Here is a 55,689-nt window from a genome sequence, read left to right as displayed (position 1 = left end):
CGCGGGGCTTCCTCCGCCGACAGGCTCGGCATGTTGAGCGCGTTGGTGACACCGCCCGAGACGAGGAAATCGGCCATCTGCTCGGCGACCTGGATCGCGACATTGACCTGCGCTTCGTTCGTGGACGCGCCCAGATGCGGGGTCGAGATGAAGTTGGGCGTGCCGAACAGCGGCGATTCCTTGGCCGGCTCCTGCACGAACACGTCGAGCGCGGCGCCGCCGATATGGCCGCTGTCGAGCCCTTCCTTCAGCGCCGCCTCGTCGATCAGCCCGCCGCGCGCGCAGTTGATGATCCGCACGCCCTTCTTGGTCTTGGCCAGGTTTTCCGCCGACAGGATGTTGCGGGTCTGGTCGGTCAGCGGGGTGTGCAGCGTGATGAAATCGGCGCGCAGCAGCAGGTCATCGAGCGTCATCTTCTCGACGCCCATTTCCAGCGCGCGCTCGGGCGTGAGGAAGGGATCATAGGCGATCACCTTCATCTTGAGGCCCAGCGCGCGGTCCGCGACGATCGAGCCGATATTGCCCGCGCCGATCAGCCCCAGCGTCTTGCCGGTGACTTCCACGCCCATGAAGCGGTTCTTTTCCCACTTGCCGGCCTGAGTCGACTTGTCGGCCTCTGGCAGGTCGCGGGCGAGCGCGAACATCAGCGCGATCGCGTGTTCGGCGGTGGTGATCGAATTGCCGAACGGCGTGTTCATCACGACAACGCCCTTGGCGCTGGCGGCAGGGATGTCGACATTGTCGACGCCGATGCCGGCGCGGCCGACGACCTTCAGGTTGGTCGCGGCTTCCAGGATTTCCTTGGTCACCTTGGTCGAGCTGCGGATCGCCAGCCCGTCATATTCACCGATGATCGCCTTGAGTTCTTCCGGCGTCTTGCCGGTGATTTCGTCCACCTGGACACCGCGCGCGCGGAAAATCTCGGCGGCCTTGGGGTCCATTTTATCGCTGATGAGTACCTTGGGCATCTATACCTCGTCATCCCGGCAAAAACCGGGATCTCATGATGGGTGGGAATCGTGGCCTGAGATCCCGGCATTCGCCGGGAGGACGGCTTATGCTTTCGCGGTGGCGTAGGCCCAGTCGAGCCAGGGGCCGAGCGCTTCGATGTCGGCGGTCTCGACCGTGGCGCCGCACCAGATGCGCAGGCCAGCCGGCGCGTCGCGATAGCCCGCGACGTCATAGGCCGCGCCTTCCTTCTCGAGCAGCGCGGCGAATTTCTTGATGAACGCCTCGTCCGCACCCTCGACGGTCAGGCACACGCTGGTCTTAGAGCGGATGCCGCGATCGACCGCAAGATGGCCCAGCCAGTCGCGTTCTGCCACGATTCGGTCGAGCGCCGCCGCATTGGCATCGCTGCGCGCGATCAGCCCGTGCAGGCCGCCGACATGCTGCGCCCATTCGAGCGCGAAGATCGCGTCCTCGACCGCGAGCATCGACGGCGTGTTGATCGTCTCGCCTTTGAACACGCCCTCGGCCAGCTTGCCCTTCGCCATCAGGCGGAACACCTTGGGCAGCGGCCAGGCGGGGGTATATTCCTCCAGCCGCTGCACCGCGCGCGGGCCCAGGATCAGCACGCCATGCGCGCCCTCGCCGCCCAGCACCTTCTGCCAGCTGAACGTCGCGACGTCGATCTTGTCCCAGGGCAGGTCATAGGCGAACACCGCGCTGGTCGCGTCGGCGAAGCTCAGCCCTTCGCGATCGGCCGAAATCCATTCCCCATCGGGCACGCGCACGCCGCTGGTGGTGCCGTTCCAGGTGAACAGCACGTCGTCGGACCAGTCGACCTTGTCGAGATCGGGGAGCTGGCCATAATCGGCGCGCAGCACCGTCGGCTCCAGCTTCAACTGCTTGACCGCATCGGTCACCCAGCCCTCGCCAAAGCTTTCCCACGCCAGCGTGGTGACGCCGCGCGCGCCGAGCATCGTCCACATCGCCATTTCGAACGCGCCGGTATCCGAACCGGGGACGATGCCGATGCGATGGGTTTCGGGCAGCTGCAGCAGCTCGCGCATCAGATCGATGGCGTATTGCAGGCGGGTCTTGCCAATCTTCGAGCGATGCGAACGGCCAAGCGACTCGGTGGCCAGCTTGGCGGCATCCCAGCCCGGAGGCTTGGCGCAGGGACCGGAGGAGAAAAAGGGACGCGCCGGCGTGGTGGCGGGCTTTGCGACAGGCGCAAGGGTGGCGTCGGTAACGGTCGAATCAGTCAATGTAGTCTCTCCTTACAGAGAGCACGCGCGGCGTTGGGACCGCGTGGCCCGTTGACGGCCCTAGCGGCGGATGCGGCCAAGTCAACCGGCGTTTGTTGCGGAGCCGTGCCGCGCAGCATTTCCCGCCAGCCGCGGCTGGCGCGCGACGGACGCCGCGCACGGGCGTTGTAAAGCTATCGTCAAGCGCCCTATGCTATTTAAAGGCCATGCGTTTCCTGACCGCCCTCGCGCCCCTGTCGGTGGCGATATTGCTTGCCGGCTGCGTGTTCGGCAGCGGGCGCGACGAACCCCAGCGCCGCCCGGCGGTGCGCCCGCGCCCGTCGGGCCCGATCACGCTCAACGCGCCGACGCCGCGCGAAACCCAGCAATGCTTCACCGACCTGTCGCGCGAAAAGATACGCTACAGCGCCCTGCCCGATCGCGATTTCGGCGGCGGCTGCGTCGTGCTGGGCGCGGTGCAGCTGCTCGACATCGGCGTGCCGGTGACGAACCTCAAATCGATGCGCTGCCCGCTGGCGCGCACCTTCACCGCATGGGTACGATTCGGCGTGGCCCCCGCCGCGCGCCAGATCCTGGGCAGCGATCTGGTGAGGGTGGAAAGCATGGGCACCTATAGCTGCCGCGCGATCATCGGCGGCAAGGCGTCGACTGCGGGCAAGATCTCCGAACATGGCTTGGCCAACGCCGTCGATGTTTCGGGGTTCGTGCTGCGCGACGGGCGCCGGATCACGCTTACCAACGGCTGGCGGTCCCCCGACCCGCAGGTGCGCGCCTTCCTGACCACGATCCGCCAATCGGCGTGCAAGCGCTTCCGCACCGTGCTGAGCCCCGATTACAACGCCGCGCATCAGGATCACCTGCATCTCGACATGGGACGCGGCCCCTTTTGCGCGTGAAAATTTGCAGCGGCGCGGGGTTCCTCCTAAGTCGGTATAAATGAGTGACACCACCCGCGTTCCCAGCCGCGTCTTCCGCCCTGCCCAGCAAGAGGCCGAAAGCGCCAACACCGCCAGCGGCACGCCGCAGACCGAGCATCCCGCCTATCGCCTGGCGTTCCAGGACATGGACTTCCTGCTGCGCGAGGACCTGCGGCCCGTGCGGTTCCAGCTGGAGCTGCTCAAGCCGCAACTGATGTTCGACGAGGCCAACATTGCCTCGACCTTCGTCGTCTATGGATCGGCGCGCATCCCCGAGCCGAGTAAGGCGCAGGGGCTGCTCGAACTGGCCGACACGCCGCAGCAGAAGAAGATCGCCGAGCGGCTGATCGAAAAGTCGAAATATTACGACGTCGCGCGCGAGCTGGCGGCGATGGTCAGCAATTTCCCGCTCGACGAAGCGGGCAAGCGCCATTTCGTGGTGTGTTCGGGCGGGGGCCCGTCGATCATGGAAGCCGCCAATCGCGGCGCGCAGGACGTGGGCGCCGAATCGGTGGGCCTCAACATCGTGCTGCCGCACGAACAGGCGCCGAACCCCTATGTCACCCCCGGCCTCAGCATGCAGTTCCACTATTTCGCGCTGCGCAAGATGCACTTCCTGCTGCACGCGCGCGCGGTGGCAGTGTTCCCCGGCGGGTTCGGCACGTTTGACGAGAGCTTCGAGCTGCTGACGCTGATCCAGACCGGCAAGATAGATCCGATCCCGGTGCTGTTCTACGGCAAGGACTTCTGGAACCGCGTCGTCAATTTCGAGGCGCTGTGCGAAGAAGGCGTGATCGGCCCGCGCGACCTGAAGCTGTTCCACTTCGTCGAAACGGCGCAGGAGGGCTGGGACATCGTCCAGGAATTCTGGCGCAACAAGCAGGCCAAGGGGTAACAGGCCGACAGGCGCTCCTGCGAAAGCAGGCGCTCAGAGCCACGAGCGTTGCGCTTGGAACCCTGGGCCCCCGCTTTCGCGGGGGAACAACGTGGCAATGGGCTAACCACCGCCCCGCAGAAGCGGACTCGCGCGCCAATCATCCCGACCCGTTCTCCTGCGAACGCAGGAGCCCAGAGCCGCAGGCGATACGCTCTGGACCCTGGGCCCCCGCTTCCGCGGGGGAACAGGGTGTGGGACTATATTCCCCGCCCGAAGCGGAGCGATGCGCGTTACTTGCCCTTTTTCTCGGCCTGGATCGCGGCCTGCGGGCTCTTCTCGGGGGTGCCTTCGCCCATTGCCGCCTGGTTGGACACATCCGCCGGATCGGCACCCTCGGCGACATTGCCTTCCGCCTCGGTTGCCGCACCCGGAGCCGGAGCAGCGGGCAGCGGCAGGTTCGAGCCCTGGCTGTTGAGATAGGCGATCACGTTCGCGCGCGCCTGCGGATCGGCGAGGCCGGCAAAGGTCATCTTGGTGCCCGGCGCATATTTGCGCGGGCTGGTAAGCCACGCGTCGAGCGCGTCGAACGTCCAGTTGCCCGGAACCGCCTTCAGCGCGTCGGAATAGGCAAAGCCAGCGACATGGCCGTGCGGCTTGCCGACCGCGTTGTACAGGTTCGGGCCGATGCCCGATGCGCCGCCCTGGTTGATCGTGTGGCAGGCCGAGCACTGCTTGAACACTTCGGCGCCCTTGGCGACGTCCGCCGCCGCCAGCCGCACCGCGATCGGCGCGACCGCCGCAGCGCCCGCCGCCTCGCCGCCTTCGACGCCCTCGATGGCATAGCCCATCTTTTCCGGACGCTCGGAATGGAAGATCATTCCGCTGGCAATGGAAAGTCCAAGGGCCGCGATGCCGCCTGCCAGAGCCCAACCTGCAATCGTATTGAACCGATCGTTCATCGCATGCCCCTGAAAAAAGTCGTTTGAACCTTTAGAACCGGGTTTTGCACACCGCAAGCCGGGGTTGCCCGCATGGACGCGCCGGTCTAGCGCGCGCAGCGATGGAGAATTTCGCCGCCCCCGCCCGCCCGATCGTTGCCGAGATGGTCGCCCGCGCCACTGCCGAACCGGAGCGTGCGGTCGCGTTTCAGGGCGCGCCGGGCGCCAATTCGCATGTCGCCGCACTAGAAGCGTTCCCCGACGGGCTGCCGCTGCCGTGCTTCTCATTCGAGGACGCGATCGACGCGGTGCGCGATTTCCGCGCCGACTGCGCGATGATCCCGATCGAGAACTCGCTCCACGGCCGCGTCGCCGACATTCATTTCCTGTTGCCCGAATCGGGACTGGTCATCACCGGCGAGCATTTCCTGCCGATCCGCTACGGCCTGATGGGCACGGGCCGGCTGGAGGATGTGAAGGAAGCGATGAGCCACCCGCAGGCGCTGGGCCAGTGCCGCCAGTGGCTGAAACTGCACGGCATCGCCCCGCGCGCCTATCCCGACACGGCGGGTGCCGCCGCGATGGTGGCGGAGCTGGGCGACACGAGCGTCGCCGCGCTGGCCCCCCCGCCCGCCGCCGCGCTGTACGGGCTCGACATGCTTGCCGGCGACCTGGCGGACGCCGCACACAACATGACCCGCTTCGTCGTGCTGGCACAGGGCGCAGCCCCGCTCGCCGGCGACGGGCCGTTCATGACCACGTTCATCTTTGAAGTGAAGAACGTGCCGGCGGCGCTGTACAAGGCGCTTGGCGGGTTCGCGACCAACGGAGTCAACATGACCAAGCTGGAAAGCTACCAGCGCGGCGGCACCTTTGCGGCGACCGAGTTTTACGCCGACATTGTGGGCGCGCCGGGCGATCCTGCGGTGGATCGCGCGCTGGAGGAGCTGACCTTCCACACCAAATGGGTCCGCCTGCTCGGCACCTATCCCCAGGCCCGCCCCCGCCCCTGAACGCCGCCTGCCGGGGCTGGTAGCGGCGCGATCCATGGCTATACTGCGGGCAAGAGCCGGAAAATCCGGCCAAATCCCGGAGAGTTGCCATGCCAGAGCTGTCACGCCGCGCGTTGATCGAACTCGGGATTGCCGGCGCCGTCGCCGCGCCCACGCTCGCTCATGCCGACACGCCCCGCCGCCCGCCGCTGCCCGAGGACCAGAAGCTCGGCTTCGCGATCGTCGGCATCGGCAAGCTGTCACAGGGGCAGCTGATCCCGGGGCTGAAGAAGACGCACGGCGCCAAACTCTCGGCGCTGGTCAGCGGCGATGCGGCCAAGGCAAAGCGCGTCGCCGCCGCCAATGGCGTCGCCGCGGACGCGATCTACAGCTATGCCGATTTCGACCGGATCGCGAACGATCCGCGCATCGACATTGTCTACATCGTCCTGCCCAACGCGATGCACGCCGAATATGCGATCCGCGCGTTCAAGGCGGGCAAGCATGTGCTGTGCGAAAAGCCGATGGCGACCACCGCCGCCGATGCAGAGGCGATGATCGCCGCCGCGCGCAAGGCGGATCGCAAGCTGATGGTCGCCTATCGCTGCCATTACGAACCGCACAATCTGGAGGCGATGCGCCGCATCCGATCGGGCCGGCATGGCAAGCCCAAGCTGGTGGTGACCGACATGAGCCGCCAGTCGACGCTGTCGGACCCGTCCGACGTGTGGCGGCTGGATGCCAAGCTGTCGGGCGGCGGGGCGCTGGCGGACATGGGCGTCTATGGCATCAACGCCGCACGTTTCCTGCTCAACGAAGAGCCGGTCGAGGTCCGCGCCTGGGCGCAGACCGACCGCAGCGACCCGCGCTTCCGCGAAGTGGAGGACATGATCGCATGGCAGTTCCGCTTCCCCTCGGGCGCGATTTCCAACGGATCGACCAGCTTCGGCGTCGTGGGGACGATGCGCTTCGACGTCTATTGCGAGCGCGGACGGCTGCGCGCCGATCCGGGCGCCTATTATGGCGGCAACCGCCTCGACGTATTCGGCGGCCCGGAAGCGGGCGAAGTCGACTTGCCCGACATCGACCAGTTCGCGCGCGAGATGGACTGGATGGCCGATGCGGTGCGCGGCAAGGTGCCGCTGGTCACGCCGGGCGAGGAAGGGCTGCAGGACGTGCGCCTGATCGAGGCGATTCTCGAATCGGTCGCCAAAGGCGGCGCGACGGTAAAGACCGACTGGGGCTACAAACGCGCCTATGATCCCGCCGCCGTGGTGCCGGTGCGCCCCGTCTGACGGGTTACCCGGCGACGAGCGCGGCGTCGCGCATCCCCCGCCACACCCGTAGCGCCTGCACGGTTTCGAACACGTCATGCACGCGCAGCAGCTGCGCGCCCTGCTCGACGCCCTTGAGCGCCACGGCAAGCGATCCGCCCAGCCGGTCGGCCGCCGGCGCTTCGTTCGACAGCGCGCCGATGATCCGCTTGCGGCTGGCGCCCAGCAGGATCGGGCAGCCGATCCCGTGGAACAGCGTCAGCCCGTTGAGCAGCGCGAGATTGTCGGCCAGCGCCTTGCCGAAGCCGATGCCGGGGTCGATCACGATCCGGTCGCGCGCCACCCCCGCCGCGACCACTGCCGCCACGCGCGCCGCCAGCCAGTCGTACACGTCGAGCAGCGCGTCGCCATAGCCGCCCGCACCCTTGGCCCCGCTCTTCGGATCGGCGGCGTGCATCAGCACCACCGGGCAACCGGCGCGGACCACCACGTCCAGCGCGCGGTCGTCATAGAGCAGCGCGGACACATCGTTGACGATCTGCGCCCCCGCCGCGAGCGCGGCCTCCATCACCGCCGCCTTGCGCGTGTCGATCGACACCGCCGCACCGCTGCGCGCCAGCCGCTCGATCACGGGGACGGCGCGGGCGATCTCGTCGCCCTCCCACACCGTCTCCGCGCCGGGCCGCGTCGATTCGCCGCCGACATCGACCAGCGCGGCACCGGCCACGCCCATATCCACGCCCGCCTGCGCCGCCGCCGCCGGATCGCCGACATGGCGCCCGCCGTCGGAAAAGCTGTCGGGCGTGACGTTGAGGATGCCCATCACCAGCGGCTGGTCCACCCGCAACACCCGCTCGCCAAGCCGCAGCGGCGCACGCGGCGCCGTGATCCGCGCGGCGAGCGCATGGAGCCTCGAATCGTCGGGGAGCGCATCGACCGGCAGCGTAACCTGCGCGGTGCGGCGCCCGCCCTCGACCACGATCAGCTCATAGGCCGCGAACCACTGCATTCCGCCCGCCAGCCGCGCCACCGCGCCGTCGCGACCGACCGGCGTATCGACGAACTGGACAGGGCGGAGGTAGAGGCGGGAATCGGCGGGGAGCGGGATCATGCCGGGGTACTAGCCCGCTGGCGCTTCGCCGGAAAGCGCGATGCGCGCCGCCTGCGCCCTCCCGCTTGCGGGAAGCTCACCCACGCGCTCCCCTCCCGCTTGCGGGAGGGGTCGGGGGAGGGTGTGTGAGGGAAACAGGCTGTGCCGTTGTGGAAGAACCTCCACGTCGCACCCTCCCCTAGCCCCTCCCGCAGGCGGGAGGGGGACTTGTCGTGCCCTCCCCTAGCCCCTCCCGCGAGCGGGAGGGGGACTTGAAGGGAGCGCTTACGGCTGCGTCGCCAGCAGGTAGGTCTGGCGCACGGTGTCGATCGGCTTCAGCCCCTCGGGCGTCTCAAAGTGCCAATAGGTCCAGCCGTTGCAGCTCGGCGCGTTCTGGAGCGTCGCGCCCAGCTTGTGGATCGAGCCCGCCATATCGCCGCATTTGAGCGAGCCGTCGGCGCCGACCACGGCCTGGTGACGGTGCTTGGCGTCGGTCAGCACGGTGCCGGGGGCGAGATAGCCGTTTTCGACCAGCTGGCCGAACGCGACGCGCGGCGCCGCCTTGGGCGCCTGCATCGTCTTCAGCGCCGATTCGTCGAGCGGCAGCGCGGCGGCGATGCGTTCCAGCGCGGCTTCGACATACACACCCTCGCGGTCGATGCCGATCCAGCGGCGGCCGAGGCGCTTCGCGACCGCGCCGGTGGTGCCGGTGCCGAAGAACGGATCGAGCACCACGTCGCCCGGCTTGGTCGCCGCCAGCAGGATGCGGTACAGCAGCGCCTCGGGCTTCTGGGTCGGGTGGACCTTCACGCCGTCCTTCTTCAGCCGCTCGGGCCCGCCGCAGATCGGGAATTCCCAGTCGCTGCGCATCTGAAGCTCGTCGTTCAGCGTCTTCATGCTGCGATAGTTGAAGGTGTAGCGCGCCTTTTCGCCCGTCGACGCCCAGATCAGCGTCTCGTGCGCGTTGGTGAACCGCGTGCCCTTGAAATTGGGCATCGGGTTGGCCTTGCGCCAGATGATGTCGTTGAGGATCCAGAAGCCCAGATCCTGGATCGCCGAGCCCACCTTGAAAATGTTGTGATAGCTGCCGATCACCCAGATCGTGCCATCGTCCTTTAGGATGCGCCGCGCCTCAGCCAGCCATTCGCGGGTGAACTTGTCATAGGCCGCGAGGCTGTCGAACTTGTCCCATTCGTCGTTGACGGCATCGACCATGCTGCCGTCGGGGCGATTGAGGTCGCCGCCCAGCTGCAGATTGTACGGCGGATCGGCAAAGATCATGTCGATGCACTTGTCCGGCAGGCCGCGCATCGCCTCGATGCAATCCTGGCGCAGGATCGTGTCGAGCGGCAGGACCGGCGCCGGCTTTTCCGCCGTGCGCGCCCGCACGTTAACCTTTTCCAACACCCCCATTAAACTCAGCTCCTGTTACTAAGCGGCGGGTAATCGTCGGCGGCGGACTCCTCCGTCAAGCGCGCATTGGTTAACGCAAAACGCGGCTAAATCGTTAACGTACCGGAACATTTGGGCATCCACCCAGATGTTGAGTCAAGAAGTTATCCACAGGCTCTAGCGCTGGTAGTGTGACTCAAAAGACTCACCTCGGCGCGAACGCAATAAAATTCCCCGCAGCGCCGCCGGGCGGGGGAACCGACGCGCCAGAGGGGTTTTCCCGACACCGATTCAGGCGAAATGCGATTCGAGTGGCGTGCCGAAATCCAGTTCCGCCTGGGCGACCGGCGCGAAGCTGCGGCGGTGGTGCGGGGTGGGGCCGAGGCGTCGCAGCGCCTCCTGGTGGACCTTCGCGCCATAGCCCTTGTTGCTGGCCCAGCCATAGCCGGGGTGGAGCGCGTCCAGCTCGATCATCATGCAGTCGCGACGGTGCTTGGCCACGATCGAGGCGGCGGCGATCGACAGGCACAGCGCGTCGCCACCCACCACCGGATGGCTGCGGTGCGCCCAGTCGGGACAGCGATTGCCGTCGACCAGCACGAACGCCGGCGCCACGCCCAGCGCATCGACTGCGCGCGTCATCGCCAGCATCGTCGCCCACAGGATGTTGAGCGTGTCGATTTCCTCGACGCTCGCGATCCCCACCCCCACCTGCGCACAGGCGAGGATTTCGGCGCACAGCCGCTCGCGCTTCGCCGCTGTCAGCGCCTTGGAATCGTTGATCCCGTCGGGCACGCAATTCGGATCGAGCACCACTGCGGCGGCGACCACCGGCCCGGCCAGCGGCCCGCGCCCGGCCTCGTCCACCCCCGCCACCGGGCCGTTATGCGCCAGCCGGTAGCGGCTCTCATAGCTGAAATCAGGCATCTTCATCGATCCGCCACGGCGGAAAGCGCCGCATCTCGCCCGCCTGGTACAGGCACACCGCATTGCCCGCCGGGTCGCGCAGCCGCGCCTCGCGCCATCCCCATTTCTGGTCGCGCGGCTCCATTTCGAAGGTCACGCCCTGCTGCTGGAGATAGGCGACGGTCACGTCCAGGTCGCCGCATTCGAAATAGACCACCGGGCCGGTATAGCTCTCGTCCGTGGCGATCGAGAAGGTACCCCCGCCCTCGGTCTCGAACCGGGCATAGCGCGGCGCGGCGCGCACGATCTGGCGCAGCCCGAGCAGGCGGTAGAAGCGCTCGCTGGCCGCCAGTTCGGTCGCGGGCACAGTCACCTGGTTCAGCATCGGCTCGAAAAAGCTCATATTGAGGTCGAGCCGCACCGATTGCTGCGCCATCGGCCCCGCGCCGCGCCCCAGATCGGCCGCGTCGCGCATCGCGATCCGCACGAAGCGCCGGGCGCGTGCCACCGCTTCGGGCAAGTCCCATTCCGCCGCGAGGCCACAGGCGATGGCGCTCGACAGCGTGCAGCCGGTGCCGTGCGTCGCCGCCCCCTCGATCCGGGGATCGCGCCATTCGATTTCGGGCGGGTCCTCGGGATCGGTGGAATAGAGCCGGTCGACCACTTCGGCGCCGCTGGCATGGCCGCCCTTCACCAGCACCGCACAGCCATGCGCCGCCACCAGCGCGCGGGCATCGTCGCCCAGCGCGGCCAGCTCGGGCAGGTTCGGCGTCACTACCGTGGCGCGGTCCATCAGCCGCTCGAACGCGGCGATCGTCGCATCGTCGGCCAGCGTCGCGCCGCTGCTGGCGACCATCACCGGATCGAACACCACCGGCACGCCGGGCAACTCGCCCAGCTTTTCCGCCACCGCCAGCGCAGTGCGCGCCGATCCGATCATCCCGATCTTGACCGCGTCGACGCCGATGTCGCGCACCACCGCGTCGATCTGCGCCAGCACCATGTCGGTCGGCACCGGATGGATCGCCGACACGCCGAGCGTGTTCTGCGCCGTGATCGCGGTGATCGCGGTCATCGCGTGGCCGCCCAGCATCGTGACGGTCTTGATATCGGCCTGGATACCGGCGCCGCCGCCGGAATCGGAGCCGGCAATGATCAGGATACGCGGAGTAGGCATGGAGGCGCCGCCGGAAATGTTGATGAAGTTGAGGCTCTATACGCCACGAAATCCCCTTTGCGAACGGCGGCGGATCGAGGTGCGACTGTCGCACGGCAGGGGGCGTGTAGGACAGGCCCTATCCCGGAAACCGTCGCACCGTGGAGGCGGGGTGGCGCACCAGCGCGTCGTCCACCCGCGCCGGGCGATCGAGCAATTCCCCTCCGCAATTGGGGCAGCGCTCGTCGAGAATGTCGGCGCAGTCCGAGCAGAACGTGCATTCGAACGAGCAGATGAACGCGCCGCCCTCATCGGCGGGCAGGTCCACGCCGCAGCGTTCGCAATCGGGTCGCATCTCCAGCATCGCCGCTCCTCCTTCGCGCCGCCTGCGCGCCAGCGACGCGCCATCCACGCGCCCTATACGCGCCTTTTGCGCGGCATCCATGCGCCTTCGACGCGACGCCTACGCGCGTTCGACGCGCCAGGGGCGCGCTATCGCAGCGGGCTGAACGCCAGCGTGAGCACCGCGATCAGCAGCGACGCGAGCCCGGCCAGGAACGCCTTGTCCGCGAAATCCTCGGCACGCCTGGCGGCGGGATCGCGGATCGCGAGATAGGACAGGAGGCAGCTCGCCGCGAACAACAGGCACGCCACCCACGCCACTTCGTCCGCCATCGTCTTGCCGGCGATATTGGTGATGTTGAGCCCGGTGATGATGAGCAGCGCGATGCCGAGCAGGTTCGACGCGGCGCTGAGGATGTGCGGGGAACGGTCCATGGCAGGCGAGTTTTCCGGGCGGGCGGCTTAACGGGGGCGGAACGCGAGAGGCAAAGCGGCCCCCGGGTCAAGCCCGGGGTGACGGCGGCTCGATTACCCCGCCGCCACGCGCACTGCGTCGCAGATGCGATCGACCAGCGTCTCCACCTGGCCCGCATCCTCGCCCTCGGCCATCACGCGGATCACCGGCTCGGTGCCCGATGCGCGGATGACCAGGCGGCCCTTGCCGGCCAGTTCGGCCTCGGCGGCGGCGATCACGTCCTTGACCGTGCCGTCGTCCAGCGGCTTGCCGCCCTTGAAGCGGACATTCTTGAGCAGCTGGGGCAGCGGATCGAAGCGGTGCAGGACTTCGCTGGCCGGCGCACCCGCGCGGACCAGCTCGGCCAGCACCTGGAGCGCGGCGACAAGGCCGTCGCCGGTGGTGGCGTAATCGGACAGGATGATGTGCCCCGACTGTTCGCCGCCGACATTATAGCCCGAGCTGCGCATCTTCTCCAGGACATGGCGGTCGCCCACGCTGGTGCGGACCAGCCCCAGCCCCTGCGCGGCCAGATGGCGTTCGAGCCCCAGATTGGACATCACCGTCGCGACCAGCCCGCCCCCGGCCAGCCGCCCCTGCCGCGCCCAGCCGGTAGCGATCAGCGCCATCAGCTGGTCGCCGTCGATCACGCGGCCGGTCTCGTCCACCACGATCAGCCGGTCGGCATCGCCGTCCAGCGCAATGCCGATCGCCGCGCCGCTGGCCACCACGGTCTCGCACAGCGTCATCGGCGCGGTCGATCCGACGCCGTCGTTGATGTTCTTGCCATTGGGCGTCACGCCGATCGTGATGACCTCGGCACCCAGTTCCCACAAAGCCGAGGGCGCGACCTGGTAGGCGGCGCCATTGGCGCAATCGACCACGATCTTGAGCCCGTCGAGCGTCAGGTCCGAGGGGAAGGTCGATTTGGCCGCGTGGATATAGCGCCCGCGCGCATCCTCGACCCGGCGGGCACGGCCGATATCGCCCGATGCCGCCAGCGGGACCTCGCCGTCGATCAGCGCCTCGATCGCCAGTTCGTCCTCGTCCGACAGCTTGTAGCCATCGGGGCCGAACAGCTTGATGCCGTTGTCGGCGAACGGGTTATGGCTGGCGGAGATCATCACGCCCATGTCGGCGCGCATCGATTGAGTCAGCATCGCCACCGCCGGGGTCGGCATCGGCCCCACCAGCACCACATCCATGCCGACGCTGGTGAACCCGGCCACCATCGCGTTTTCGAGCATATAGCCCGACAGGCGCGTGTCCTTGCCGATCACCACGCGGTGACGATGATCGCCCCGCCGGAAATGCGCGCCCGCCGCCATGCCGACCTTCATCGCCATCGCGGCGGTCATCGGATGCATGTTGGTGGCGCCGCGAATGCCGTCGGTGCCGAAATATTTTCTTGCCATATTCTGCGTCTCGCGCCCTTGTCGCGTTGTGAGCGTGCCGTGATAGCGGCGAAAAAACCAAAGGGCGAGCATGTCGCAACCAACCCGTATTCTTCTTTCGCTGCTGGCCGGGCTGATCGTGGGGGCGTTGTTCGCCGCCTGGGCGCCGCAGACCGGGCTTGCCGTCGCCGACTGGGCGCAGCCGGTGGGGCAGGCCTGGCTCAACGCGCTGCAGATGACGATCGTGCCGCTGGTCGTCGCGCTGCTCATCACCGGCGTGACCGCCACCGCGGAGGCCGCGCGGGCCGGGCGGCTCGCGGGGCGGGCGATCGCGCTCTATGTCGGCGTGCTGTTCCTGTCGGCGGTGGCCGCCGCAATCCTGACGCCCCTGTTCCTCCATTTCGCCCCCCTGCCCCAGGAATCGGCGGCCAGCCTGCGTGCGGCGCTGGCGGGTGCGGAGAAGGTCGGGCCGGTGCCGCCGCTGGGCGAGTTCCTCGCCGCGATCGTGCCCTCGAACATCGTCAAGGCGGCGGCAGAGAACGCCTTTCTCTCGCTCATCATCTTCTCGCTGATCTTCGCCTTCGCGATCACCCGCGTCGGCGCCGAGGCGCGGACGCTGCTGACCCATTTCTTCGCGGCAGTGCGCGACGTGATGCTGGTGGTGATCGAATGGGTGCTGTGGGTCGGCCCGGTCGGCGTGTTCGCGCTGGCGCTGGTGGTCGGGGCAAAGGCCGGCACGGGCGCGTTCGGGGCGCTGATCCATTACATTCTGACGGTCGCGGGCGTCGGGCTGGTGGTGACGCTGTTCGCCTATCCGGTCGCGGTGCTGGGCGGGCGCGTTCGCCTCGCCCGCTATGCCCGCGCCGCGCTGCCCAGCCAGGCCGTGGCGCTCAGCACGCAGTCGTCGCTCGCGACGCTGCCGGTGATGATCGAGGGGGCGAGCCGGCTGGGCGTGCCGGTCGCGGTGTCGGGCGTCACGCTGCCGCTGGCGGTGGCGATTTTCCGCGCGACCGGGCCGGCGATGAACTTCGCGGTGGCGATCTATGTCGCGACCTGGTTCGGCGTGCCGCTGAGCCCCGCCACGCTGGCGGTGGGTGCGGTGGTTGCCACCCTCACCTCGCTCGGCTCGGTCAGCCTGCCCGGCACGGTCAGCTATGTCAGCGCGATCGCCCCCGTCGCCGCCACGATCGGCGCGCCGATGGCGCCGCTGGGGCTGCTCGTCGCGGTCGAGACGCTGCCCGACATCATGCGCACCGTCGGCAACGTCACCTGGGACCTGGCGACCGCGACCTGGCTGGCGCGCGGTGCGGGCGACGTGCCGCGCGACGACGCCGACGCGATCCTGCAGGAGCATCAGGATTGAGGGCGGGCGCCTCCGCCTTGATCGCAGGGAAGGCGCGTAGGAAAAATACGCCGTCATCCTGACGAAAGTCAGGATCCATTCGGTGCTCCGCCTGCGTTTTTTGACCTGACGGAGCGAAAAATGGATCCCAGCTTTCGCTGGGATGACGGAATATAGGCTTGCCCAAATGCATAGGCGATAGCCCCCCGATAGCGGGAGAAGCGCCGCGCCTTATTTGAACAGCACCAGTTCCTCGGCCATGCTCGGGTGGAGCGCGACGGTGTCGTCGAATGCCTGCTTGGTCAGCCCGGCCTTCACCGCGACCGCCGCCGCCTGAAGGATTTCCGGCGCGTCGGGGCCGATCATGTGCAGGCCCACGACCTTCCCGGTCACGCCGTCGCACACCATCTTGTACAGCGCGCGCTCCTGGCGGCCCGCCAGCACGTTCTTCATCGCGCGGAAGTCCGAGGTGTAGACCTTGACCGAGCCGAGCTTGTTGCGCGCCTCGCTTTCGGTCATGCCGACTGCACCGATCGGCGGATGGCTGAACACCGCGCTGGGGACGTTGGTGTAATCGACCTGGTGCGGCTTGCCGCCGAACATCGTGTCGGCGAACGCCTGGCCTTCGCGAATCGCGATGGGGGTCAGCTGGATGCGGTTGGTCACGTCGCCCACCGCGAAGATGCTATCGACCGAGCTGCGATTGTCGGCATCGACCGCGACGGCGCCCTTGGCGTCGAGTTCGACCCCGACGTCCTCGAGCCCCAGCCCGCGCGTATTGGGCACGCGCCCGGTGGCGAACAGCACGCAATCGACTTCCATCGGCTCATGCGTGGTCAGCTCGACGCGGAAGGCGCCGCTTTCCAGCTTCTCGATCCGGCGGAATTCGGAATGGAAGCGGAAGTCGATCCCCTTGGTGACCGAAATCTGGAGCAGCCGGTCGCGCACCGAATGGTCATAGCCGCGCAGCAGCACGTCGGTGCGGTTGACCAGCGTGACGTGGCTGCCGAATTCGTTGAAGATGCCCGCGAACTCGGTGGCGATATAGCCGCCGCCGGCGATCAGGATGCGCTCCGGCAGCTTTGGCAGGTGGAACACGTCGTTCGACGTGATGCCATGCTCGCTGCCCGGGAATTCGGGCACATGCGGGTGTGCGCCGGTGGCGATCAGGATATATTTGGCCGAGACCTTGCGCCCGCTGGCCAGCGTCACTTCGTGCGGGCCGGTGACCGTCGCACGCTCCAGGAGGATGTCGACGCCGTTGTTTTCCAGCCCGTGGGTGTAGAGCCCGTTGAGCCGATCGACATCGGCGAGCACATTGTCGCGCAGCACCGTCCAGTCGAAGCGGCAATCGGGCACGTCCCAGCCGAAGCGGCGGGCGTCCTTCAGGTCCTCGGCGAAATGCGCGCCATAGACGAGCAGCTTCTTGGGCACGCAGCCGCGAATGACGCAGGTGCCGCCGACGCGATATTCCTCGGCCACCGCCACCCGCGCGCCATATGCAGCGGACACGCGCGATGCGCGCGTGCCCCCCGATCCGGCGCCGATCACGAACAGGTCATAGTCGTACTCGGCCATTTCACGTCCTTCGCTGCGGCGCCCTTACCGAACCGGAAGGGCGCCGGCTTGCCTCATCCAAATGCGCGCTGGATCAGATCGGTGGTCGAGGGATCGAAATCCAGCCCCCCCTTGTCCGCCGCCTTCGCCATTTCCTTGCCCAGCTCGACGCCGAACTGGTCGAACGGGTTGATCCCCAGCAGCACCGCGTTGACGAAGGTGCGCTGTTCGTAGAACGCGATCAGCGCGCCCAGCGTGCGCGGGTCGAGCCGGTCGAGCAGCAGCGTGGACGACGGGCGATCGCCGGCATAGGCGCGCGCCTTGTCCGCCGCATCACGCCCGGCCATCAGCGCCGCCCCTTGGGCAAACATGTTGAGCAGCAGCTGGCGGTGATGATCCTCGGCCAGCGCGTCGCCCGCCTCGATCACGCCGACGAACTCGAGCGGGACCAGCCGGGTGCCCTGGTGGAGCAGCTGGAACACCGCGTGCTGCGCGTCGGTGCCGACGCCGCCCCAGGTGATTGCCGCGGTCGGCCAGGATACCGGCTGTCCCTCGGCAGTGACGCTCTTGCCGTTGGACTCCATTTCCAGCTGCTGGAGATAGCTGGGGAGCAGCCGCAGCCGCTCGTCATAGGCGAAGGTCGCGCGAGTCTCGCAGCCGCGAACCTGGGTGTAGTACAGGTCGGCAAAGGCGGCGAGGACGGGGGCGTTCTGCGCCAGCGGAGTCAGGCGGAAATGGCGGTCCATTTCGGCCGCGCCCTCCAGCAGTTCCTCGAATGCGTCCCAGCCGAGCGCGAGCGCGGCGGGGAAGCCGATCGACGACCACAGCGAATAGCGCCCGCCGACCGATTCGGCGAAGGGCAGCACGCGGGTTTCGTCCACGCCCCATTCGACGGCCTTTTCGGGCGCGGCGGTGAGCGCGACGACGCGGCCATAAGGGTCCTCGACGCCGCCCTCGGCCATCCATGCCAGCGCGCTTTCGGCGTTGAGCATCGTCTCGGTCGTGGTGAAGGTCTTGGACGCGATCGCCAGCAGCGTCGCCTGCGGATCGAAACGGTCCATCGCCTCTTCGAGCGCGACGCCATCGACGTTCGACACGATCGCCACGTCATAGCGATCCATGTCTCGGCCCAGCGCGTCGACCAGCAGGTCGGGGCCGAGCGCGGAGCCGCCGATGCCGATGTGCAGGATGTGGCGAATGGGGCCGAACGCCTCCGCCTCGATCGCGTCGATCAGCGCGCGCATCCGGGCGTGGAAGCCGCGCGCGCGCGCCACGCTCTCGGGCGAACCCTCGCCGCGTTCGGCGGTGTGTTCGGCGGCGCGGCCTTCGGTGACGTTGATCGCCTCGCCCGCGAACAGCGCGTCGCGCTTGGCCTTGAGGTCCATCGAGTCGGCCAGCGTCGCGAACGCCGCCACGGTTTCGGGAGTCAGATGCGTCTTGGACCAGTCGAAATGGATGCCCGACACATCGGCCGACAGCGCGGCGACGCGCCCCGGTTCGGCCTGGAAGAGCTGGGTCAGCGGTGCGCGGTCGAGCGCTTGGAGCGGGGTCCAGTCGGGCAATGCCATGATAATCTCCTTGGTGGCGCGCCTCCCCTATCGCCCCGTCCGATCCGGGGCCACCCGGATTCATCGACTTGACGCCACCGCGCGGCGCACGCAGAGCAGGCGCCATGGAAAATGCGCCCCCCGCACAGCCGAATCCAGACGCGCCCAAGCCCTATTCGGTCGGCACCGCACCCGAAAAGCCCAAGTCCGAATGGCGCGACCTCGCGTCGTTCCTGGTCAAGCTGGCGCTGATCGTGTTCGTCGTGCGCAGCTTCATCTTCTCGCCGTTCAGCATCCCGAGCGAATCGATGATGCCCCGGCTGCTGATCGGCGACTATCTGTTCATCACCAAATGGAATTACGGCTATTCGCGGCATTCGCTGCCGTGGAGCCTGCCGCTGATTCCGGGCCGGATCTTCGGCAGCCTGCCCGATCGCGGCGACGTGGTGGTGTTCAAGGCGCCGCCGGGCAACAACCAGGACTGGATCAAGCGCGTCATCGGCCTGCCCGGCGACACCGTGCAGATGGTCAACGGCCAGCTGATCCTGAACGGCAAGGCCGTGCCGAAACAGCGGATCGCGCAGTTCACGCTGCCGCTCAGCCCCAATTTCACCCGCTGCCCCACCGCCGGCGAGTCGGCGGATGCGCAGGGCAATGTGGTGTGTTCGATCCCGCGCTTCCGCGAGACGCTGCCCAACGGCAAGGCGTATAACGTGCTCGACCTGGGCATGATGCCGCAGGACAATACCGGCGTGTACAATGTCCCCGCGGGCCATGTCTTCCTGATGGGCGACAATCGCGACAATTCCACCGACAGCCGGTTCAGCCATGAGCGCGGCGGCATCGAATTCGTGCCGCTGGAGAATCTGGAGGGCAAGGCCGTGGTCAGCTTCTGGTCGACCGACGGCAGCGCCAACTGGTTCCTGCCCTGGACCTGGTTCAGCGCGGCCCGCTGGAGCCGCATCGGGGAGGGCTTTTGAGCCCCGACCTGGGGGGGTGGATCGAAGCGACCTTCGGTCAGCGCCCCCGCGACCTGACCGCCTATGAGCGCGCGCTGACGCATGGCAGCCAGGCCGCGGCCAATTACGAGCGGCTGGAGTTTCTGGGCGATCGCGTGCTGGGCCTCGCCGTCGCCGAATGGCTGTTCGCGCGATTCCCGCACGAACCCGAAGGCGCATTGTCGCGCCGGCTGAACGCGCTGGTCACCGGGCCGGTGTGCGCCGATGTCGGCCGCGCGCTGGGCGTGGTGCCGCACCTGCGGCTGGGCAAGCAGGCGCGTGACGATGGCGCGGCGAACAGCGACAATGTGCTGGGCGACGTGGTGGAGGCGCTGATCGGTGCCTATTACCTCGAATTCGGGCTCGACGCAGTGCGCGGCTTCATCCGCCGCGCCTGGGGCCCGCGCATCGACGAGCACAGCCAGGCGCCCAAGCACCCCAAGTCCGCGCTCCAGGAATGGGCCGCCGCGCACAACCGGCGCCCGCCCGAATATGAAATCACCGACCGCTCCGGCCCCAACCACGCGCCCCGCTTCACGGTGAAGGTGACGATCGGCAAGCTGGCCGAGGCGAGCGCCGAGGGCACGAGCAAGCAGGAAGCCGAAACCGCCGCCGCCGCCGCGCTGCTGGAAAAGCTGAGGAAATGAGCGTCACGCGCCCGTTCGCCTGATTCCAGTCGTCACCCTGAGCTTGTTTCAGGGTCCACCCCTCCACGAACGATGCCTTGGCCTGCGGCGTCGTGGATGGTGAAACAAGTTCAGCATGACGGCGTGTTTTAGGGGAGCGACTTCCCCCCCCCCTCGCCCGCACCTTCGTAACCCAGTACAACCGGAACCCATGACCGAACCCCAATCCCCCCAATCCTGCGGCCTGATCGCCGTTCTCGGCGCCCCCAATGCGGGCAAGTCCACGCTGGTCAACGCGCTGGTCGGCCAGAAGGTCGCGATCGTCAGCCCCAAGGCGCAGACCACGCGCGCGCGGCTGATGGGCATCGCGATCGAAGGCGACGCGCAACTGCTGCTGATCGACACGCCGGGCATCTTCACGCCCGAACGCCGGCTGGACCGCGCGATGGTCGCCGCCGCATGGGAAGGCACCGACGGCGCCGACGCGATTGCGCTGGTGGTCGATGGCAAGGCGGGGATCGGGAGCAAGGTCACTACGATCCTGGAGTCGCTCGCCGGGCGGCCCGAGCCCAAGATCCTGATCCTCAACAAGGTCGACATCGCCGACAAGCCGCGCCTGCTGGGCCATGCCGCCAAGCTGAACGCGCTGATGCCGTTCGACGAGACCTTCTTCGTCTCGGCCAGCACCGGCGACGGCGTGGCGGAGCTCAAGGCCGCGCTGGCGAAGCGCGTGCCGCAGGGCCCGTGGCACTTCCCCGAGGACCAGGTGTCCGACGCGACCGAGCGAATGATCGCCGCCGAAGTGACGCGCGAGCAGCTGTACCTCCAGCTCCACGCCGAACTCCCCTATGCCAGCGCCGTCGAGACCGAGAAATATACCGAGCGGCAGGACGGATCGGTCGAGATCCACCAGCAGATCCTGGTCGCGCGCGAAACCCAGCGCGCAATCGTGCTGGGCAAGGGCGGCGCCCGCATCAAGGAAATCGGCGCCCGCGCCCGCGCCGAACTGAGCCGGATCACCGGGGTGCCGGTGCACCTGTACCTGCACGTCAAGGTCAACCCGAAATGGGAAGAGGACCGGGGCCTGTACCGCGACATCGGGCTCGACTGGGTGGAGTGAGGGGGCGCGCGGCCTGACGGGTCAGCCCAGCAGCGCGGCCACCCATTCGGGCACCAGCACCCCCGCCTTGCCCATCCGGCTTTCGTCGAACCAGTGGCTGCCGCCCGAGGGATCGAGGTTGATCTCCAGCGTCTGCGCGCCGTGGTGCCGCGCAGTCTGGACGAACCCGGCGGCGGGATAGACCGCGCCCGACGTGCCGATCGACACGAACAGGTCCGCCTGCGCCAGCGCCGCCTCGATCCGCTCCATCTGGTACGGCATTTCGCCGAAGAACACGATGTCGGGGCGCAGCGCGAGCATCCCGCAATTCGGGCATTCGCTTTCGGGCGGCAGGTCACCGCTCCACGCCTCGCGCACCCCACACGCCGCGCACAGGGCGGAGTTCAACTCGCCATGCATGTGCAGCAGCCGAGTCGATCCGGCGCGCTCGTGCAGGTCGTCGACATTCTGGGTGACGAGCAGCAGGTCGCCCGGCCATGCCGCATCGAGCCGCGCGAGCGCTGCGTGCGCCGCATTGGGCTCCACCTCGGAAAGCTTCGCCCGCCGCGCGTCGTAGAAGCGATGCACCAGCACCGGATCCGCCGCCAGCGCCTCGGGCGTGCATACGTCCTCCACCCGATGCCCCTCCCACAGCCCGCCGGGCCCGCGAAACGTGGCGACGCCCGATTCGGCGGAAATACCCGCACCGGTGAGAATGACGATGTTGGGGGTGTCGATCATGGTCCATGGGATACCCCAAACCGCCAGCGGCCGCCATTCTCTGGCGCGCCCTCTCCCGTCCACGGCGGCGATCCCTTAAGGGCAAGCCGGTCGGCTCGACGCAGTGATTTCACGCGAAGGCGCGAAGGCGCGAAGAAGAAAGAGGTTCGCGCAGAGGCGCGGAGGCGCAGAGGTGTTAATAGAGATCCGGGCTATCGCCGCGCCAGCATATTCGGTCAGCCTGCCCCGCAAGCTGCTACTCCTTCTCTCTCTCTGCGTTCTCTGCGCCTCTGCGCGAACAAATCTTCGCGCCTTCGCGCCTTCGCGTGAAATCGAACAGAGACGACTCCCCCCGCGCCACCCCGGGCTCCAGCTTCAGGCGCCTCCCGCGTCTGAAGCCCGAAGCGCCTCGGTCTCCGCGATCAGCGCCTCGAGAGCGGCCACCTCCGTGCCAGAGAACGGCAGGTCCAACCCAGATGCCCGCTTGCGGACACTCTCAAGGCGTGGATCGGCGATCCGAATCGACGTGAAGTCATCCCAGTCCCAGTCTTGGCCGGTTCCTCCAAGGAAATCGCGAAGATACTGCAACACCTCGTCGGGCGAACGCGCGAGCGGTCGTCCGAATGGCCGAAGAAGGAGGGCGCCAACCACGGCCAACGGCAGAAGCGGCAAGAGCGCTTTACCCCATAATCGGCTTGCGGCGACGGTCCATGGGCGGCGCATCGCACGGGTATCGCCGAGGAATGCCCGCGCGCCAAGCGATTCACGATGGAGAGGGCCGTCCCCAACCTCCCGTCACCCCGGGCTCGACCCGGGGCCCAGCTTTTTCCTGTCCATTGCAGGCCCGAAGAGTGCGAGGCCCCGGGTCAAGCAGGTGACGCGGAATTTGGACTCGGCCCACCCCGCCACACCCCCGCCGCAAAGCCGCGCCAGCATCGCCGCTCCATCGGGGGACCGCCACATGCTCGCGCTGCTCATGCTCGCCCTGCTTGCCCAGAACCGCGCGATCGTCCCCGATGGCGAAGATACGACCCGGATCACGCTTTCGCCCAAGTGCGAGACCTCCGCCGACGAGATCACCGTGTGCGGCACTGCGGACCGCGACGCCTTTCGCCTGCGCTCCGTCGCGCCGCGGTATACCGAGCAGCCGCTGCGCCCGCGCCTGACGCTGCCCGGCGGCGCCGAGGTCGAGGCCTATGCCGAGCAGCGCGGCGTCGGCGGGGTCAGCGTGCCCAGCGCCATGGTCCGGCTGAAGATTCCCTTGGGGAAACGGACGCCCGAGGCCAAATAGCCCCTGTTCCTCGCCCCCGCGCCCGTGCAAGAGACGCGGCCATGACGAGCATCGGCATCTACGGCAGCATGGGCCGCATGGGACAGGCAATCGCAGCGCTGGCCCCCGGCATGGGCGCACAGGTCGCGGGCGGCGCGGACATGGGCGATGATCCGGCGGATCTGGCGCGCAAGGCCGATGTGCTGGTCGATTTCTCTGCCCCCGGCGCGCTCGAATCGCACCTGAACGCCGCGCGGGCGGCCAAGACGCCGATCATGATCGGCACCACCGGACTCGCGGCGCGCCACCACGCGCTGATCGACGCGGCGGCGAGCGAGATCGCAGTGCTCCAGACGGGCAATACTTCGGTCGGAATCGGCCTGCTCGCGCGGCTGGTGCGCGAGGCGGCGGCACGGCTGGGCCCCGACTGGGACATCGAGATCGTCGAGACGCACCATCGGAACAAGGTCGACGCCCCCTCCGGCACCGCGCAGATGCTGGGCGAAGCGGCGGCGAACGGGATCGGCACCACGCTGGCCGAGGCAGGCGTTTCCGATCGCGCGGGGCTGACCGGCGCGCGCGCATCGGGCACGATCGGGCTGGCGTCGCTGCGCGGCGGATCGGTGGTGGGCGACCATACCGTGCTGTTCGCGACGCCGGGCGAGCGCATCGAACTGACGCACCGCGCCGACGACCGCGCGATCTTCGCGCGCGGCGCGGTACAGGCCGCGCTGTGGCTCGCGGGACAACAGCCGGGCCGCTACACGATGGACCAGGTGCTCGGCATTTGAAGAAGGCCGACATCGTCGAATTCTTCGCGCGGCTGGCGGCGGAAAACCCGCACCCGGAGACCGAACTCGAATCGGTCAACGACTATACGCTGCTCGTCGCGGTGGTGCTGTCCGCCCAGGCGACCGACGCGGGCGTGAACAAGGCGACGCGGCGCCTGTTCGCCGAAGTCGACACGCCTGAAAAGATGGTCGCGCTGGGCGAAGCGGGGCTCAAGGAGCACATCAAGACGATCGGCCTGTTCAATACCAAGGCCAAGAACGTTATCGCCCTGTCGCAAGCGCTGATCCGCGACCATGGCGGCCAGGTGCCGGCGGACCGCGACGCGCTCGAGGCGCTGCCCGGCGTCGGGCGCAAGACGGCGAACGTCGTGATGAACGTCGCGTTCGGGGCGGAGACCTTCGCCGTCGACACGCACCTGTTCCGGCTGGGCAACCGCACCGGCCTTGCGCGCGGCAAGACGCCGCTGGCGGTGGAACTGAAGCTGGAAAAAGTGGTGCCCCAGCCGTTTCGGCTGCACGCTCATCACTGGTTAATCCTCCATGGGCGCTATATCTGCAAGGCGCGGACGCCCGAGTGCTGGCGATGCATCGTCGCCGATCTCTGCGCGTTCAAGCCAAAGACCCCCGCGCCGCGCGCCCGCAAGGGCGATCCCGGCGCAGCATGAGGAAGGACCCGTCCATGCGCCCGTTGATCGCCGTCGCCGCCCTCGCCCCCGCCGCCCTGCTCCTCGCCGCCCCCGGCATCGCCGGCCAGCGCGCGGACAAGGTGCCCGCCGCCACCCCCGCCGGCAAGGCCGTCAGCTGCCTGCGCCTGACGAACATCCGCCAGTCGATCGTGCGCGACGACAAGACAATCGATTTCATCACCCGCGACGGCAAGGTCTATCGCAACACGCTCAACGGCTCGTGCCCCAGCCTGGGGTTCGAAAAACGCTTCCTGCACAAGACCTCGTCGTCGGACCTGTGCTCGATCGACACGATCACCGTGCTGCAGGATCCCGGCCTCAGCCAGGGCGCGACATGCGGCCTGGGCGAATTCCAGCCGGTGACCCTCGCGAAGAAGTGATGCGCAAAGAGGCTGGCGCACCGCGCAATGCTTTGCTAGGCGCGCTCTTCAGGCACCCGTAGCTCAGCTGGATAGAGCGCTGCCCTCCGAAGGCAGAGGCCACAGGTTCGAATCCTGTCGGGTGCGCCATGTTTTCAATACGCGGTGGACAATTACGGGCATCGACCAGCCCCGCTCCCGCCGGCTGGCGGCGGGGCGCTATGCGCGCCCATCGGCGAGCGGCCATAGGATCAGCGTGATCCGATCGTGTCCGGCGGCGATATCGAGGGTCTGGCCCGCCACCACGTCGATCGGTTCGGCAAAGCTGTGCAGCACCTGAAGCCAGCCGCCGTCGTGATAGCGATTCGGGTGATTGTCGAACGACACGCCTTCCCACAAATCGATATGCATCCACTGGACGATGCCGATCGCGCGCCCGCTGGTGGTTACCGGGATGCGCAGCCGGGCGAGCGTGGCGTCGTGCTTCTTGTGGGTCAGGTCCAGGCGGACCAGCGCCACATCGTCCGACAGGCGCTCCCACGCCGTCATCGTCCCGTGGATCGGCAGGCGTTGCGGCGCAAAGGCGGCGAAGGCGGAAAGATCGAACCCCGAGACCGCGCCGACAAAGGCATAGTCGGCCAGCGTGTCGCTCGCGACAAGGCACCCCATCGCGGTGGCGGCGCGCGGTATCACGATGGCGTCGGGCGCGAGCAGGCGGCGATGCGCGTCCTCGAACGTGTCGAGCACCTTCTCGGTCAGCAAGTCGCTGGAGAGGATTTCCGAAACCAGTATGTCCGCCGGCGCGTCCAGATCGGTGCCGACCGCCAGTTCGGTCGAGGGTTTGGCGTGGACGGTGATGCGATCCGCATAGCCGTTCTGCGCGACGATCTGCTGCGCCATTTCGGCGATCATCGGTTCCATTTCGCAGGCCACTACTGCCGAGGCCCCGGCACGCGCCGCCATCAGCGACAACAGGCCGCTGCCCGCACCGATGTCGAGCACGCGTGCCGAGGGGCCGGCGGCCGTGATCGCCGCCTTTATCGCGGCCTCGAACGCATCGTTGCGGGCAACGTCGTTCATCATCGGGATGTGCCAGAAGGGCACCGCCCCCGACCCCAGCCGTCGCGCCTGGTGCCGCAGGTGCAGGTTGTCGGGTTGCAGCGCGAGCGCGCGGCGGAAATGCTGCAGCGCCTCGAGATTGCGCCCGGCATCCGCAAGCACCACCGCCAGATTGCCGATCGCGGTGGGATTGCCGGCGTCGAGCGCACAGGCACGCTCCAGCGTGGCGATGGCGTCGGCAGTGCGGCCGAGCCAGTGCAGCGTCAGCCCCTTTTCGTGCAGCGCCACGGCGTGATCGGGCTCGATCGCCAGAAGCTGGTCCCAGGTGGCAAGCGCCTCTTCGGCGCGCGACAGGCGCCCGAGCAGGCCGGCCAGCAAGGGCAGGACATCGGTGACGCGATACCCCTGCGCCAGCACGGTGCGATAGCCCGCCTCTGCCGCTTCGAACCGCTCCGCGTCGTGCAGCGCCATCGCTTCGTTGAGCGCGGCGCGCGCTTCGATCAGGCGGTCGGGAGGAAGCAGGTCGGCCACAGGGTTGTCCTTAACGTATCGCTGTCGAGGCGTATCCTGCTCGATACGCCAGTCGCTGCCGCCAGTGATAGCCCCGGAACGCGGCACGCTCCGGCTTTTCCCGGAGCGGCACTGCCCCACCTCGCATTGCGGCGCCGGGCGTGGCACTATGCGGCGTGCAGGACGCGAAGCCCCCTTTGCCGCGGTCCGCAGGCGCCCAGCGACCGGCGGTGACCGTGTGGTTCGACGGCGGCTGCCCCCTGTGCGTGCGCGAGATCGCGTGGATCCGGCGGCTGGATCGGCGGCGGGCGATCCGGTTCGTCGATCTGGAGAGCGACGCGCCCGACTGCCCGATCGATCGCGGTGCCCTGCTCGCGCGATTCCATGCCCAAGAAGGGGGCGTATTGCTCTCGGGCGCCGCCGCCTTTGCGGCGATGTGGCGTGCGGTGCCGCTGCTGCGCCCGCTCGGGCTGATCGCGCGCAATCGTCACATGCTGGGCTTGCTAGAGGCCGCCTATGTGCGCTTTCTACGCGTGCGCCCGATCCTGCAACGATGGGCACGGCGCGCGGGACGCTGATACACGAACAAAAAAACCGGAGAGGATTACACTATGGCGACGACGGCGGGGGGCGATCTTCCCAAGCATCACAGGGCGACACAGGGCGAGAAGCTCGTCATCGCAGCCTCTTCGCTGGGCACCGTGTTCGAATGGTATGATTTCTACCTCTACGGGCTGCTCGCCACGTACATCTCGGCGCAGTTCTTCTCGGGCGTGAACGAGACGACCGGGTTCATCTTTGCCCTCGCGGCGTTCGCGGCGGGCTTTGCCGTCCGCCCGTTCGGCGCGCTGGTGTTCGGGCGGATCGGCGACCTGGTTGGGCGCAAGAACACGTTCCTGGTGACGATGGGGATCATGGGCCTGTCGACCTTCGCGGTCGGGCTGTTGCCGTCCTATGCCAGCGTCGGCGTTGCCGCGCCGATCATCCTCGTCGCGCTGCGGCTGGCACAGGGCCTTGCACTGGGCGGCGAATATGGCGGCGCCGCCACGTACGTCGCCGAACACGCGCCGGAGGGGAAGCGCGGCCTCTATACCAGCTGGATCCAGACCACGGCGACGCTGGGGCTGTTCGCCGCGCTGCTCGTCGTCATCGGCACGCGGCTGGTGATCGGCGAAGCGGCGTTCGCGTCATGGGGCTGGCGTCTGCCGTTCCTGATCTCGATCGTGCTGCTGGGCGTGTCGATGTGGATCCGGCTCCAGCTGTCCGAAAGCCCGGTGTTCCAGAAGATGAAGGACGAAGGCACCACGTCAAAGGCACCGCTGACGGAAGCCTTTGCGAAATGGGGCAACCTGCGCTGGGTGATCATCGCGCTGCTGGGCGCCGTCGCGGGGCAGGCGGTGGTGTGGTATACGGGCCAGTTCTATGCGCTGTTCTTCCTTGAAAAGACGATGAAGGTCGATGGCGCGACCGCCAATATCCTGATCGCGATCGCGCTGGCGCTGGGCACGCCGTTCTTCGTGTTCTTTGGCTGGCTGTCGGACAAGATCGGGCGCAAGCCGATCATCCTCACCGGCTGCGCGATCGCGGCGCTGACCTATTTCCCGCTCTTCGCGCTGCTCACCACGGCGGCGAACCCCGATCTTGCCAAGGCGCAGGCATCGGCGCCGGTCACGATCATCGCGCACCAGGACGAATGCTCGTTCCAGTTCGATCCCGTCGGCCGGAATAAGTTCGACACCAAGAGCTGCGACATCGCCAAGGCCTATATGGCCAAGACCGGCATCAGCTACGCCAATGTCGATGCGGCCCCCGGCACGGTGGCGGCGGTCCAGGTGGGCGAGCGCCGCTTCGTCGCGCCCGATCCGGGGAGCGTGCCGGTTGCCGGACGCGCGGCGGCGATCAAGGCGTATCAGGACGAGCTGAAGGCCGGGCTGACCGCTGCCGGCTATCCGGCCAAGGCCGATCCGGCAAAGATCGACAAGCCGCTGGTGGTCGCGATCCTGTTCGCGCTCGTCCTGCTGGTCACCATGGTCTATGGCCCGATCGCCGCGCTGCTGGTCGAACTCTTCCCCAGCCGCATCCGCTACACGTCGATGTCGCTGCCCTATCATATCGGCAATGGCTGGTTCGGCGGATTCCTGCCGACCACGGCGTTCGCGATGGTCGCGGCGACGGGCAACATCTATTACGGGCTGTGGTATCCGGTCGTGGTCGCGGCGGGCACGGTCGTCATCGGGCTGCTGTTCCTGCCCGAGACGTTCCGCCGCAGCATCGACGATTGAGAGATGGGAAGGGGCAGCGACCACCTGGCCCCTTCCCCCCTCCTTGGGCCCGAAACGCTCCGCGTGAAGTTACGGATAGGCGCAGGCGCCGCCTTGGAGTGAACGGGGGCGGTCCCGTGCAGGACAACAGGAAAGGGCCACGCCATGACGACCGAGACCATCACTGCGCCGGAACATGCCGGCTGGGCCGATCTGGAGACGCGCAGCGGCTTTGCCTGCCGCGTCCGCCCGGTGACCCCCGCCGACCAGGCGGCGCTCGCCGAGTTCTTCACCCACGTCACGCCCGATGACCTGCGCTTCCGCTTCCTCACCGGCATCCGCGAAGTCGGCGCCGCGCGCATCGCCGAGATGACGCGCGCGGGCTCGCAGCAGAAGCAGGATTTCGTCGTGTCGGCGCCCGGTGACGACGCGATCATCGCCAACGCCGTGCTCGCCGCCGATGCGCAGAACGACACCGCCGAAGTCGCGATCTCGATCCGCCAGGACCTGAAAGGGCGCGGCATCGGCTGGGCATTGCTCGATCATGTCGCGCGCTATGCCAAGGCGCAGGGCATCCGCACGCTGCTGTCGATCGAAAGCCGCGACAACCATGCCGCGATCGAGCTGGAGCGCGAAATGGGCTTCACCGCCCGCGCGCTGGACGGCGACCCCACGCTGGTGGTGCTGGAAGTCGCGCTCCAGAAGTGAGGCTGGACAGGGCTGCGGGGGCACCGCAGCCCTGCCCGGCGTTCAGCGCGCCTCCACCGTCTGTTCGATCACGCCGAAGATCGGATGGTGGCGATCGTCCTCGGCCCAGATGCGCACGGTGTCGCCGGGCTTGAGGAACGGCGTCTGGGGCGCGCCGCCCCGGATCGTCTCGATCGTGCGGACTTCGGCGATGCAGCTATAGCCGACGCCGCCTTCTGCCACCGGCTTGCCGGGGCCGCCATCGGCGTCGCGGTTCGATACCGTGCCCGAACCGATGATCGTCCCCGCCCCCAGCGCACGCGTCCTGGCCGCATGGGCGATCAGCGTCCCGAAATCGAAGGTCATGTCGACCCCCGCCTCGGCCCGGCCAAAGGGCTGGCCGTTCAGGTCGACCATCAGCGTTCGGTGCAGCTTGCCCTCGTTCCACCATGCGCCCAGCGAATCGGGCGTGACGAACACGGGGGAAAAGGCGCTGGCCGGCTTGGACTGGAAAAAGCCGAAGCCCTTGGCCAGCTCGCCGGGGATCAGGTTGCGCAAGCTGACGTCGTTGGTGAGGCCGACCAGCCGCACCGCCGCCAGCGCTTCCTCGCGGCTCGCGCCCATCGGCACGTCGCCGGTGACCACTACCACTTCGGCCTCGAGGTCGCATCCCCAGCTTTCGTCGGCCAGCGGAATGGGATCGCGCGCGCCCAGGAACCCGTCCGATCCGCCCTGGTACATCAGCGGATCGTGCCAGAAGGTCTCGGGCATCTCGGCCCCGCGCGCCTGCCGGACCAGCGCGACATGGTTCACATAGGCCGATCCATCCGCCCATTGATAGGCGCGCGGCAGCGGTGCCGCCGCCTGGCGCTCGTGAAAGCGCATCATCGGGATCGCTTCATGGTCCAGGTCGGTCGCCAGATTGGCGAGATCGCCCGCCACCGCGTCCCAATTGTCCAGCGCGGCCTGTAGCGTCGGCGCGATCGCGCTGGCGTCCGCATACCATGCGAGATCGTTCGAGACGACGACAAGGGTGCCGTCGCGTCCGTGCCTGAGGCTTGCCAGTTTCATGCGCACTCTCCTTTGGCCGGCAGGCATAAAGCATGTTGCGCGCGGGCGAAACCGCCCGTCCGGCCCCGGTGTGCGAGTTGACTTCGCGATACTGCTTGCCCATCGCTTGCACCCATGCACTCGGCGCTTCGATTTCTGGATCATGGCGGCGAGATGGGCCGGCGCATCCGCGCGCAGGATTGGGCCGCGACGCCGATGGGCCCGCTGGACGGGTGGCCGCAACCGCTGCGGTTCGCGCTGGGCGTGGCGCTGGGCTCCAGCTTTCCGATGGCGATCTATTGGGGGCCGGAATTCCGGCTGCTCTACAACGATGCCTGGGCGCCGATCCCCGCCGAGCGGCACCCCTGGGCGCTGGGCCGCCCCGGCGCCGAAGTCTGGGCCGATATCTGGCACCTTGTCGGCCCCCAGATGGAACAGGTAATGGCGACCGGCCAGGGTATCGCCATCTTTGACCAGATGCTGCCGATGGTGCGCGACGGGCGCCCGCAGGAAAGCTGGTGGAACTACAGCTTCACGCCCATCCGCGACGAATATGGCGCAGTGGTCGGCGTGCTCAACCAGGGCAACGAGACGACGCGCGTGGTGCTGGCCGAGCGTGCGCGGATCGCCGAGGTCGAGCGGCTGCGCGACCTGTTCCAGCAGGCGCCGGGCGCGGTCGCGCTGCTCCACGGCCCCGACCATGTGTTCGAAATCGCCAATCCTGCCTATCTGGAGCTGGTCGGCCGTCGCGCGATCCTGGGCCTGACGGTGCGCACCGCGCTGCCCGAAGTGGCGGAGCAGGGCTTTGTCGAGCTGCTTGACCAGGTCTATCGCACGGGCGAGGCGTTCCGGGCCGCTGGCGCCCCGGTGCGGCTCGCGCGCACGGCCGGCGCCGAGCCCGAGGTCCGGCTGGTCGATTTCGTGTTCCAGCCGATCAAGACCCCCGACGGGGCCACCACCGATATCTTCGTCCAGGCCAGCGATGTCACCGAGCGGGTGCATGCCGAAAACGCCCTGCGGCGCAGCGAGGAACGGCTGCAACTCGCGCTGAGCGCGGGCGCGGGCATCGGCACCTGGGACTGGGATTCGGGGACCGGGCGGATCACCGGCGATACGCGTTTCGCCAAGCTGTTCGGGATCGACCATGCCCGCGTCGAGCGCGGCGGCACGTTCGACGCGGTGCTGCCCTTCGTCCACCCCGACGATCGCGTCCGCATCGCCGCTGCGGTCAGCTCAGCGCTGGTCACGCGCGCGCCATTGTCGGTCGAGATGCGGGTGACCCACGCCGACGGAACGGTGCGCTGGCTGTTGACGCAAGGGCAGGCGATCTTCGATGCGGCGGGCAATCCGGTGCGCTTCCCCGGTGTCAGCTTCGACATCACCGAACGCAAGCAATCCGAAGAGGCGGCCCGCGCCACGGCAGAGGAACTGCGCGAGGCGACTGAGTCCCAGAGCTTCATCTATGCCCTTGCCGAGCGCCAGCGCGCGCTGGAGACGCCCGAGGCGGTGATGGACTATACTGTCGCGGCGCTGGCGCGGCAGCTGGGCGCCGACCGGGTGGGGTTCTACCGCGTCGAGGGCGCCGTGATCCGGTTCGGCCCGTGCGCGGGCAATGGCGCGCTGCCGGTGCTGACCGGCACGGTCGACGTCGCCGGGATCGGTGCGCCGGCGCAGCAGACCTATCGCGCCGGCCGCACGCTGGTAGTGCCCGACGCCGCAGCGGACCCCGATTTCGCGCAAAGCTCGATCGCCACTCGCACCCGTGCCGCGATCGGCGTGCCGCTGCTGCGCGGCGGGCAATGGGTCGCGACGCTGTTCGTCAACGAAGCGGCCCCGCGCCGCTGGACCGCCGAGGAAGTCGCCTTCATCGAAGCGGTGGCGGAGATTTCCTGGGACGCCGTCGAACGCGCCGACGCGCTGGTCGCGCTGCGCGAAAGCGAAGAGAAATTCCGCGCGATCGCGAATTCGGTGGACCAGATGATCTGGTCGACGCGCGGCGACGGCTATCACGATTATTTCAACGATCGCTGGTACGAATATACCGGCGTTCCCTATGGCTCGACCGATGGCGACGCGTGGCGCGACCTGTTCCACCCGGACGATCGGGCGCGGGCAGAGGCGCTGTGGCAGCGCAGCCTGGAAACCGGCGAAACCTATCACATCGAATATCGCCTTCGGCACCATGCCGCCGGCTATCGCTGGGTGCTCGGCCGGGCTCTTCCGGTCCGCGACCCGGAAGGGCGCATCACCCGCTGGTTCGGCACCTGCACCGATATCCAGGACATCGTCGATGCCCGCGAAGTCCTTGCCCGCTCGCGCGAGGAGCTGGAGCGGCTGGTCCAGGAACGCACCGCCCGGCTGATGACCGCCGAGGAACAATTGCGCCAGGCGCAGAAGATGGAGGCGGTGGGCCAGCTGACCGGCGGCATCGCGCATGATTTCAACAATATGCTCGCGGTGGTCATCGGCGGGCTCGACCTGCTCGAACGCCGGCTCAAACAGGGCCGCACCGATGTCGACCGCTATGTCACCGCCGCGCGCGACGGCGCCACCCGCGCAGCGGCGCTGACCCAGCGATTGCTCGCCTTTTCGCGCCAGCAACCGCTGGCGGCGGAAAGCGTGTCGCTCAACGACATGATCGAGGGCATGGTCGAGCTGCTGGTGCGCACCATCGGCGAGGAAGTGACGATCGAGACGCGGCTGCCCGCCGGGCTGCCCGCCGCGCTGGCGGATCGCAACCAGCTTGAGAATGTCGTGCTCAACCTGTCGGTCAATGCGCGCGATGCGATGCCGGCGGGCGGGCGGCTGACGATCGGCACCGCGCTGGTCACGCTGGATGCCGACGCGGCGCTGCCGCTGGAACTAGCGCCCGGCGAGTATCTGGAGATCGCAGTCACCGATACCGGTACGGGCATGCCGCCGGCGGTCGCCGCACGCGCCTTTGATCCGTTCTTCACGACCAAGGGGGTGGGCAAGGGCACGGGGCTGGGGCTCAGCCAGGTGTTCGGCTTTGCCCGCCAGTCGAACGGCGCCGTGGCGATCGACACGCGCGAGGGGCGCGGCACCACGGTGCGGCTGTACCTGCCGCCGCATCACGGCGCGCCGCATCGCGCCTCTGGCAGCGCGGCCCGGCCCGAACTGCCCCGCGCCCGGCCCGGGGAAATGGTGATGGTGGTCGAGGATGAAGAGCGCGTCCGCGGCTATTCGGTCGAGGCGCTGCGCGAACTGGGCTATGCCGTCGTCGCCGCGCGCGACGGGCCGGAAGCGCTGCGCATGATCGAGCGCGGCCAGCGAGTATCACTGTTGTTCAGCGATGTGGTGATGCCGGAAATGACCGGCCGCGAACTGGCCGAGCGCGCCCGCGCGAAGCTCCCGGCGCTGAAAGTGCTGCTGACCAGCGGCTATGCGCCCGAGGCGGCGGGGGTTGCCGACGAATCGCTCCTGGCCAAGCCGTTTGCCATCGATGCGCTAGCCCTGCGGATTCGCGCGGCGCTGGACGGCTAGAAGGTGGACGTAGCCGCCAGAGGCGATTAGGGCCCGCGCGAAAGGAACTTCACTTGGCGAATGTCGCAGTAATCGGCGCCCAATGGGGCGATGAAGGCAAGGGCAAGATTGTCGACTGGCTCGCGGAGCGCGCCGATGTCGTCGTCCGCTTCCAGGGCGGGCATAATGCCGGCCACACGCTCGTCGTGGGCGAAAAGGTGTACAAGCTGTCGCTGCTCCCGTCGGGCATCGTGCGCGGTACCCCCAGCGTGATCGGCAACGGCGTGGTGCTCGACCCCTGGGCGCTGAAGGCCGAGGTCGAAAAGCTGCGCGGCCAGGGCGTGGAAATCACGCCCGACACGCTCAAGATCGCCGACACCTGCCCGCTGATCCTGCCGTTCCACCGCGATCTCGACGCGCTGCGCGAGGATGCCAGCGGATCGGGCAAGATCGGCACCACGCGGCGCGGCATCGGCCCCGCTTATGAGGACAAGGTCGGCCGCCGCGCGATTCGCGTGTGCGACCTGGCGCATCTCGACGATCTGGGCCCGCAGCTCGATCGGCTGGCGGCGCATCACGACGCGCTGCGCGCCGGGTTCGGCGAGCCGCCGATCGATCGCGACGCGCTGGTCGCGGAACTGCGTGAAATCGCCGGCTTCGTCCTGCCCTTTGCCGAGCCGGTGTGGCGGATGCTCAACGAAGCGCGCGGGCGCGGGCGGCGGATCCTGTTCGAAGGCGCGCAGGGCGTGCTGCTCGACATCGATCACGGCACTTATCCCTTCGTCACTTCGTCCAACACCGTCGCGGGCACTGCGGCTGCGGGCTCTGGACTGGGGCCGAATGCCGTCGGCTTCGTGCTGGGCATCGCCAAGGCATATACCACGCGCGTCGGTTCGGGCCCCTTCCCGACCGAGCAGGACAATGAAACCGGCGAGCGGCTGGGCACGCGCGGGCATGAATTCGGCACGGTCACGGGGCGCAAGCGCCGCTGCGGCTGGCTCGACGCCGTGCTGCTGCGCCAGTCGGCGGCGGTATCCGGGATCACCGGCATCGCGCTGACCAAGATAGACGTGCTCGACGGGTTCGAGGAAGTCGCGATCTGCACCGGCTATCGCCTTCGCGGCGAAACGCTGGACTATTATCCGGCGAACGCGGCGGACCAGATGGCGATCGAGCCGATCTATGAAACCATGCCCGGCTGGTCCGAATCGACCGCCGGTGCGCGCAGCTGGGCCGACCTGCCGGCACAGGCGATCAAATATATCCGCCGCGTCGAAGAACTGATCCAGTGCCCGGTGGCGCTGGTCTCCACCAGCCCGGAGCGCGAGGACACGATCCTGGTCCGCGATCCGTTCGCGGACTGAGGGCGGTCCCGCTGCGGGCTCTCCTGCGAAAGCAGGAGCCAAGGGTAACAGGCGACGTGCTTTGGACCCTGGACCCCCGCGTTCGCGGGGGAACATCGTGGTTTGCGCACCAAACACACAAGCGCCCGGCCCTTCGCGCGAAGGGCCGGGCGTTGTTGCGTACAGCCGCGCCTTATTTCGGGCGCTTGCGCTTCGGCTGGTCGGCGGGCTCATCCGGCGTCGTCGCGTCGGTCGGGCTCGTCGTCGGCGGGATTGGTTCTGCGCGCGGGCGGTCCATCGCGCCGGGGTCCTGCGCCGGATCGGGGGTAGGCGCCGTGGTAGGATCGGTCGGCATCGGCTGGCCCGGTGCCGTCTGGTCGGGCATCATCGTCGTCTGGTCGGTAGGAGTCTGGCCCGGAGTCGTCTGACCCGGCGTGGTCTGTGAGAACGCAGCGGGGGCAGCAAGCAGGGCTGCGGCAGAGATCATCATCTTGATACGCATACTAGGCAATCCTTCTTCTGTTCATGCCGACAGAAGGACTAACCCGGAACTTGTATCAAAGTCGCATCGCGTGACTTCCACTTAACGCTGCAAAAGAACAGCTTAAGGGCAAGACGACGCGAAGCTCAGCCGACTTGCGCGCGATGCAGCAGCTTCTGGTCCGCCAGTACCAGCGCCATCATTGCTTCCACCACCGGCACGCCGCGAATGCCGACGCAGGGATCGTGACGCCCTTTGGTGCGGATCTCCGATGCCTCGCCTTCGCGCGTGATCGTCTCCACCGGCGTCAGGATCGAGCTGGTCGGCTTGAACGCCACGCGCACCCGCACCGGCTGCCCGGTCGAGATGCCGCCGGCGATCCCGCCGGCATGGTTCGCCAGGAACTGCGGCTGGCCATCGGCGCCGGGGCGCATCGCATCGGCATTCGCCTCCCCGCTCAGCGCCGCTGCGGCAAAGCCGTCGCCGATCTCGACGCCTTTCACGGCATTGATCGACATGCACGCCGCCGCCAGCTCGCTGTCGAGCTTGGCATAGAGCGGCGCGCCCCAGCCGGCGGGCACGCCCACTGCCTCGCACACCACCACCGCACCCAGCGACGACCCCGCCTTGCGCGCATCGTCGACCAGCGTTTCCCAGCGGGCAGCGGCCACCGGGTCGGGGCAGAAGAACGGGTTGCTGCCGATCGCGTCCGCGTCGAAATTCGCATAGTCGATCGCGTCGCCGCCGATCGCCTCGACCCAGGCGAGGATCGTCACCTCGGGGATCACCGCGCGCGCCACCGCGCCCGCCGCGACTCGCGCCGCCGTCTCGCGCGCCGAGGAGCGCCCGCCGCCGCGATAGTCGCGAAAGCCGTATTTGGCGTCATAGGCATAATCGGCATGGCCGGGGCGATAGGCCTTGGCGACTTCCGAATAGTCCTTCGATCGCTGGTCGACATTGTCGATGTGCAGCGCGATCGGCGTCCCCGTGGTCCGCCGTTCGAACACGCCGGAGAGGATGCGGACCTGATCCGGCTCCTGCCGCTGCGTCGTGAAGCGCGACGTGCCGGGGCGGCGCTTGTCGAGGAACGGCTGGATATCGGCTTCGGTGAGGGAAAGCCCCGGCGGGCACCCGTCGACGACAGCGCCCAGCGCCGGCCCATGGCTCTCGCCCCAGGTGGTGAAACGGAATACGCGACCGAAGGTGTTGTAGCTCATTCGGCGGCTTCTACGTTCCAGCCACCGCCAAAACGCTCGGCCATATACCGTGCGCTGCCGAACCGCCCGGCAAGCAGCCCTTCGACGGTCAGGTCCGCATCCAGTGCTTCCCAGTGCAGTCCGAAGCCGGAGCCCGATACCTCCACTGCCGCCAGTTGCTCGGGCGTCCCGGCTTCCAGGCCTTGGGCAAGGCGCGCCGGGAACGCGAACTCCGCGCCATTGACCAGATCGATCACGATCCGGCCGCTATCGCGATCATAGCGCGCAGCACGGGCGCGCGGCTTGAGCGTCAATTCGATCTCGCCGCGCTGTCGCGCTTTTTCAAATTCACCCGGTGTCAGCTCACCCATGGATCTCGTTCCATCGTTCCCGCAGATAGGCCTGCTTTTCTCGCACGAGCCGAAAGGCGCGTCGAGCCTCGGCATAGGTGGCACCGACTGTGCGGATCACGCTCGGTGCGCCGTCCACCCCGCCCAGCGCAATCTTGGTCTCGCCTGCTCCGAACACGTGCACATGCGCAGGAGCGTGATCGTCGGAATAGATGACGACCCGCAGCCCCTGCTCACGAAGGACGGTCGGCACCGGGAATCACACCAGCGCGATGTCCGGTGCGTCCTCGGCCTTCATCCCGATCACGTTGTAGCCGGCGTCGACATGGTGCGTCTCGCCGGTCACGCCGCTCGACAGGTCGCTGAGCAGGTACAGCCCGGCGCCGCCGACATCCTCGATCGTCACGTTGCGCTTCAGCGGCGAATTCAGCTCGTTCCACTTCAGGATCAGGCGGAAATCGCCGATGCCCGACGCGGCCAGCGTCTTGATCGGGCCGGCGGAGATCGCGTTGACGCGGATATTGTCGCGCCCCAGGTCGACCGCCAGATACTGGACGCTGGTTTCCAGCGCGGCCTTGGCGACGCCCATCACGTTATAGTGCGGGATCACCTTTTCCGCCCCGTAATAGCTGAGCGTCAACAGGCTGCCGCCGTTCGGCATCATCGCCGACGCACGCTTTGCCACCGCCACGAACGAATAGACGCTGATGTTCATCGTCATCAGGAAATTGTCGAGGCTGGTGTCGACATAGCCGCCGCGCAGCTCGTTCTTGTCCGAAAAGCCGATGGCGTGGACGACGAAGTCGATCGTCGGCCAGCGCTCCGCCAGCGTCGCGAACGTCTTGTCCAGCTCGGTCATGTCCGACACGTCGCATTCGATCAGGAAATCGCTGCCCAGCTGTTCGGCCAGCGGGCGCACGCGCTTTTCCAGCGCCTCGCCCTGATAGCTGAACGCCAGCTCGGCGCCCTGTGCGTGCAATTGCTTCGCGATACCCCATGCCAGCGAACGATCGTTCGCCAGACCCATGATCAGTCCGCGCTTACCCTCCATCAATCCGGTCACGATGGCTCAACCTCCTGCTTCGCCGCCTCCTCTAGACCGTTCTTCGGCGTTTCCGCTAGGGCTGCATTCAGTTCGGCGCCAACAACCATGCCCAGCCCCACCAGGAAGAAGAAGATCAGCGCGATCATCACCCCCGCCAGGCTGCCATAGGTCAGGTCGTAGCTGCCCAGCGTCCCCAGCACCCAGGGCAGTGCCGACGTCACCAGCATCCACCACGCGGTGGTGAAGAACGCGCCGGGCCATTTGGGGCAGGCGGTCTTGCGATAGCGCCCGGGCGTCAGCGAATAGAACAGGATGTACAGCGCGCCGAACAGCACCACCGCCGGCGCGAGCTTGGACAAGGAGACGATCGCCTGGAGGTTCGAGCCGAACGGCACCAGCTTGTACAGGAACTGTTCGACGCCGGTCAGCATCACCTGGAGGCTGAACGCCGCCATCGCCAGCACCACTGCCGCGATGATGATCCCGATCGATCCCAGCCGCTGTTTCCAGAACGGCGTGCTCGACTGGACGCCATAGGCCTGGCGCAGAATACCCCGCAGCGTCTCGATAAACCCCGCCGTGGTCCACAGCCCCACGACCGCGCCGAACCATAACAGGCTGCCGGTGCGTGCCTGGAGCACGTCGGTCGCGGGCTTGCGCAGCACATCGGCGACGTCGGGCGGCACGGTTTGCAGGAACGCCTCGAGCGTGCGGATACCCTCGGCGCTGCGCCCCACGAGCTGCGCGACTGCCGCGGCAACGATCAGGAAGGGGAAGATCGTGACCAGCGACAGATAGGCAAGGTTGCCGGCATAAGTGAACCCGTCGTTGAACGTGCCCACCGCCACCCGGCTGAGAATCGTGAAAAAGCGTGGGCCCGCGCCCATCCGCGTCAGCAGCGCGCGGATGCGACCGAGCACACCCGGCCGCGCCGCTGGAGCGGCGGATTTTTCCCCTGTGTTCACAAGGGGTCAGACGCCCATGCGGCCGCGCGGGTTCCCCTTGTCCTGCCACCCTTGCGCGAAAGCGACGAGTTCGGCGTCGTCGGCGGGCAATTCGACCATCAGCGTGACCAGCAGGTCGCCGCGCGCGCCGCCCTTCTTGTGGAAGCCGCGCCCCTTGAGCCGCAGCACCTTGCCCGAACTCGCACCCTTGGGCACGGTCAGCATCACCGCGCCATCGGGGGTGGGCACGCGCACCTGCGCGCCCAGCACCGCTTCGGACAGCGTCACCGGCAGGTCGAGATGAATGTCGTCGCCCACGCGCTCATAGAAACGGTGCGGCTGGACTTCGATCGTGACGATCGCGTCGCCGGGGCCGCCGGGGCCGTCCTCGCCCTTTCCGGCCAGCCGCATCTGGGTGCCGGTCTCGACGCCGGCGGGGAGCTTGAGGTCGATCGTCTTGCCGTCGCCCAGCGTGATCCGCTGGGGCGCGAGCGTCGCCGCATCCTCGAACGCCACGGCCAGCCGATAGGCGCTGTTGCCGCCCTTTGCCGGGGGACGTCGCCCGAAACCACCGAAACCGCCGCTGAACCCGCCGCCGCCGCGCCGGGCACCGCCGCCGAACAGTCCTTCGAAAATATCGCCGATATCGCCGCCGTCGCCGCCGCCGAAATCGAATTGCCCGCCGCCGGGACGGAACCCGCTCTGCCCGCCGCCTGCGCCGCCAAACCCGAAGGGCGACGCGGGATTGCCGTCGCCGTCGATCTCGCCGCGATCGAACCGGGCGCGCTTGTCCTTGTCGGTCAGCAGGTCATAGGCCTGGGTGACCTGGCTGAAACGCTCGGTCGCCTTGGGATTGTCCTTGTTCTTGTCGGGATGCAGCTCCTTGGCGAGCTTGCGATAGGCCTTTTTGATGTCAGCCTCGGTCGCGCTGCGCTCGACACCCAGAATTGCGTACGGATCGGCCATTTTTTCCCCTATTCGTGGCCGCTATTTCGGCGTCGCAGCGCCCAAGTGCAAGAGGCTAGGCTGCGTCGATCGCCAGCGGCTCGACATCGACCGATACGTCCATCTTCTGCGCGCCCGATCCCAGCACGATGCCGTCGATCGGCGCGACGTCGCCATAATCGCGGCCGATCGCGACGATCACATGGTCCTCGGCCATCCAGATGCCGTTGGTGGGGTCCACCCCGACCCAGCCCAGTTCCGGCCCCGCCCATAGCAGTACCCAGGCATGGGTGGCGTCCGCCCCCACCAGCCGGGGCTTGCCCGGCGGCGGCAGCGTGCGCAGATAGCCCGAGGCATAGGCGGCGGGCAGCCCGGCCGCGCGCAGGCCCGACAGCATGATCTGCGCGAAATCCTGGCACACCCCGCCGCGCTTCAGGAACGCCTCGTGCGGGGGCGTATCGACCAGCGTCGCAGTGGGATCGAACGCGAATTCGCGCTGGATGCGCCACGCCAGCGCGATCGCCGCCTCCAGCACGCCGCGCCGGGGGTCCAGTTCCTCGGCGCACCACGCCGCGATCTCGGCATCCAGCGGGATCAGCGGCGAGGGGTAGAGATAGCTGGCCGGGCTGGCCGGGCTCGCGTCGCGGCTCGCGCGCGCCCATGCCGCGACCTGCGCCAGCGTGGGGTCGCCGGCTTGCGGAAAGCGGATCGGGCGGTTCACGCGCACCGTGGCGTTGCTCTCGATCGTCAGCGTCAGCGCCGGCGTATCCACCACCAGCCGCACGACATTGGCGAGCCCCGCCTCGGCCCGCGCGGGATAGGTGCGCCCGGCAGGGTCGATCCGCAGCGCATAGTCCTCCAGCGCCTGTCCGGACCACAGGATGGGCTTCAGCCGCAGATTGTTGCGCGCAAACGCCACTGGCCGCGCATAGGCAAAGCGCGTCACGTGGCGGATGCGGTACAGCATCATGCCAGCACCATCCCCGCCGCGCGCAGCGGTTCGGCGCCCTGGAGGAAATAGCGCCGGGCGATGGCTTCGCTGAGCCGCATCAATCGCGTCTCCAGCCCCGCGAGCAGCGCGTCGTCGATCCGCTTGGCATTGGCGGTGACGAGCACGGCGGCCAGTTCGCGCGCCTGTTCCTGCTGCGCCTCGGCCAGCCCGTCGTCGGACAGCACCGGCAGCTTGTTGAGATGGCCCGAAATCGCCGCCACCTGAAACGCGATCGCGCGCGGATTGCCGGGGTCGAGCGTCACCAGATCGAGCACCGGGATGCGGGCCAGCCCGGTCAGGTAGCGCTGGCGATAGCTGATCTGGCTGTCCGACAAGTCGAGCAGCGTCGACAGATCGTCGCTGGTCGCATCCGGCCCGCCAAAGGCGCGGACGAAGCGGATCGCCGCACTCGCGCGCTCGATCCGCCGGCCGATATCATGGAAGCGCCACGCATCGGTGCGCGCCATATGCTCGCCCGCCAGCCCGGCCAGCGCCGAATAGCGCCGCTGGAGCGATCCCGCCTTGTCGAGCAGCACCCCGCGTTGCGGGAAAGGCGCGTCGAGCAGCCGGATCATGTCGGCGGACAGGCGGTCGCGCGAGACTTCGCCGATATAGCGCGCCTGGCGGTTGATCGCCCGCACGCTGCGCCACTCCTCGCTCTCCAGCGCGGTGCGCGCCAGCTGCGTCAGGTCGGTGCGCTTATACGCCTTGGGCTCGGGCGCCGCCTCGCTCTGCACCACCAGCCGCGCCAGCTTCTCGACTGTCTCGATCGACAGCGCGGCGCCGGTATCGGCGCTGATCGAATGGCCCAGCAGCACGCGGATCACGCCGAGCAGCGCCTCGCCGCGCTCCAGATAGCGGCCCAGCCAAAACAGATTGTCGGCAACCCGGCTGGGCAGCGTGCCGGGGTTCCGGCGCAGCTGGGTCGTGTCGCCGGCGGGAAGCAGCGACACCGCCGCGACCGGCTCGGCGCCATGGATCGCGACATCGGCGGACCACACCCCCTCGCCCATCACGGCGGCGCGGACATCGGGGTGCTCGCCGATCCGGGCAAAGCCGCCGGGCAGCACCGTCCACGCGCCATCGGGACCGCGCGCCGCAAAGACGCGCAGGGTGAACGGGCGCGGCGCCAGCGCATCGTCGGCGACGACGGGCATGGTCGAGAGGCGCACGACTTCCTGCCCGACATAATCCTGCGGACGGCGCACCATGTCGGCGAGCAGCGCAGCGCGCTGTTCAGGGTCCAGATCGGCGCCCAGCACGGCCCGCCCCCCGGGCAGCCCCAGCGGGGGCACGCCGAACGCGGGGGAGATCAGCAGCGTATCGAGCGCGTCGGCGACGTGCGCGCATTCGCGGGGCTGCCCGCACCACCAGGTCGCGATATTGGGCAGCTTGAGCGGCGCGCCCATCAGCGCCTGGCAAAGCTGCGGCAGGAACGCGGCAAAGGCGGGCGCCTCGAGCATCCCCGCGCCCGGTGCATTGGCGACCACGACATTGCCCGCCGCCATCGCATCGATCAGCCCCGGCACGCCGATGGTGGAGTGCGAATCGAGCGCAAGCGGATCGAGCAGCCGGGGATCGACGCGCCGCCACAGCGCATCGATGCGCTTGAGCCCCGCGATCGTGCGGACATACAGCCGATCGTCGAGCACCGCGAGATCGGCACCCTCGACCAGCAGGAACCCCAGATAGCGCGCCAGATGCGCCTGTTCGGCATAGCTCGGGTTCAGCCGCCCCGGCGTGAGCAGCGCCATGCGCGGCTCGGCACGCTTGCACGATTCGGCGAGCCCCTCGCGGAACGCGGCAAAGAACGGCGCGTGGCGCTCGATATTCAGCCGCCCCTGCAACCCGTCGAGCGTGCGCGCCAGCGCAAGCCGGTTCTCCAGCGCATAGCCCGCGCCAGCGGGCGCGCGCAGGTGATCGGCCAGCACGCGCCATTCGCCGTTCGGCCCACGGCACAGGTCGGCGGCGATGAATTGCAGGTGATAGTCGCCCGGCTGGTTGAGGTGCGTCAGCGGGCGCAGGAAGAACGGGCTGCCCGTCACCAGCGTCGCGGGGATGTGCCCGTCCGTGACCAGCAGCGACGGGCCGTACAGGTCGCGGAGGATCGTCTCCATCAATTCGGCGCGCTGGGCGATGCCCTCGGCGATGCCGGTCCATTCGGCCTTGTCGATCAGCAGCGGGACCGGCGACAGCGGCCAGGGCCGTTCCTCACCCTCGCCCGCGATGCGAAACCCCGTGCCGATGTCGGCGGCGGCACGCTGGGCGCGCTCTCGGACATGCTCCAGGCTTTCGCCGCCGACACCCGCCAGTTCCTCGAACACCGCAGCCCAGGCGCTGGCATCGCCGGCATCGCACAGCACGTCGCCTGCGGGGGCATGGCCGCAATAGTCGGCGATCCAGCGGCCCGCGATCGTGCCTGCGTCGAACAATCCCGTCGCTGCGCGGCTGGCCAAGATGCTTCCTTCAACCCTTTCGCCGACGATGCGGCATTCGATGCTGCCATGCAACAAGCGAAGCGCCTTGGGGAGAGGGGATGTGTTGGGAATGCCGTTCCCCCGCGAAAGCGGGGGCCCAGAGTCACGGGCGATGCGCTCGACGCCCTGGACCCCCGCTTGCGCGGGGGAACCTAGACATCCGGCAACGCCTGCTCCGCCTCGCCCCATCCCTGCAACGCGCGGCTTTGCGCGCGCTCGATCAGCGTCGCGGCGTCGCGGATCGTGAAGCGCTTGGCATCGTCCAGGTCGCGCAACTCGCTCCACGTCACGGGGACCGCCACCGGCGCGCCTTCGCGGGCGCGGGCGGAATAGGGCATCACGGCGGTCGCCCCGCGCTGGTTGCGCAGATAGTCGATGAAGATCCTGTCCTTGCGCGTCGCTTTCTTGAGGTTCGCGGTGAAGCGCTCGGGCTCGGCGCTCGCCAGCGCGCGGGCGAATCGCTCGGCAAAGCTGCGCACATCGGGCCATTCGGCGCGCGGCAGCAGCGGCACGACGACATGCACCCCCTTGCCCCCCGACAGCAGCGGCCAGCTGGTCAGCCCCATGTCGGCGAGATGGTCCTTGAGGTCCACCGCAGCCTTTTTCACTTCCGCGAAGTCGAGCCCCTCGTCGGGGTCGAGGTCGAAGATCATGCGATCGGGCTTTTCGATATCGGCGACGCGACTGCCCCAGCCGTGGAACTCGATCGTTCCCATCTGGACGCACGCAAGCACGCCGTCGATGCTGTCGACATAGAGATAGGGCTCGGTCGACCCGTCCTTTTCGCGCACGTCGACATGGTGGACATCGTCGCCGAAGCTGCCGGCGTCGTGCTTCTGGAAAAAGCATTGCTTGGCGCGCCCCTGCGGGCATCGCACCAGGCTGATCGGGCGGTCGCCCATCCAGCGCAGCGCGATCGGCGCGACGACGGCGTAATAATCCGCCAGCTGGCCCTTGGTCAGCCCGGATTCGGGGAAGATCACGCGCTCGCGACTGCTGATCTTGATGTGCGATTCGACGGGCGCGGGCGCAGCCACCGGGGTTTCCGCGACCACATCGGCCGCCTTCTTGTCGCCGCGCAGCCCCAGGAAGCTGGCGTGGCGCACCACCTTGTCCGCCGTGAACTCGGCAAAGGCCACTTCGGCGACGAGTGTAGGCTTTACCCAGTGCGCGCCCCGCGCATCGGCGCGCGGCACCGCGACCGGCGGTTTGCTGACCGCCAGCCCGTCCAGCGTTTCGCGCAGGGCGTGAAGCGTATCGGCGCTGAACCCCGTCCCCACCTTGCCCGCATAGACCAGACCGTCGGGCCCGTTCACCGCCAGCATCAGCGAACGAAAGCCGCGCCCCCGCGCACTGCTGGGCAGCCAGCCGACGATCACGAATTCCTGGCGATGGGTGCATTTGATCTTGAGCCAGCTCTTGGTCCGCGCGCCTCGATAGGGCGCATCGGCGCGCTTCGAGACGACGCCCTCATAACCTTCGCGGCACATCGTCTCGAACAGCTTCTCGCCCGCGCCGACGATATGCTCGGAAAACTGGATCGCCGGGTCCGCGCCCGCCAGCAGCGCGCGCAGCCGCTCCTTGCGCGCGAGCTGGCCCAGCCCGGTCACGTCCTTGCCGCCTTCGCGAAGCAGGTCGAACGCGAACAGCACCAGCCCCTCGCCGCCGCTCGAAATCGCGTCCTGGAGCGTCGAGAAATCGGGCTTGCCCTGCTTGAACGCCACGATCTCCCCGTCGATCAACGCACCACCGGGCAGCGCCTTGGCCGCCTGCGCGATGCCGGGGAACTTGTCGGTCCAGTCGAGCCCGGAGCGCGTATAGAGTCTGGGCGCCGCGCCGGTCGCCACCAGCGCGCGATAGCCGTCATATTTGACCTCGTGCAGCCACTCGCTGCCGGTCGGCACGCTGTCCACCAGCGTCGCGAGCTGGAGCGGCTGGAAGGCGGGAACTTTCTTCACTCCCCTCCCGCTTGCGGGAGGGGTCGGGGGAGGGCCTGAAGTAGAAGAAGCGCCGCGCGAGCGCGGCCCCTCCCCTAGCCCCTCCCGCGAGCGGGAGGGGAAGGAGCGCTTCGCTGGCCGCCCCGTCCCCACGCCTTCCGCAATCTCCTGCATCGTCCGCCCGGTCGTCACGCTGGTCAGCGCGGTCTCGACCAGTGCGTCGGTCGCGCCGGCATAGGCGTCGTCGAGCTTGCGCAGCAGCCAGTTCTCGCCCTTTTCCTTGCCGTGGGGCTTGAGCCGGATCAGCATCCATTCGCCCTTCATCCGGTGTCCGTCGAGGCGGAAGTGCAGATGCCCCTTCTCCAGGTCCTTTGCCGATTTGCCCGCCACCGGCTCCCACACGCCCTGGTCCCACAGCATCACCGTGCCGCCGCCATATTGGCCCTTGGGGATCGTCCCCTCGAAATCGGCATAGGACAGCGGATGGTCTTCGGTGCGCACCGCCAGCCGCTTCTCGTCGGGGTCCAGACTGGGCCCGCGCGTAACGGCCCAGCTCTTGAGCACGCCATCGACTTCGAGGCGGAAGTCCCAGTGGAGCCGCGTCGCGTCGTGCTTCTGGACGATGAACCGTCCTGAGCCTGTCGAGGGGCCTCCCGTAACGGCCACGACGCCCTCGGGCTCCTGCGTCTGCGCGAAATCGCGCTTGGCATTGTATTTGGCGAGCGGGGTATCAGCCATGATGAACCTCCCCTCCCGCTTGCGGGAGGGATCGGGGGAGGGCCCGGAGTGCGGGGGGTAGCGCACCATCCCCTCCCCTAGCCCCTCCCGCAAGCGGGAGGGGAATCATGCCCGTTTCCTTGCTGGGGCCTTCTTCGCCGGTGCCTTCTTCGCGGGCGCTTTTTTAGCCGCGTCCTTGGCGCCCGGCTTTTCCAGCGATTTCTTGAGCGCCGCCATCAGATCGACCACGTTCGATCCCCGGCTGGTCGGGGCATCGGGGTCTTCCTCGATCACTTTCGCGCCCTTGGCCTTTTTCTTGCGCTCGATCAGGTCCTTGAGCGCATCGACATAGCGATCGTGAAACCCCGCCGGATCGAACTTCGCCGCCTTCTTGCCGATCAGCGTCTCGGCCAGGTCGAGCAGCTCGGGGTCCGGCGCATCGTCGGGGATGTCGCGGAAATAGCCCTGCGCCTTGTTGACCTCATCGGCATAGCGCAGCGTTTCCAGCACCATGCCGCGCCCGCACGGCTTCAGGCTGACGACATATTCGCGGCCGCGCATCGCCAGCTGTCCCAGCCCCACCTTGCGCGTGCGGCGCAGCGCCTCGCGCAGCACGATGAACGCCTCTTCGGCCAGATCGTCGGCGGGGACCACGAAATAGGGCTTTTCGTAATAGAGCACGTCGGTCTCGTCCGCATCGACGAACTGGGTCAGCTCGAGCGTCTTTTTGGATTCGAGCTTCACCGCGTCGATCTCGTCCTGCTCCAGCAGGACATATTCGCCCTTCTCGACTTCGAATCCCTTGACGATCTCGTCCACGTCGACGGGGCCCACGCCGGGCGCGACCTTCTCGTACTGGATCCGCTTGCCGCTCGGCTCGTGGATCTGGTGAAAGCTCACTTGCGCGCCCGATTTGGTCGCGGTGTAGATTTCGACGGGGATCGAGACCAGCGCGAGCCGTATCTGTCCCTGCCAATATGCGCGCGCGGCCATGCGGATCATCCCTCGTTGCGAAGCCGATTCAAATCCCCAAGGTCGCGTCTGTTCCGCCTGTCCTATCGGCGGACGCAACCGTATAAGGCAGCGCCATGACCCTCGACCCCTTCACGCTCTTCGATTCCTGGTACACCGAAGCCCGGACCACCGAGATCAACGATTCGAACGCGATGGCGCTCGCCACCGTCGATCCCGCCGGCCAGCCTTCGGTGCGGATGGTGCTACTCAAGGGGCACGACCCGCGCGGCTTCGTCTTCTATACCAATCGTGAGGGGCGCAAGGCCGCGGATCTGGCCGCCACGCCCAAGGCGGCCTTGCTCTTCCACTGGAAGTCGCTGCGCCGCCAGATCCGCATCGAAGGGCCGGTATCGCACGTCAGCGACGCCGAATCGGACGCCTATTTCGCCACGCGCAGCCGCGATTCGCAGCTGGGCGCCTGGGCATCGGACCAGTCGCGCCCGCTGCCCGACCGCGCGACGTTCGAGGCGCGGTACGAAGAAATGCGCGCCCGGTTCGACGGCGCCCCGGTCCCCCGCCCGCCGCATTGGGGCGGATACCGCGTCACGCCCGACACCATCGAATTCTGGCAGGACCGCGAGCATCGCCTGCACGAACGGCGCGTGTTCACGCGCGATGGCGATGGCTGGCGCGAAGGCATGTTGTACCCGTGACGAACCTCGCTCGGCGCGCCGCGCTGGCCAGCGTCGCCACTGCGATCCTGCTCGGCGCGCTCAAGGGCTATGCCGCGTGGAAGACCGGCTCGGTCGCGGTGCTCGCCAGCCTGGCCGACAGCCTGCTCGATTTCGTCGCCTCGCTCGTGACGCTGGCGGGCGTGCACTGGGCGGCGCAGCCGGCGGACGACAAGCACCGTTTCGGCCATGGCAAGGCCGAGGCGCTGGCCGCTTTGTTCCAGGTCGCGGTGATCGCGGTCTCGGCCTTCGCCATCCTGCTGCGCGCGGTCCAGCGGCTGCTTGTCGACCAGGCCAGCACCGATGCGGAGACGGGAATCGGCGTGTCGGTGATCGCGATCCTCGCGACGCTGGCGCTCACCGCCTATCAGCGATCGGTGATCCGCCGCACCGGCAGCATCGCGATCGGCGCCGACAATGTCCATTACCAGTCGGACCTGTTCATGAACGCCGCCGTGATCGCCGCGCTCGCGCTCGATCAATATATCGGCTGGTCCGGGGCGGACGCGGTGTTCGGCATCGGCATCGCCTTCTGGCTGCTGTTCGGCGCCTGGCGCGCCTCCGTCGCGGCGATCGATCAGTTGATGGACAAGGAATGGCCCGAAGAACGGCGCGCCCGCTTCGTCGAGGTTGCCGCGCGCCATCCCGAACTGATCGGCCTGCACGATCTGCGCACCCGCACCAGCGGCACGCGCGATTTCGTCCAGTTCCATCTGTGGATGGACCCGCACATGACCGTCGCGGCGGCGCACGCGGTGCTCGACCGGCTCGAACATGCGCTGGAGGCCGAATTTCCCGGCACCGAGATCCTGATCCATGTCGATCCCGAGGGCCATGTCGACCAGCCCGATAATCCGCTCGCCGAAGCGAATTTGCTCGAGGATTTGAAATGACGACGCTGCCCTTCGCCCAGATCGACGCCTTTGCCGACGCGCCCTTCACCGGCAATCCGGCCGCAGTGATCGCGCTCGATGCCTGGCTGGACGACGCCGTGCTCCAGGCGATCGCCGAGGAGAACAACATCTCCGAGACTGCGTTTCTCGTGCCCGACGCGAGCGGGGCGGCGGACTACGAACTGCGCTGGTTCACCCCCGCCGTCGAAATCGCGCTGTGCGGCCATGCCACGCTGGCAAGCGGCCATTATCTGTTGTCCGCCGATCCCGCGCGCGACGCCGTGACCTTCGCCACGCGCAAGGCCGGCGTGCTGGAGGTCCACCGCGACGGCGCCAACTATGCGGTGTCGCTGCCCGCCTATCCCGCAACGCCCGAGCGGATGCCCGACGTGCTGGTAGCGCTGGGGCTGGCGCATGCCGTGGAGACGCTGCGCCACCCGAACGGCTATGACCTGACCGTGCTCGACAGCGCCGAGGCGGTGCGGGCACTCACGCCCGATTTCCGCGCGCTGGCGGCGCTGGGCGACACGCTCAACATCGTCACGGCGCCCGGCACCGATACCGACGTGGTCAGCCGCGTCTTCGCTCCCGCCGCCGGGATTGATGAGGACCCCGTGACCGGAGCGGCGCACAGCGTGCTGACGCCGTATTGGGCCGCGCGGCTCGGCCGCGACCGCTTCACCGCGTTCCAGGCGTCGCGCCGGGGCGGGCACCTCACCTGCACGCTGGCGGGAGACCGTGTGGTGCTTGGCGGCGCATGCGTCACGGTGATTACGGGGACGATGACGATCTGAGGATCAGCGCCGCGCAGCCGCAAGGTAAAAGCCGGCGATCCTGTCCACCAGGTTTTGCGGATTCGCGCCGACCAGATTGGTCATCACGATCACTGCGACGCCATCGTCGGGATAGACGAAGAACGTCGATCGCCCGCCGCCGATACCGCCCAGCGCCCGGCGCTTCGTCCCGGCGAGGATGGGCCAGCCCATCGCCCAGATATTCGGCTTGCCGCTGTTGAGCATGTCGGGCTGCCACATGCGTCGGACAGTGTCGGGCTTTGCCAGCAGCCGACCGCCCTGCAGCGCGACGATCCACCGCGCGAGGTCGTCTGCAGTCGTGTAGAGCCCGGCGCCGGCACGCGTCGACACCGGGATCTCATCGATCCAGTGATACAGCGCGTCCTGGTCTGCTGGGTCTCCGCGTCCCTCGTGCGCACGGATATAGACGTCGGCACGCCCAGGTACGATGTCGTACCCGTCGCCGAACCGCGCATGCGCCATGCCGGCGGGGACGAACTGACGCTCGGCCAGAAACTGTTCGAACGGTCGCCCGCTCATTTTCTCGATGATGCGGCCCAGCAGGACGTAATTGGTCTGGTTATAGGCGAACGCCGCCCCGGTCTCCCCGTCCATGGGAAGCGTCTGCACCTTGGCCCAGGCCTCTGCATCGCTGCCCCCGCCGACCAGGCCCTTTTCGTCGACGATGTTGGGCAGGCCGGAGGAATGGGCAAGCAACTGGCGGATGCGTATCGGGCGCCAGTGCTCGGGCAATCCGTCCAGATAGCGCGAAACCGGCGCCTCGAGATCGACTTTGCCCGCCTCGACCAGTTGCATGATCGCGACGCCGGTAAAGGATTTGGTCGCGGAATTGATCGGGAAGAGCGTGTCGCGAGTCGCCGCGACATGCTGTTCGACATCGGCCATGCCATAGGCCTCGGACAGCACAACGCGCCCGTCCAGCAGGACCGCCACCTGAAGTGCCGGGATATGCTGCTCGGCCATCGCCGATTTCACGAGCGCCCTGGTCTGATCGCCAGCCTGCGCCAGCGTCACCTCGGAGGGGGCGGGCACCACCGGACGAGTCGTCTGGGCGGGCGAGGCACTTCCGACAAGCGTGGCCCCCAACAGAAATGCGCAGAGCCGCGACCGCATCGACTTGTTTCCCACCCGTTATGTCCTGGGCGGCGGTATGTGCCTATATTCCCGGCGTCAACGCGATGGATGTTCACTCTGCCTGCGACGGCGGCAGTGTCGGCAGTCGGCTGCCGCTATTGATAGCGCAGCGTCTTCTCGAACCCCGTATTCGTCTTGGCCATCTTCGCCACCTTGCGCAGATGGCTGCGGACGTGGCGCTCGAAGCGGACATCGTCGTTGATGCCGGTCGCGCGATATTCGTCCTGTCCGATCAGCGCCTTGATCCGCGCCGCGAAGGCCGCCTGCGCATCGGCATCGTCGCCGATCGCGAGCGCGCGGCAGGCCCATTCCTCGGCGGCCGCCTGGTCATAGTCGTCGCGCGCCTCATAGCCGCGCCGGTCCGCCGCCGCCTGATCGAGCCGCGCCGACGCGATCCTGCGCTCCAGCCAGGTGCGCACGACTTTCCCGTCCCATGGCTTTACGGCTTCGGTCATCACATTCTCCATAAAGCGTCGCCCGCGTCAGGCCGCTGCCATCTCGGCGCGTTCGGTCTCGGCGATCCAGCCGCCACCCAGCACGCGGTCGCCGGCATAGAGCACCGCGGCCTGCCCCGGCGCGACGCCATATTCGGGGCTGTCGAACACCACCCGATCGCCCTCCAGCCGCGCGGGCACCGGCTTGGCGAGGCTGCGCACCTTGGCAGTGACGGGGCCGTCATGGCCCTCGCCCAGCCAGTTGATATTCTCGATCCGGGCGGAACGCACCGCCAGCGCGCGACGCGGGCCGACCACGACCTGCCGCGTCTCCGGCTCCAGCCGCAGGACATAGAGCGGCTCGGGCGTGCCGCCGATCTCGAGCCCCCGGCGCTGGCCGACGGTGAAGTGGATCAGCCCCTTGTGCATCCCCAGCACGCGCCCGCCCTCGTCCACGATCGCGCCGCCGGTCTCGGCCTCGGGCCGCAGCTTCTTGACCAGCGCGGCATAGTCGCCGTCGGGCACGAAGCAGATATCCTGGCTGTCGGGCTTGCCCGCGACGCCCAGCCCCATCTCGGCGGCGAGCGCGCGCACTTCGGCCTTTTCCATCCCCCCCAACGGGAAGCGCAGGAAATCGAGCTGATCGCGCGTGGTGGCGAACAGGAAATAGCTCTGGTCTCGCGCGGGATCGATCGCCCGGTGCAGCTCCGGGCCGTGTGCGCCCACGACCCGGCGGACATAATGGCCGGTCGCCAGGCAATCGGCGCCCAGATCGCGCGCGAGCTTGAACAGGTCGGTGAATTTTGGCCCCATGTTGCACTTCACGCACGGAATGGGGGTGCGCCCGGCCAGATATTCGTCGGCGAAATCGTCGATCACCGTCTCGCGGAAGCTGCTTTCATGGTCGAACACATAATGCGCGATGCCCAGCCGGTCGCACACCGCGCGCGCATCGCGAATGTCGCGCCCCGCGCAGCACGAGCCCGCACGGCCCACCGCCTCGCCATGGTCATAGAGCTGGAGCGTGACGCCAATCGTCTCTGCACCCGTTGCGGCGGCCAGCGCCGCGACGACCGAGGAATCGACGCCGCCCGACATGGCAACGACGATGCGCCGCGCGGAAGGCGGGCCGGCCAACTGGAACTCTGCTGGGGTCATGATCGCTTGCACATAGGCGCAACTGTGCCGGCGATCCACCCGCGCCGCCGGAAAGGATTTCGAAACTCTGGTTAAGCGGCCCTTTTTCCGTCCTTTACCGTGCCTTCATCCTGAGGGGGTAGACAGGATCCACGGAAAGAGTCGAAAACGGATGCAGCATAGTGGATTTAAGCTTCGCCAGAGTGGATCATGGAGGTCGCGTCACCGCCATGCCGACCGAGCTGGCGGTGCTGCTGGTCGGGATCGCGGCACGGCAAGCCGCGAGTCCGACTGCCCGGGCACAGGCGAGGCTGGCGATCGTGGCGCCGGTCGATACGTTGCTGGCGCCAGTGCACGGGGCATTCCACCGGGCTGCCGCTTTGGCGCTAACCCGATGGTAACGAAGGTAAAGCCGCTGTTTACCGCGCCGTTTCAGGCGATGTTCAAGCGCTGCGGCTAACATTTGTTGCTGAGTTCGAGTATAAGGCCCCCCGGCCTGAGAGGCATGTGTATGATTGAGAATCAGAAGATCCGTCCCGCAAAGGTGATCGGTCCCCTGGGCGAGCCGCTGACGCTCGACACGCTTCCGCCACCCAATACGACGCGCTGGGTGGTTCGCCGCAAGGCCGAAGTCGTGGCCGCCGTGAATGGCGGACTGCTGAGCGTGGACGAGGTCTGCGACCGCTATGGCCTCACGGTCGAGGAATTTGCCGGGTGGCAGCGCGCGATCGACCGATCGGGGATGCCGGGCCTGCGCGTCACGCGCATCCAGCATTACCGCTCCTTATACGAGCGCCAGCAGAAATACTGATCGTCGCGCCGGGCGCTTGCCCGCCCGCGCAGCAGCGATTCCAGCCACTCACGGCCCGCTCCCCAGTGCCTCGGGAGCGGGCCGTGCTGTTTTCAAGCCACGCAGATTGCAAGGATAGGTTCCCGGAAAGCCGCAAAATATCGGTACGGAACCAATATGACCTCTGTGGTTTCTTTCCCCTGTGCCCGGCCCGTCGGGCGTTTATCAATGAAGGGGACCAGTCATGAATCTCATTATCTGGCTCGTCATCGGCGGCATCGTCGGCTGGCTTGCAAGCATCATCATGCGCACCGATGCGCAACAGGGCATTTTCCTGAACATCATCGTCGGCATCGTGGGCGCCTTTATTGGCGGCCTTCTGTTCGGCGGCTCGATCAACAACAGCGCGATCACCCTGACGACGTTCCTCGTCTCGCTCGTCGGCGCGATCATCCTGCTCGCCATCGTCAACCTGGTGCGTCGCGGCTCCGTCCGCTAACCGCCAGAGTGCAGAAAAAAAGGGCCGCTCCGCGAGGAGTGGCCCTTTTTTCGTACCTGCGCCCTTCGCGTTACTTGAGCAGGAACCGCACCGATACCGATACGGTCATCTCGCGTTCCCCCGCCGCAATCGGCGTGGCGGAATCGGCGAGTTCGCGCCTCGCGGTCATCATCACCGGCACCGGCCCGGGCGCGGAGGCACCGCTTTCGGTGATCGACAGGATGCGATCGACGCGCAGGCCCGCCGCCTTTGCATAGAGCGTCGCCCGCGCCCGCGCCTTGGCGATCGCGTCGGTCCGCGCCTCGTCGAGCGCGGCTTCGGGCTTGTCGAGCGTCAGGTTCGGCCCCGCGATGTTGTTGGCGCCCTCACGGACCAGAATGTCGAGAATGCCGCCGCTTTTCGCCACGTCGCGGAACCGCACCGTCACCTGGTTCGACGCCTGGTAGCCCGTGATCACCGGCGGCTGGTTGTCCTGATACCGATATTGCGGGCTGAGGTTGATCGTCGCGGTCTGGATGTCACGCTCGGCAATGCCCGCGCGGCGCAGCGCGGCGAGCACGGCGGTCATCCGGGCGCCGTTCTGCGTCATCGCTTCCGCGGCGGTCGCCGCCTGCGTGACGACACCTGCCTGCAGGATCGCCACATCGGGCGTCCGGGTGGTGCTGCCCTCTGCCGCGATCTCCAGCACCGTGCCATCGATCGGCACCGCCGTGACGCGTGCGTCCTGCGCGGCGGCGGGCAGCGCGCCCGCCCCTGCGCCTGCCAGTGCGGCGGCAAGCAAAATGGCCCTGGTCATTGTTCGTCTCCCTCGTTCATGTCCTGCGCCGGACTGGACGAGCCGGTACAAACGGAAGCTGAACGGAATTGTGGCCGAATATTCATATCCGGCGCGCGATCACCAGCCGGTACAGCGCGAGCAACGCCACCGACCCCAGCGCCGCCGCCGCACACGCCCGCCCGACATTGTCGCGCACATCGATTCCCAGCAGCGGCGTGAGGTAAAAGGCCAGCAGCGCCCCGGCGATACCGATGACGATCGTGACGACGATCCCGCCGGGGTCCTTCCCCGGCATGACGCGCGTGCCAAGCGCCCCTGCGACAACGCCGACCACCAGCGCGCCGAAAATCCCCGTCGACATGATTCCCTCCCTGCACAGGCCCTGCTTGCGCCGTCGCCGGACAGGGCCCGTAGCGTCGCGCAAAACCGTTTCTACGCGGAAACGACTGGGTGCGCTTGCGAAAAAAAATGCCCACGGGCATTTGTTGGACATACGGAAACGGGCACTTGTGACTGGTGCCTTATTCTTATAATACAGCGCTACTGGACGTGGGGGCGTCGGCGGCATCGCCGATGCAGTGGCGCACATATGAATTATGAGGGCAGGATGTTTGGACGGCAGGATCGGCTCGAATACACCGGGGCGGAAACGAAGGTGCGTAGCCGCCGCTGGCTGTGGATCGTCGTCGCGCTGGCAGTGGTGGCGATAGCTGTCGTCGCCTATGCGCTGATGAACGGCAAGGACGCCGACGCGCAAAAGGGCGATGCGGGCGCATCCTCGCAGTCCCAGATCCCGACGGTGACCGTCATGGCACCGGGCCGCCGCAGCATCGAAACCGTCATCACCGGCACCGGCAGCCTGGCGGCACGGCGCGAAATGCCGGTCGGCGTCGCCGGCGAAGGCGGCATGGTCACCCGCGTCCTCGTCGAACCCGGCAGCTGGGTAAGCGCCGGCCAGGTCCTCGCCACCGTCGATCGCTCGGTCCAGGTCGAGACCGCCGAATCGCTGTCGGCGTCGGTGCGCGTGGCGCAGGCCGACGCCCGGCTGGCGCAGGCCGAACTGGACCGCGCCCAGAAACTGGTCGCAAACGGATTCATCTCCAAGGCG

The 55,689-nt window shown here is 67.8% G+C and carries 55 protein-coding genes and 1 tRNA gene (2 of these 56 running past the window's edge); 25 read left to right on the top strand and 31 right to left on the bottom strand.

Annotated features, from left to right (window positions below):
* On the bottom strand, positions 1-968 hold the 5' portion of the coding sequence (serA, locus tag ACG3SL_RS20750) for a phosphoglycerate dehydrogenase (RefSeq protein WP_448663037.1). It extends 610 nt beyond the left edge of the window; only the first 968 of its 1,578 coding nucleotides appear in the window; it begins with the start codon at positions 966-968; its stop codon lies beyond the left edge, outside the window.
* An 87-nt stretch (positions 969-1,055) separates the two neighbouring features.
* On the bottom strand, positions 1,056-2,213 hold the full coding sequence (locus ACG3SL_RS20745; RefSeq protein ID WP_448663036.1) for a phosphoserine transaminase: 1,158 nt from the start codon (positions 2,211-2,213) through the stop codon (positions 1,056-1,058).
* A gap of 206 nt (positions 2,214-2,419) precedes the next feature.
* Between ACG3SL_RS20745 and ACG3SL_RS20740 the strand changes: the two genes are divergently transcribed.
* Positions 2,420-3,109, top strand: coding sequence for an extensin family protein (locus ACG3SL_RS20740; RefSeq protein ID WP_448663035.1), 690 nt, complete (start codon positions 2,420-2,422; stop codon positions 3,107-3,109).
* A gap of 40 nt (positions 3,110-3,149) precedes the next feature.
* Positions 3,150-4,025: an LOG family protein gene (locus ACG3SL_RS20735; protein ID WP_448663034.1), complete on the top strand. Its 876-nt coding sequence runs from the start codon at positions 3,150-3,152 to the stop codon at positions 4,023-4,025.
* A 272-nt stretch (positions 4,026-4,297) separates the two neighbouring features.
* On the opposite strand, the gene ACG3SL_RS20730 is transcribed toward ACG3SL_RS20735, so the two are convergent.
* A complete protein-coding gene (locus ACG3SL_RS20730) occupies positions 4,298-4,966 on the bottom strand; it encodes a c-type cytochrome (protein WP_448663033.1) in 669 nt (222 codons plus the stop codon).
* Positions 4,967-5,067: 101 nt separating this feature from the next.
* Between ACG3SL_RS20730 and ACG3SL_RS20725 the strand changes: the two genes are divergently transcribed.
* Complete coding sequence (locus ACG3SL_RS20725) at positions 5,068-5,958, top strand: prephenate dehydratase (protein WP_448663032.1); 891 nt, start codon at positions 5,068-5,070, stop codon at positions 5,956-5,958.
* Positions 5,959-6,047: 89 nt separating this feature from the next.
* On the top strand, positions 6,048-7,232 hold the full coding sequence (locus ACG3SL_RS20720) for a Gfo/Idh/MocA family protein (RefSeq protein ID WP_448663031.1): 1,185 nt from the start codon (positions 6,048-6,050) through the stop codon (positions 7,230-7,232).
* Between the two features lie 4 nt (positions 7,233-7,236).
* Here the strand turns inward: ACG3SL_RS20720 and folP are convergent, their stop codons facing one another.
* The 7 genes from folP to glmM form a co-directional block, all read right to left on the bottom strand.
* The gene (folP, locus tag ACG3SL_RS20715; protein WP_448663030.1) at positions 7,237-8,322 is read right to left on the bottom strand and encodes a dihydropteroate synthase; all 1,086 of its coding nucleotides are present in this window, start codon (positions 8,320-8,322) and stop codon (positions 7,237-7,239) included.
* A gap of 264 nt (positions 8,323-8,586) precedes the next feature.
* Positions 8,587-9,714 (bottom strand): DNA methyltransferase, encoded by a 1,128-nt coding sequence (locus tag ACG3SL_RS20710; RefSeq protein WP_448663029.1) that lies wholly within the window; start codon positions 9,712-9,714, stop codon positions 8,587-8,589.
* A gap of 270 nt (positions 9,715-9,984) precedes the next feature.
* The gene (locus tag ACG3SL_RS20705; protein WP_448665191.1) at positions 9,985-10,620 is read right to left on the bottom strand and encodes a ribonuclease HII; all 636 of its coding nucleotides are present in this window, start codon (positions 10,618-10,620) and stop codon (positions 9,985-9,987) included.
* Positions 10,613-11,776 (bottom strand): bifunctional hydroxymethylpyrimidine kinase/phosphomethylpyrimidine kinase, encoded by a 1,164-nt coding sequence (gene thiD / locus ACG3SL_RS20700; protein ID WP_448663028.1) that lies wholly within the window; start codon positions 11,774-11,776, stop codon positions 10,613-10,615. Before thiD ends, ACG3SL_RS20705 begins: the two co-directional genes overlap by 8 nt.
* A gap of 118 nt (positions 11,777-11,894) precedes the next feature.
* Positions 11,895-12,119 (bottom strand): DUF1272 domain-containing protein, encoded by a 225-nt coding sequence (locus ACG3SL_RS20695; RefSeq protein ID WP_448663027.1) that lies wholly within the window; start codon positions 12,117-12,119, stop codon positions 11,895-11,897.
* Between the two features lie 128 nt (positions 12,120-12,247).
* A complete protein-coding gene (locus ACG3SL_RS20690; protein WP_448663026.1) occupies positions 12,248-12,532 on the bottom strand; it encodes a hypothetical protein in 285 nt (94 codons plus the stop codon).
* A 93-nt stretch (positions 12,533-12,625) separates the two neighbouring features.
* Complete coding sequence (glmM, locus tag ACG3SL_RS20685) at positions 12,626-13,966, bottom strand: phosphoglucosamine mutase (protein ID WP_448665190.1); 1,341 nt, start codon at positions 13,964-13,966, stop codon at positions 12,626-12,628.
* A gap of 70 nt (positions 13,967-14,036) precedes the next feature.
* On the opposite strand from glmM, the gene ACG3SL_RS20680 reads away from it, so the two are divergent.
* Positions 14,037-15,308: a dicarboxylate/amino acid:cation symporter gene (locus ACG3SL_RS20680; RefSeq protein ID WP_448663025.1), complete on the top strand. Its 1,272-nt coding sequence runs from the start codon at positions 14,037-14,039 to the stop codon at positions 15,306-15,308.
* A 210-nt stretch (positions 15,309-15,518) separates the two neighbouring features.
* Here the strand turns inward: ACG3SL_RS20680 and gorA are convergent, their stop codons facing one another.
* Both gorA and pgi read right to left on the bottom strand, forming a co-directional pair.
* Positions 15,519-16,865, bottom strand: coding sequence for a glutathione-disulfide reductase (gorA, locus tag ACG3SL_RS20675; protein ID WP_448663024.1), 1,347 nt, complete (start codon positions 16,863-16,865; stop codon positions 15,519-15,521).
* A gap of 53 nt (positions 16,866-16,918) precedes the next feature.
* Entirely contained in the window at positions 16,919-18,412 is a 1,494-nt protein-coding gene (gene pgi, locus ACG3SL_RS20670; RefSeq protein WP_448663023.1) for a glucose-6-phosphate isomerase, read from the bottom strand.
* A gap of 104 nt (positions 18,413-18,516) precedes the next feature.
* Here pgi and lepB point away from each other — a divergent pair, with 104 nt between their 5' ends.
* From lepB to era, 3 genes are all read left to right on the top strand, one after another.
* Positions 18,517-19,371 carry a signal peptidase I gene (lepB, locus tag ACG3SL_RS20665; protein WP_448663022.1) on the top strand — a complete coding sequence of 285 codons (855 nt, stop codon included), beginning with the start codon at positions 18,517-18,519 and terminating at the stop codon, positions 19,369-19,371.
* Positions 19,368-20,036 carry a ribonuclease III gene (gene rnc, locus ACG3SL_RS20660; protein WP_448663021.1) on the top strand — a complete coding sequence of 223 codons (669 nt, stop codon included), beginning with the start codon at positions 19,368-19,370 and terminating at the stop codon, positions 20,034-20,036. Before lepB ends, rnc begins: the two co-directional genes overlap by 4 nt.
* A gap of 190 nt (positions 20,037-20,226) precedes the next feature.
* Complete coding sequence (gene era / locus ACG3SL_RS20655; protein WP_448663020.1) at positions 20,227-21,135, top strand: GTPase Era; 909 nt, start codon at positions 20,227-20,229, stop codon at positions 21,133-21,135.
* A 21-nt stretch (positions 21,136-21,156) separates the two neighbouring features.
* On the opposite strand, the gene ACG3SL_RS20650 is transcribed toward era, so the two are convergent.
* Positions 21,157-21,855, bottom strand: coding sequence for an NAD-dependent deacylase (locus ACG3SL_RS20650; RefSeq protein ID WP_448663019.1), 699 nt, complete (start codon positions 21,853-21,855; stop codon positions 21,157-21,159).
* Between the two features lie 940 nt (positions 21,856-22,795).
* On the opposite strand from ACG3SL_RS20650, the gene ACG3SL_RS20645 reads away from it, so the two are divergent.
* The 5 genes from ACG3SL_RS20645 to ACG3SL_RS20625 all read left to right on the top strand — a co-directional run bounded on the left by ACG3SL_RS20645 (position 22,796) and on the right by ACG3SL_RS20625 (position 25,090).
* Complete coding sequence (locus ACG3SL_RS20645) at positions 22,796-23,125, top strand: hypothetical protein (protein WP_448663018.1); 330 nt, start codon at positions 22,796-22,798, stop codon at positions 23,123-23,125.
* A 41-nt stretch (positions 23,126-23,166) separates the two neighbouring features.
* Complete coding sequence (dapB, locus tag ACG3SL_RS20640; RefSeq protein WP_448663017.1) at positions 23,167-23,895, top strand: 4-hydroxy-tetrahydrodipicolinate reductase; 729 nt, start codon at positions 23,167-23,169, stop codon at positions 23,893-23,895.
* Positions 23,892-24,560 (top strand): endonuclease III, encoded by a 669-nt coding sequence (nth, locus tag ACG3SL_RS20635; protein WP_448663016.1) that lies wholly within the window; start codon positions 23,892-23,894, stop codon positions 24,558-24,560. Before dapB ends, nth begins: the two co-directional genes overlap by 4 nt.
* Before the next feature lie 14 nt (positions 24,561-24,574).
* Positions 24,575-24,961, top strand: coding sequence for a hypothetical protein (locus ACG3SL_RS20630; protein ID WP_448663015.1), 387 nt, complete (start codon positions 24,575-24,577; stop codon positions 24,959-24,961).
* Positions 24,962-25,013: 52 nt separating this feature from the next.
* A tRNA-Arg gene (locus tag ACG3SL_RS20625) sits at positions 25,014-25,090 on the top strand.
* Between the two features lie 69 nt (positions 25,091-25,159).
* Here ACG3SL_RS20625 and ACG3SL_RS20620 read toward each other — a convergent pair.
* Positions 25,160-26,530 (bottom strand): 50S ribosomal protein L11 methyltransferase, encoded by a 1,371-nt coding sequence (locus tag ACG3SL_RS20620; protein WP_448663014.1) that lies wholly within the window; start codon positions 26,528-26,530, stop codon positions 25,160-25,162.
* 209 nt (positions 26,531-26,739) lie between these two features.
* Between ACG3SL_RS20620 and ACG3SL_RS20615 the strand changes: the two genes are divergently transcribed.
* From ACG3SL_RS20615 to ACG3SL_RS20605, 3 genes are all read left to right on the top strand, one after another.
* Complete coding sequence (locus ACG3SL_RS20615) at positions 26,740-27,087, top strand: DCC1-like thiol-disulfide oxidoreductase family protein (protein ID WP_448663013.1); 348 nt, start codon at positions 26,740-26,742, stop codon at positions 27,085-27,087.
* A gap of 33 nt (positions 27,088-27,120) precedes the next feature.
* The gene (locus ACG3SL_RS20610) at positions 27,121-28,791 is read left to right on the top strand and encodes an MFS transporter (RefSeq protein WP_448663012.1); all 1,671 of its coding nucleotides are present in this window, start codon (positions 27,121-27,123) and stop codon (positions 28,789-28,791) included.
* A 144-nt stretch (positions 28,792-28,935) separates the two neighbouring features.
* On the top strand, positions 28,936-29,478 hold the full coding sequence (locus ACG3SL_RS20605; protein WP_448663011.1) for an N-acetyltransferase family protein: 543 nt from the start codon (positions 28,936-28,938) through the stop codon (positions 29,476-29,478).
* A gap of 42 nt (positions 29,479-29,520) precedes the next feature.
* Here ACG3SL_RS20605 and ACG3SL_RS20600 read toward each other — a convergent pair whose 3' ends face one another.
* Complete coding sequence (locus ACG3SL_RS20600; protein ID WP_448663010.1) at positions 29,521-30,528, bottom strand: fumarylacetoacetate hydrolase family protein; 1,008 nt, start codon at positions 30,526-30,528, stop codon at positions 29,521-29,523.
* 114 nt (positions 30,529-30,642) lie between these two features.
* On the opposite strand from ACG3SL_RS20600, the gene ACG3SL_RS20595 reads away from it, so the two are divergent.
* Both ACG3SL_RS20595 and ACG3SL_RS20590 read left to right on the top strand, forming a co-directional pair.
* Positions 30,643-34,011, top strand: a complete 3,369-nt coding sequence (locus ACG3SL_RS20595; protein ID WP_448663009.1) for a PAS domain-containing protein — start codon at positions 30,643-30,645, stop codon at positions 34,009-34,011.
* A 53-nt stretch (positions 34,012-34,064) separates the two neighbouring features.
* Positions 34,065-35,354 (top strand): adenylosuccinate synthase, encoded by a 1,290-nt coding sequence (locus tag ACG3SL_RS20590; RefSeq protein ID WP_448663008.1) that lies wholly within the window; start codon positions 34,065-34,067, stop codon positions 35,352-35,354.
* Positions 35,355-35,526: 172 nt separating this feature from the next.
* Here ACG3SL_RS20590 and ACG3SL_RS20585 read toward each other — a convergent pair whose 3' ends face one another.
* The 11 genes from ACG3SL_RS20585 to ku all read right to left on the bottom strand — a co-directional run bounded on the left by ACG3SL_RS20585 (position 35,527) and on the right by ku (position 47,409).
* Entirely contained in the window at positions 35,527-35,835 is a 309-nt protein-coding gene (locus ACG3SL_RS20585; RefSeq protein ID WP_448663007.1) for a hypothetical protein, read from the bottom strand.
* A 125-nt stretch (positions 35,836-35,960) separates the two neighbouring features.
* A complete protein-coding gene (gene aroC, locus ACG3SL_RS20580; protein ID WP_448663006.1) occupies positions 35,961-37,031 on the bottom strand; it encodes a chorismate synthase in 1,071 nt (356 codons plus the stop codon).
* Positions 37,028-37,381, bottom strand: coding sequence for a DUF2442 domain-containing protein (locus ACG3SL_RS20575; protein WP_448663005.1), 354 nt, complete (start codon positions 37,379-37,381; stop codon positions 37,028-37,030). Before ACG3SL_RS20575 ends, aroC begins: the two co-directional genes overlap by 4 nt.
* Positions 37,374-37,613, bottom strand: a complete 240-nt coding sequence (locus ACG3SL_RS20570) for a DUF4160 domain-containing protein (protein WP_448663004.1) — start codon at positions 37,611-37,613, stop codon at positions 37,374-37,376. The genes ACG3SL_RS20575 and ACG3SL_RS20570 overlap by 8 nt, the downstream gene beginning before the upstream one ends.
* Positions 37,614-37,619: 6 nt before the next feature.
* A complete protein-coding gene (gene fabI, locus ACG3SL_RS20565) occupies positions 37,620-38,423 on the bottom strand; it encodes an enoyl-ACP reductase FabI (RefSeq protein WP_448663002.1) in 804 nt (267 codons plus the stop codon).
* Positions 38,420-39,325: a YihY/virulence factor BrkB family protein gene (locus tag ACG3SL_RS20560; RefSeq protein ID WP_448663001.1), complete on the bottom strand. Its 906-nt coding sequence runs from the start codon at positions 39,323-39,325 to the stop codon at positions 38,420-38,422. Before ACG3SL_RS20560 ends, fabI begins: the two co-directional genes overlap by 4 nt.
* A gap of 51 nt (positions 39,326-39,376) precedes the next feature.
* On the bottom strand, positions 39,377-40,315 hold the full coding sequence (locus tag ACG3SL_RS20555; protein ID WP_448663000.1) for a DnaJ C-terminal domain-containing protein: 939 nt from the start codon (positions 40,313-40,315) through the stop codon (positions 39,377-39,379).
* A 55-nt stretch (positions 40,316-40,370) separates the two neighbouring features.
* Complete coding sequence (locus tag ACG3SL_RS20550) at positions 40,371-41,261, bottom strand: transglutaminase family protein (RefSeq protein ID WP_448665189.1); 891 nt, start codon at positions 41,259-41,261, stop codon at positions 40,371-40,373.
* A complete protein-coding gene (locus ACG3SL_RS20545) occupies positions 41,261-43,741 on the bottom strand; it encodes a circularly permuted type 2 ATP-grasp protein (protein WP_448662999.1) in 2,481 nt (826 codons plus the stop codon). Before ACG3SL_RS20545 ends, ACG3SL_RS20550 begins: the two co-directional genes overlap by 1 nt.
* 173 nt (positions 43,742-43,914) lie before the next feature.
* Positions 43,915-46,437, bottom strand: coding sequence for a DNA ligase D (ligD, locus tag ACG3SL_RS20540; RefSeq protein WP_448662998.1), 2,523 nt, complete (start codon positions 46,435-46,437; stop codon positions 43,915-43,917).
* A gap of 105 nt (positions 46,438-46,542) precedes the next feature.
* The gene (gene ku, locus ACG3SL_RS20535) at positions 46,543-47,409 is read right to left on the bottom strand and encodes a non-homologous end joining protein Ku (RefSeq protein WP_448662997.1); all 867 of its coding nucleotides are present in this window, start codon (positions 47,407-47,409) and stop codon (positions 46,543-46,545) included.
* A gap of 95 nt (positions 47,410-47,504) precedes the next feature.
* Between ku and pdxH the strand changes: the two genes are divergently transcribed.
* From pdxH to ACG3SL_RS20520, 3 genes are read left to right on the top strand one after another with little or no spacing between them, the layout of a single operon-like run.
* The gene (gene pdxH / locus ACG3SL_RS20530; RefSeq protein ID WP_448662996.1) at positions 47,505-48,083 is read left to right on the top strand and encodes a pyridoxamine 5'-phosphate oxidase; all 579 of its coding nucleotides are present in this window, start codon (positions 47,505-47,507) and stop codon (positions 48,081-48,083) included.
* Positions 48,080-48,994 (top strand): cation diffusion facilitator family transporter, encoded by a 915-nt coding sequence (locus ACG3SL_RS20525; RefSeq protein WP_448662995.1) that lies wholly within the window; start codon positions 48,080-48,082, stop codon positions 48,992-48,994. Before pdxH ends, ACG3SL_RS20525 begins: the two co-directional genes overlap by 4 nt.
* Positions 48,991-49,788 carry a PhzF family phenazine biosynthesis protein gene (locus tag ACG3SL_RS20520; protein ID WP_448662994.1) on the top strand — a complete coding sequence of 266 codons (798 nt, stop codon included), beginning with the start codon at positions 48,991-48,993 and terminating at the stop codon, positions 49,786-49,788. The genes ACG3SL_RS20525 and ACG3SL_RS20520 overlap by 4 nt, the downstream gene beginning before the upstream one ends.
* Before the next feature lie 3 nt (positions 49,789-49,791).
* Here the strand turns inward: ACG3SL_RS20520 and ACG3SL_RS20515 are convergent, their stop codons facing one another.
* From ACG3SL_RS20515 to mnmA, 3 genes are all read right to left on the bottom strand, one after another.
* A complete protein-coding gene (locus ACG3SL_RS20515; RefSeq protein ID WP_448662993.1) occupies positions 49,792-50,922 on the bottom strand; it encodes a serine hydrolase domain-containing protein in 1,131 nt (376 codons plus the stop codon).
* Between the two features lie 116 nt (positions 50,923-51,038).
* Complete coding sequence (locus ACG3SL_RS20510) at positions 51,039-51,398, bottom strand: hypothetical protein (RefSeq protein WP_448662992.1); 360 nt, start codon at positions 51,396-51,398, stop codon at positions 51,039-51,041.
* Positions 51,399-51,425: 27 nt separating this feature from the next.
* Positions 51,426-52,535 carry a tRNA 2-thiouridine(34) synthase MnmA gene (gene mnmA, locus ACG3SL_RS20505; RefSeq protein WP_448662991.1) on the bottom strand — a complete coding sequence of 370 codons (1,110 nt, stop codon included), beginning with the start codon at positions 52,533-52,535 and terminating at the stop codon, positions 51,426-51,428.
* Positions 52,536-52,717: 182 nt separating this feature from the next.
* On the opposite strand from mnmA, the gene ACG3SL_RS20500 reads away from it, so the two are divergent.
* The 3 genes from ACG3SL_RS20500 (at position 52,718) to ACG3SL_RS20490 (ending at position 53,803) form a co-directional block, all read left to right on the top strand.
* Positions 52,718-52,915, top strand: coding sequence for a hypothetical protein (locus tag ACG3SL_RS20500; RefSeq protein WP_448662990.1), 198 nt, complete (start codon positions 52,718-52,720; stop codon positions 52,913-52,915).
* 110 nt (positions 52,916-53,025) lie between these two features.
* On the top strand, positions 53,026-53,325 hold the full coding sequence (gene sciP / locus ACG3SL_RS20495; protein WP_448662989.1) for a CtrA inhibitor SciP: 300 nt from the start codon (positions 53,026-53,028) through the stop codon (positions 53,323-53,325).
* A gap of 223 nt (positions 53,326-53,548) precedes the next feature.
* Positions 53,549-53,803, top strand: coding sequence for a GlsB/YeaQ/YmgE family stress response membrane protein (locus ACG3SL_RS20490; protein ID WP_448662988.1), 255 nt, complete (start codon positions 53,549-53,551; stop codon positions 53,801-53,803).
* A gap of 70 nt (positions 53,804-53,873) precedes the next feature.
* On the opposite strand, the gene ACG3SL_RS20485 is transcribed toward ACG3SL_RS20490, so the two are convergent.
* Together ACG3SL_RS20485 and ACG3SL_RS20480 are read right to left on the bottom strand one after the other, a co-directional pair.
* Positions 53,874-54,599, bottom strand: a complete 726-nt coding sequence (locus ACG3SL_RS20485) for an SIMPL domain-containing protein (protein ID WP_448662987.1) — start codon at positions 54,597-54,599, stop codon at positions 53,874-53,876.
* A gap of 82 nt (positions 54,600-54,681) precedes the next feature.
* On the bottom strand, positions 54,682-54,942 hold the full coding sequence (locus ACG3SL_RS20480) for a GlsB/YeaQ/YmgE family stress response membrane protein (protein ID WP_448662986.1): 261 nt from the start codon (positions 54,940-54,942) through the stop codon (positions 54,682-54,684).
* Between the two features lie 228 nt (positions 54,943-55,170).
* Here ACG3SL_RS20480 and ACG3SL_RS20475 point away from each other — a divergent pair, with 228 nt between their 5' ends.
* A protein-coding gene (locus ACG3SL_RS20475; protein ID WP_448662985.1) for an efflux RND transporter periplasmic adaptor subunit crosses the window boundary here: on the top strand, positions 55,171-55,689 show its 5' end (the start). It continues 672 nt past the right edge of the window; only the first 519 of its 1,191 coding nucleotides appear in the window; it begins with the start codon at positions 55,171-55,173; the stop codon falls past the right edge of the window.

It is taken from the genome of Sphingomonas degradans, assembly GCF_053502645.1.
Note: the sequence above shows the minus strand (reverse complement) of the source record. Positions and strands in the feature narration are given on the sequence as shown.

Excerpts from the sequence above, each read along its gene's own strand:
- ACG3SL_RS20510 (WP_448662992.1), bottom strand. The coding sequence starts at position 51,398 with ATGACCGAAGCCGTAAAGCCATGGGACGGGAAAGTCGTGCGCACCTGG.
- aroC (WP_448663006.1), bottom strand. The coding sequence starts at position 37,031 with ATGAGCTACAACACCTTCGGTCGCGTATTCCGTTTCACCACCTGGGGC.
- glmM (WP_448665190.1), bottom strand. The coding sequence starts at position 13,966 with ATGGCAAGAAAATATTTCGGCACCGACGGCATTCGCGGCGCCACCAAC.
- dapB (WP_448663017.1), top strand. The coding sequence starts at position 23,167 with ATGACGAGCATCGGCATCTACGGCAGCATGGGCCGCATGGGACAGGCA.
- ACG3SL_RS20605 (WP_448663011.1), top strand. The coding sequence starts at position 28,936 with ATGACGACCGAGACCATCACTGCGCCGGAACATGCCGGCTGGGCCGAT.
- ACG3SL_RS20490 (WP_448662988.1), top strand. The coding sequence starts at position 53,549 with ATGAATCTCATTATCTGGCTCGTCATCGGCGGCATCGTCGGCTGGCTT.
- ACG3SL_RS20680 (WP_448663025.1), top strand. The coding sequence starts at position 14,037 with ATGTCGCAACCAACCCGTATTCTTCTTTCGCTGCTGGCCGGGCTGATC.
- ACG3SL_RS20515 (WP_448662993.1), bottom strand. The coding sequence starts at position 50,922 with ATGCGGTCGCGGCTCTGCGCATTTCTGTTGGGGGCCACGCTTGTCGGA.
- ACG3SL_RS20695 (WP_448663027.1), bottom strand. The coding sequence starts at position 12,119 with ATGCTGGAGATGCGACCCGATTGCGAACGCTGCGGCGTGGACCTGCCC.
- ACG3SL_RS20595 (WP_448663009.1), top strand. The coding sequence starts at position 30,643 with ATGCACTCGGCGCTTCGATTTCTGGATCATGGCGGCGAGATGGGCCGG.
- ACG3SL_RS20520 (WP_448662994.1), top strand. The coding sequence starts at position 48,991 with ATGACGACGCTGCCCTTCGCCCAGATCGACGCCTTTGCCGACGCGCCC.
- ACG3SL_RS20705 (WP_448665191.1), bottom strand. The coding sequence starts at position 10,620 with ATGCCTGATTTCAGCTATGAGAGCCGCTACCGGCTGGCGCATAACGGC.
- ACG3SL_RS20550 (WP_448665189.1), bottom strand. The coding sequence starts at position 41,261 with ATGCTGTACCGCATCCGCCACGTGACGCGCTTTGCCTATGCGCGGCCA.
- ACG3SL_RS20575 (WP_448663005.1), bottom strand. The coding sequence starts at position 37,381 with ATGGGTGAGCTGACACCGGGTGAATTTGAAAAAGCGCGACAGCGCGGC.
- ACG3SL_RS20710 (WP_448663029.1), bottom strand. The coding sequence starts at position 9,714 with ATGGGGGTGTTGGAAAAGGTTAACGTGCGGGCGCGCACGGCGGAAAAG.
- ACG3SL_RS20600 (WP_448663010.1), bottom strand. The coding sequence starts at position 30,528 with ATGAAACTGGCAAGCCTCAGGCACGGACGCGACGGCACCCTTGTCGTC.
- ACG3SL_RS20485 (WP_448662987.1), bottom strand. The coding sequence starts at position 54,599 with ATGACCAGGGCCATTTTGCTTGCCGCCGCACTGGCAGGCGCAGGGGCG.
- gorA (WP_448663024.1), bottom strand. The coding sequence starts at position 16,865 with ATGGCCGAGTACGACTATGACCTGTTCGTGATCGGCGCCGGATCGGGG.
- ACG3SL_RS20645 (WP_448663018.1), top strand. The coding sequence starts at position 22,796 with ATGCTCGCGCTGCTCATGCTCGCCCTGCTTGCCCAGAACCGCGCGATC.
- thiD (WP_448663028.1), bottom strand. The coding sequence starts at position 11,776 with ATGCCTACTCCGCGTATCCTGATCATTGCCGGCTCCGATTCCGGCGGC.
- pgi (WP_448663023.1), bottom strand. The coding sequence starts at position 18,412 with ATGGCATTGCCCGACTGGACCCCGCTCCAAGCGCTCGACCGCGCACCG.
- ACG3SL_RS20630 (WP_448663015.1), top strand. The coding sequence starts at position 24,575 with ATGCGCCCGTTGATCGCCGTCGCCGCCCTCGCCCCCGCCGCCCTGCTC.
- mnmA (WP_448662991.1), bottom strand. The coding sequence starts at position 52,535 with ATGACCCCAGCAGAGTTCCAGTTGGCCGGCCCGCCTTCCGCGCGGCGC.
- ACG3SL_RS20740 (WP_448663035.1), top strand. The coding sequence starts at position 2,420 with ATGCGTTTCCTGACCGCCCTCGCGCCCCTGTCGGTGGCGATATTGCTT.
- ACG3SL_RS20725 (WP_448663032.1), top strand. The coding sequence starts at position 5,068 with ATGGAGAATTTCGCCGCCCCCGCCCGCCCGATCGTTGCCGAGATGGTC.
- ACG3SL_RS20735 (WP_448663034.1), top strand. The coding sequence starts at position 3,150 with ATGAGTGACACCACCCGCGTTCCCAGCCGCGTCTTCCGCCCTGCCCAG.
- ACG3SL_RS20730 (WP_448663033.1), bottom strand. The coding sequence starts at position 4,966 with ATGAACGATCGGTTCAATACGATTGCAGGTTGGGCTCTGGCAGGCGGC.
- ACG3SL_RS20585 (WP_448663007.1), bottom strand. The coding sequence starts at position 35,835 with ATGCGTATCAAGATGATGATCTCTGCCGCAGCCCTGCTTGCTGCCCCC.
- ACG3SL_RS20720 (WP_448663031.1), top strand. The coding sequence starts at position 6,048 with ATGCCAGAGCTGTCACGCCGCGCGTTGATCGAACTCGGGATTGCCGGC.
- ACG3SL_RS20480 (WP_448662986.1), bottom strand. The coding sequence starts at position 54,942 with ATGTCGACGGGGATTTTCGGCGCGCTGGTGGTCGGCGTTGTCGCAGGG.
- ACG3SL_RS20610 (WP_448663012.1), top strand. The coding sequence starts at position 27,121 with ATGGCGACGACGGCGGGGGGCGATCTTCCCAAGCATCACAGGGCGACA.
- ACG3SL_RS20555 (WP_448663000.1), bottom strand. The coding sequence starts at position 40,315 with ATGGCCGATCCGTACGCAATTCTGGGTGTCGAGCGCAGCGCGACCGAG.
- ku (WP_448662997.1), bottom strand. The coding sequence starts at position 47,409 with ATGGCCGCGCGCGCATATTGGCAGGGACAGATACGGCTCGCGCTGGTC.
- era (WP_448663020.1), top strand. The coding sequence starts at position 20,227 with ATGACCGAACCCCAATCCCCCCAATCCTGCGGCCTGATCGCCGTTCTC.
- sciP (WP_448662989.1), top strand. The coding sequence starts at position 53,026 with ATGATTGAGAATCAGAAGATCCGTCCCGCAAAGGTGATCGGTCCCCTG.
- folP (WP_448663030.1), bottom strand. The coding sequence starts at position 8,322 with ATGATCCCGCTCCCCGCCGATTCCCGCCTCTACCTCCGCCCTGTCCAG.
- ACG3SL_RS20690 (WP_448663026.1), bottom strand. The coding sequence starts at position 12,532 with ATGGACCGTTCCCCGCACATCCTCAGCGCCGCGTCGAACCTGCTCGGC.
- ACG3SL_RS20650 (WP_448663019.1), bottom strand. The coding sequence starts at position 21,855 with ATGATCGACACCCCCAACATCGTCATTCTCACCGGTGCGGGTATTTCC.
- pdxH (WP_448662996.1), top strand. The coding sequence starts at position 47,505 with ATGACCCTCGACCCCTTCACGCTCTTCGATTCCTGGTACACCGAAGCC.
- ligD (WP_448662998.1), bottom strand. The coding sequence starts at position 46,437 with ATGGCTGATACCCCGCTCGCCAAATACAATGCCAAGCGCGATTTCGCG.
- lepB (WP_448663022.1), top strand. The coding sequence starts at position 18,517 with ATGGAAAATGCGCCCCCCGCACAGCCGAATCCAGACGCGCCCAAGCCC.